We start from the raw sequence: 54,156 nt of genomic DNA, 5'->3' as shown, positions 1-54,156 counted from the left end.
CTCTGGCGGGGGGGGCCGGGTGTTATTCGGGGGGCGGGGGGGGGGGCGCGTCGGGAGTTCGGGGGGGGGGGGCCGGGCCCCCGCCCCCCCCCCGCCCCCCCCCCGCGCTATGTTGCCCCGCTCGTGCGAGCCGGTGATCAGCGTGAACGGCTGGCGGGTCGGCCGGCCGTGACCGCCGGAGCCGGCGGCGCGCTGGCGGCGAGGCGGGGCCGGTGCTCGTGGCCCGGCTGCGCCAGGCGCGTGCCGGTCTCGTGGGCGAGCGTTTCGAAGAGGTCGGCCAGCAGCGAACTCGGCGCGTGCGGCGACGCGGTGATGGCCCAGGCGGGCCGGTCCGGGTCGGGGCCGGCCCAGACGGTCCAGGTGGCTGGGTTCTGGGGGTCCTGCGCGGTCAGTGGGTCAAACCGAACGCCTGCGTCCCCGTCGGGGGACGTCCACCGGATCCCGTGCCCGGTCAGGGTGTGCTTCCACCCGGCCTCAGTGAGTGGCTGCGTGGCTGTGGTGACCGTCTTCTCGTCCACCGGGGCGCCGATGACCGTGTCCCAGCCGTCTCCGTCGGCGAGGTGGATCAGCAGGTTCTGCAGCACCGGGGCGGGGGTGGCACCGGTCGCGGTGAGGTGCCACATGCGGTCGGAGACGGGTGTCTCGTAGGCGGCCACGGTCCAGGCGGTCTCGCGGCCAGGGGTGTCGTGGACGTGCTCGATGCGCAGGGTCTGCGATTCGTGGATAGCGTGGGTCGTTTCATCGGACCAGGTCCGCCATTTTTCGAACTCGCCGTGGCTGTCGAGGAAGCCGTCGAGGAGCGCGTCGTGGTCGCCGGCATCGGCCAGGTAGACGGGGACGGTCTCCGGCTCCGGGCGGGGGGTTTCGGCCTCGGTCGTGGTGACGTCGAAGACGGAACGCGCTGAGATGGCGGCGCGTTCGGTGTCGGTCAAGGGCGCCGGGCCGGGGCGCATCTCGGCCGCGTGGACCTTCTCGAAGGCCACCAGTGCCTTGGCGGGTGAGTCGAACGTATCGGCGATCTGACGCAGATGATCCTCGCCGTGCAGGTAGACGGACTTGCCGCCCGGGTGGAGGTATGTGCCGACCGCGACCGTGGTGTGGCCGTCGCGGGCGTGGGCGTGGATCAGGAGGTGGCCGTTGCGGATGGCGTCGTGGATCAGGAGGTGGCCGTTGCGGATAGCGTCGTGGATCTTCTGCGCCTGATTGGAGACCTCGCGGATTTCGCTGCGGGTGCACCAGGGCATCGGGTAGTTCGGCCAGGTCCATTCCTCGTCGATGGCCTCCTGGAGGCGTGGGGTGATCTCGACGGTCATGCCTTCGGTGATCAGGTGCCGGGCTGCATAGTCGGCCCAGTAGGGCTCCTCGTGATCGATGCGGGCCAGGACCAGGACGCCCGTGGCGGCGACGCTCCAGCCGGCAGCCTCCAGAGCCATGGACGCGACGCGGGCCTGGGTGCCGGTCAGGACGGCGGTCACGGCGCTCGGGTGAGTGGGGTGGGTGTCGAGGCGGACATGGGCGTCGATGGCGGGAGTCACGTGGGCGTCTCAACTGTTCTGCCGGTGGCCGGACCTTGAGGTCCGGCCACCGGCGTGCTCGGGAGTCATCGGGTTGCTCGTGTGGACCGGGTGGCGTGTGCGGCCGTGGTGGTCGGCGGGCCGGCGCGGGTGGTGGACGCCGGTCGCCGCCGCGGTGACGGGACGGCTCCGGTGGCCTGCTGCCAGCGGGTGCGGACGGCGGCGATGTCGGCGAGGGCGCGGCGGGCGCCGACGACGAGCTGGAAAGGGGTGTTCGCCGGGTCGCCGGCGTACGCCTCGATGCGCCGTCCGGCGTGCTCGGCCGTGGTCAGGAGGGAGCGCTGCAGGGCGCGTTCACCCCAGTGCTCGACGGATCCGGCGGGTTCGGCCAGCATGCGCAGGACCTCGCCCGGTTCACTGCCATCGTCCAACAGGCCGCGCTGCTGGGCTTCCCACAGAACGGTGACGGGGTCGACAGGCTCGCGGCGGCGGGCCAGGGTGGTCAGGCACTGCCACAGGCCATGGTTCGGGCGCGAGCCGGCGTACGGGGCCGTCTGGACGAAGCGGTTCTGCACCAGGCATGTCCCCACCGGTACGTCCGGGGAGGTAACCGCGGGTCGTTCTCCGGACCGATGTCGCGGCCGGCCTCGCCTCCTACGATCACTGTGTGTACAGGCGGGGTCTTCGCTTTGACGTGGGCGCGGCGGCCGGCTTTTTCGTCGTGCTGGTGGCGTTGATCGTGGTCACGCCGACCGGCCCGGACTCGACGGCCGGCTACGCGCTCGCGCTGACCTGCGCCGCCGTGCAGGCGGCTGCGGTCGCGCAGATGCGCCGCCACCCCGAGCTCTCGATGGCCGTCGGCATCCTCGCCGGTGTCGGCATCGAGTTGGTCAGCCCCGACATCGGCTGGCTCGGCCAGGTCGCCGCGGTGCTGGCCGGCTACGCCCGGGTCCGCCCGCCGACCCGGTCGCTGTGGGTGCTGGGCCTGCTGCTGGCGAGCACGCCGTGGAAGCTGGTGCACGGTGACTGGACCACCATGCTGCTGGCCATGGCCGGGCCGTCGCTGGCCTGGACGCTGGGCGAGCTGGGGCGCACGAGGGCGCTGCGCCGACAGGATCTGGCGCGCCGCATCCTCACCCAGGAGCGGGAGCGGATCGCCCGGGAGCTGCACGACGTGCTGGCCCACACGGTGTCGGTGATCGTGGTGCAGGCGGGCGCTGCCGGAGACGTCTTCGACACCCGGCCCGACCTGGCCCGCAAGGCGCTCGCGTCGATCGACCGGGCCGCCCGGTCCACGCTGTCCGAGCTGCGGCTGCTGCTACAGACGGTAAGCCCCCAGGAGGACCCGGAAACCGACGCACCCCAGCCCGGGCTGGACCAACTCGAGGCGCTGGCCACGTCGTTGCAGGCCACTGGGCTGCGGGTGGAGCTGGAGCGGGAGCGGGACGCGGCGGCCTTGCCCCTGCCGGCCGCGGTGGACTTGTCGGCGTACCGGATCGTGCAGGAGTCGCTGACCAACACGCTGCGCCACAGCCAGGCCACCCGAGTCCGGGTGATCGTCCGGCACGGACCGGGCTCGGTGCGACTGGAGATATCCGACGACGGCCCGGCGCGCCCGGTCGGACGGGCCGACGGGTCCGGGCGTCGGGGCATCGTCGGCATGCGGGAACGCGCCCGGCTGCTGGGCGGTACCCTCGACGCCGGCCCGCGTCCCGACGGCGGCTTCCGGGTGCGTGCCGAACTGCCGGTGGAAGCGGCATGATTCCCAAGGAGATGCGGCGGTGACCGTCCGTGTGCTGATCGCCGACGACCAGGACCTGGTCCGGGCCGGCTTCATGATGATCATCGACAGCCGCGAGGACCTCGAGGTGGTGGGCGAGGCGGGCGACGGAATCGAGGCCGTCGCGCTGGCCCAGTCGCTGGTCCCGGACGTGATCTTGATGGACGTCCGGATGCCGCGGATGGACGGTATCGAGGCCACCCGCCGGCTGGCCGCAGCCGGCAATCCGGCCCGGATCATCATCCTGACAACGTTCGACCTGGACGAGCCGGTGTTCTCCGCACTCCGGGCGGGCGCCAGCGGCTTCCTGCTCAAGGACATCCGGCCGGACGAACTGGCCGCAGCGGTCCGACTGGTGGCCCGCGGAGAGGCACTGCTCGCGCCCACAGTGACGCGGCGGTTGCTGGACCGATTCGCCGGCAAGCTGCCCGGCGGTACCGCTCCGCCCGCGCTGGACGCGTTGAGCGAGCGCGAGATCGAGGTGCTGACGCTGGTCGCGCGGGCGCTGTCCAACGATGAGATCGCACAGGAGCTGACACTGAGCCGGGCCACGGTGAAGACGCACCTGTCGGCCATTCTGACCAAGCTCGGCCTGCGCGACCGGGTGCAGGCGGCCGTCCTGGCGTACGAGACCGGTCTGGTGCGCCCCGGCACGGCTCCTCAGCCCCGGGGATGACCGCGGGTCCGATCCCGGGACCGATCCGCTGAACCCGTATCGGACACTAGCGTCCCTCGATGAAGGAGGGAGCACGATGATCCGGAGATTACTGACCCTGCTGGTCGCGGTCCCCTTGATGCTGGGCGGAGCGAGCGCCGCCGCCCACGGGGCTACCGCGCTGAACTGCGCCGGGCTCACCGCCGCGCACGTCCCGCAGGGGACGGTCACCTCGGCCGCCGCTGCCGATGGCTACTGCCAGGTCCAGGGCGTGCTGGAACCGGCCACCACGTTCACCGTCAAGCTGCCGGTCAGCGGCTGGACCGGCGAGTACGTCCAGCAGGGATGCAGCGGCCTGTGCGGCACGGTCCCCGACCTGAGGTTCCCGCTGTTCGGGTTCAGCTGCCCGGCCGCACTGGACAAGACGCTGGTGGTGGCCGGCGACGACACGGGGCACGCCGGGGACCCCGCGGGCGCGCAGCCCGCCACCTGGGGCCGGGACCCGCGGGCCCGCATCGAGTTCGGGCTGACGTCCGAGCACCGGCTGCGGCTGGCGTCAGACGCACTGATGACCGCGTACTACGGGCACGGTCCGGCATACCGGTACTTCGACGGCTGCTCGACCGGCGGCCGCCAGGGTCTCAACCTGGCCCAGCGGTTCCCGGCCGACTTCGACGGCATCCTGGCCGGCGCCCCGGCCAACAACGAGGCGCCGCTGGCCCTGTTGGCGGCATGGGTCGCCACCCGCAACACCGACGCGCACGGCAAGCAGATCCTCGGCCCGGAGAAGATCCCCACCCTGCACGACGCCGTGGTCAAGACGTGCGGCGACGTCATCCAGGACCCTCGGCAGTGCGGCTTCCAGCCGTCGTCGCTGCGCTGCCCGCCGGACGTGGACCGGCCGACGTGCCTGACACCGGGGCAGGTGGCCGCCGTGGTGGCCTTCTACCGCGGACCGCACGGCCTCTACAACGGGGGGATGCCGTACGGGTCCGAACTCGGCTGGATCGACCAGTTCGTGGTCCGGTCCGGATCACCCCTGGATGGCAACGCCGGGAAAATCGCCTTCGACTACCTCAAGTACCTGGGCTACCCGACCGTGCTGCCCGACAGTTTCAAGCTCACCGACGTGCGGTTCACCACGGCCACGTACGACCGGCTCAACCTGCTCGGCAACGCCCTGTACAACGCCAACAACCCCGATCTGTCAGCGTTCCGCGCGCACGGAGGCAAGCTGATCATGTACCACGGCTGGGCCGACCCGTCCATCCCGCCGTTCTCCACGCTGGACTACTACCGGGCGGTGCAGAAGCGGGGTGGCGCCGACGCCTACACGCGGCTGTACATGATTCCGGCGGGCTACCACTGCCTGTTCGGGCCGGAAGCGGCCGCTCCGTCGGAGATCGGCTGGCCAGAGTTCCTTCAGCCACTGATGAACTGGGTGGAGAAGGGCACTGCCCCGGGCGTGATCAACGTACCGACGTTGAGCGGTGACTACACCGACGTGATCCGGGACGTGGACGTGGCACCGTTCAACGCGCTCGCCCCGATCAAGACCGCGCCAGGCAGCCTGAACGCGAACTACCACTATGTCGGCCGCTACTAGTTGGACAGTCTGCGGTAGCGGATGAGGGTGGCGGCGAGGGCAGTGAAGGCCGGGAAGTGGCTGGCCTCGCGTGCGTGGCGGCGGTGCAGTCGTCGCCATCCGCTGAGCTTCGCCTCGGCCGGCCTGTCGAAGGGCGTTCGGGTGACGCCGGACGGCCGGGGCGCGAACTCCGGTCCTGGAGGAGGTGCAGTCCGGCCGCTCAGCCCTTCACGCCCGGGTCAGATCCCGGCCAGACGCGGGAAGAGCGCCTCGGCGCTGACGCGGTTGATGGCGTCGAGCTGGCCCGGCTCGAAGCCGTCGTAGCCGTCGAGGACGGAGTCGAGGAGGAGGCCGGACTCTTCCGGGGCGAAGGGGTGATCGCTGCCGTAGAGGATGTGTCCGGGTGCGGCGAAGGCCAGCAGGGAGGGCAGCGCGGCCGGGGTGGAGGACAGCGCGGTGTCGAAGTAGAAGCGCTGGAGGTCGGTCAGGATGCCCAGGGGTGTGGTGCCGGGGTTGAACTGGGCGCCGGCGGTGAACCGCCAGGCGGCGTACGGCAGGAAGCCGCCGGCGTGGGAGAGGATCACCTTCATCCGGGTGTGCCGGCCCATCACGCCGTTCAGCGTCATGTGGACCGCGGTGCGGGTGGTGTCGTAGGGGAAGTCGAGCAGCGGGCCGGGCATGCCCTCCAGCATGGGCAGCGGCGGTACGTCGGGGTGGACGAACACGACCGTCTCGCGGGCGTCGAGTTCGGCCCACAGCGGCTCGTACTCCTTGTCGCCGAGGTAGCGGCCGCGGACGTTGGAGAGCAGCACCACGCCGTCGGCGTGCAGTTCGTCCAGGGCGTACGTCGCCTCGGCGAGGGCTCCGTCGACGTCCGGCAGCGGGAGGCTCGCGAAGAAGCCGAAGCGGTCGGGGCGGTCCTTGGCCAGTTCGGCGGCGTACTCGTTGACCATGCGGGCGATCGCGCGGGCCTCGGTGTCGTCGCCGAAGTGGGTGCCGGGCGCGCTGATCGAGAGGATGCCGGTGGCGATGGAGCGGCGGTCCATCGCGGCGAGCGCGCTGCCGGCGTCCCAGGCGGGGATGGGCCAGCCCCCGGCCGTCACGCCGTGGCGGTCCATCACGGCTCGGTAGGCCGGGGGGATGAGGTGCTGGTGGACGTCGATGCGGTACGGAGAGGTCACGAGTTCCCTCGCTTCCTAATATTTGGTGGACCAATATTTAGTTAGCTAATTATTACTCTGGTAAGTTACACCTCCATGAGCAAGGAGTACAGGGCCGATCAGGTCACCGCGGTCGGCGACGTCAGCGCGGAAGAGATGGCGCAGGCAGCCGACGCGCTCTTCGTCGCCATGCGCCGGGCCCGCTCGGCGGGTGCCGACCACTACGGCGGACTCTCCCTGGCCCAGGTCGCCCTGCTCGAACCGCTGACCGCGCAGCCGGACCTGCCGGTGGGCCGGCTGGCGAGCGGCGCGGACGTCAGCGTGCCGACGGCCACGCGGATGCTCCAGCAACTGGAGACCAAGGGCATCGTGGTGCGGCGCCGGTCGGCGCAGGACGAGCGGCGGGTCCTGGTCAGCCTGACCGCACAGGGCACCGAGCTGCTCGCCACGCTCCGGGAGCGATTGCGGGAGCGGCAGGCGCGCGCCTACGAGGCGTTCACGGCGGACGAACGCGTCCAACTGGTCACGCTCATGCGCCGGCTCACGGACTTGGTCTCCGACTCCGACTGACACGAACCCGCCGGACGGTGCAGGAAGCCGCACGGCGTACGAGTCCCCGCCGGGCAGCCGGTCCGGCAACACCGCCGCGGGCGTCGTCCAGGGTGCGCAGGACGGGTTCGCCCCGCTGCCCGGGGGCTGCGAGCCGTCGGGCGTCCGCGCCGGTGGCGACGATCAGCGCGTCGTAGCCGGCCTGTCGGCCGTCGGCGGTCGTCACGACACGGCGCCGGATGTCGGCCGCGACGGCGGCCGGATCTTTCAGGACCGCCTTGGGCAGCGGCGGGCGGGAGTAGGCGCCGCCCGATGTGGCCGAGGCTGCGCAGGTGGCGCGCGGCGGTGGTGCCGGCGAGTGACTCGCCGACGACGAGCACCGAGCGCGGTGCGGTCACGACAGGGCTCGCAGGGCGGCGACCGGGCATGCGTTGACGGCCGCGCGGGCGGCGGACTGATGCTCGTCGGGGACTTCGGTGCCGTCGAAGCGGTAGGTGAGTTCGGCGTCGTCGTCCAGGCTGAAGATGTCGGGAGCCTGGCCGGCGCACAGGCCGTGGCCTTCGCAGCGTGCGTGGTCGACGGAGATCTTCATGGTGCGGTCCTCAGCGGTCCTCGAAGGGGGGCATGCGGCGGGGTCAGGCGGGGATGAGTTCGAGCGGCAGGCGCTCGAGGCGGTGGATGACGTTGTTCAGCGCCCATTCAGGTGTGCCGACGGGCTCGATGCGGTCGACACGTGCGACCAGGGCGCTGAGCAGTGCGGAGGTCTCCATGCGGGCCAGGCCCTGGCCGGCGCAGCCGTGGGTGCCGTATCCGAAGCCGAGTTGGCGGGCGGCGTCGCGGCGGATGTCGAAGGTGTCCGGGTCGTCCCACTCCAGCGGGTCGCGGTTGGCGGAGCCGTAGAGGACCAGCACTCGGGAGCCCTTGGGCAGGGGGACGCCCGCGAGTTCCGTGTCGCGGGCGGCGGTCCGGGAGAAGCCTCGGATCGGCGACTCGTAGCGGACGATCTCGTTGACGGCCTTCGGGACGAGGTCGGGGTCCGCCTTCAGCAGGCGCCACTGTTCGGGGTGGGTGGCGAACAGGTGCAGGGCGCTGGAGATGGCGCTGATCGTGGTGTCCAGGGACGGCGCCAGGTAGTCGATCATCATCGTGGCGCACTCGGCCGGCATGATCCGGCCCTCGTCGCAGGCGCGCAGCAGGTCGTGGCCCATGCTGCCGTCCAGGACGGACCGGTCCCGTACGACACCGCGCGCGTAGCGCAGCATGCCGAGGGACGCCGGAAGTGTGCGTACCGTCTGGCAGTTGAGCGGGCCCAGCGCGTCGAAGGTGGCGCCGGCCCAGCGCAGCAGGTGTTCGCGGCCCTGCTGGGGCCAGCCGACCAGGTCGGGTACGACGGACATCGGCAGGGCCGTGGCGACCTCGACGGCATCCACCGTCCGGCGGGCAACGGCCGCGGCGACCACGGCGGCGGCCTGTTTCTCGACTGTGTCCTTCATCGTGCGCAGCGCCCTGGGGGTGAGGCGGTGCGCGAGAAGGGAGCGGCGGCGGGCGTGGTCGTCGCCGTCACTGAACAGGGTGGTGCCCTGGCCCACACGGTTGGCCACGGGGTTCAGGGCGACGCCGTCCGAGGAGGCGAAGGTCTCGTCGTCCAGCAGCACTTGCTTGCATTCGGCGTAGCGCGGCAGGGCGTAGACCTTGTGCCTGCTCAGCCAGACCACGGGGCCGAGGTCACGCAGCGCGGCGTAATGCGGATGAGTGTCACGGATGGCCGAGGCCGAGTACAGATCGGGGTGGTAGACGGGGATCTCCGTACGTATGGGCATGAACAGCCCTCCTGAAGGAGCCGTGAGAGAGCGGAGTCGGGACGTGCGGGCCCGAGCGCAGGCGTCAATTCCCGCGCCCATCCCGTGGCGCAGCCCGGTGATGACGCCCACAAGCCGACACCAGGTGTCTCCGAGTAACACCGTCGCAATGATGAAATAATCAAGCCTGACGGAATGCTCCGTCAAGGGTCATGGCAGAGAAGCGCGCTGAGCTCACAAAGACCGCGCTGCTCTCCCTTGCCGTCCGTGGCCGGTGGCGGCCGGCAGCCCTGGCCGGCTATCCGACCGGTCTCAGCGCCCGCGAGAGCGCGTCGACGGTCACACCGACGATCGCCCGGAGTTGCTCCGGGCTCGACCCGGCCCTCCCCATCACCGCGAGAGACTGGTTCACGGCCGCTACGTGTACGGCGAAGTCCTCGGCGTTCTCGTCGGACATACCGCCGGCCTTCAGCGCGGTGCGCAGGCGCCGGCGCTGTCGGCCGAACAACTCTTTGACATGCTCTGCGACGCTCGGGCTCAGCGTCGGACTCGCCATGACCGACTGGGCCATCAGGCATCCGTCCGGCACGGCGGGGTCGGCGATGCGCCGCAGGGTGACATCGAAGAACGCCCGGACGGCGGCGACGGGGTCCTCGGCCGCGCAGGAGAGGGCGGCGTCGAACTTGTCGCCGTAGCGCGTGGCGTAGCGATCCAGGCAGCGAAGGAAGAGCGTGTCCTTGTCGCCGAGCGAGGAGTAGATCGAGCTGCGGTTCAGGCCGGTCGCCCGGGACAGGTCGTCGAGCGAGGTGTCGGCGTAGCCGGAGCGCCAGAACTGGATCATCGCGGCGTCGAGCACCGTGTCCATGTCGAACTGCTTCTTGCCTGCCATGCGACCCATCCTCCCATCTTGAACTGATCAGTTCAAGATGTGCTAGCGTCGAGTAACGGTCCACCCGCCTCGACGGAGGATTCCCATGACCAATCCCGTCCCCGCCCTGCCCCTGCATGACCTGGCCGGATTCACGCACCGCTGGGTCGACGCCGACGGCGTCCGCCTGCACGCCGTCGAAGGCGGTCGGCCGGACGGACCGGCCGTCGTCCTGCTCACCGGGTTCCCGCAGACGTGGTGGGCCTGGCGAAAGGTCATGCCTGCTCTCGCCGATCGGTTCCGGGTCATAGCGATCGACCGGCCGGGCCAAGGCAATTCCGAGCATCCGGAGCTCAGCTACGACACGCACACGGTCGCCGCGCACATCCAGGCCGCTGTGAACGCTCTCGGCGTGCGGGACTACTGGCTCGCCGGGCACGACATCGGCGCCTGGGTCGCCTTCTCCCTCGCTCTGAACCACGAGAGCCGACTGCACGGGGTCGCGCTGCTCGACGCCGGAATTCCCGGCATCACCATGCCGGAAGCGATCCCTCTCGACCCGGCTCTGGCCTTCAAGACCTGGCACTTCGCGTTCCACGTGGTGCCCGGTCTTCCCGAGACGCTGATAGCCGGCCGCGAGCGGGAGTACATCAGCTGGTTCCTGAAGACCAAGTCCCTCGCGCCCGACGCGTTCGAGGAAGCAGAGCTCGACCACTACGGCGCGGCCCTCGCCGTCGACGGCGGCCTGCGCGCCGGCCTCGCCTACTACCGCGCCGCCGCCGAGTCCGCGCGCAAGAACCGCGCGGCACTCGAGCAACGGCGCCTGACCGTGCCCGTCCTCGCAATCTCCAGCAGCCACGGCTCGATCCCGGACATGGCGGCCTCCATCAGCCCGTGGGCCGAGAACGTGACCGGCGTCATCGTGCCCGACGCCGGTCACTACATCCCCGACGAGCAGCCCGAGGCCGTCGCTGCCGCCCTCACCGACTTCTTCAGCGGCCGTTAGTGCTCTAGCAGGAGGGCTTGCCGTGTACCAAGGCGTCCAGCCCCAGCCGCTCGCCGACCGCCCTGACCTGCACCGGGCCGTCCGTATCCCGCACGATCGGCAGGATCTTGCGGGAGGCGCCAGGCAGCCCGCCCCCCATCGGCCGCGTCGCCGCGGTGCCGGATGAACAGGACTGCCCGCCCAGCCACCTTGCCGATGCCGGAGCGACAGCCCGGCATCGGCCCCGGCCTGCTCGGCCAGGCGGTTCAACGCTTCGCTCCGGGATCGCCAGTTCGTTCCGCTCGGCCTGCCTCCCGGAGTTGCTTGCCCACTCCTCGGCGAGACATGACCAGGGGTGACTGACCGGGGTGCGCCGGCTACTTTCCGATGTCCTCACCCTCCGGCCCGCATCCCTATGCTGCGATAAACTATGACAAAAGCATCTGTGTCCGCCGGTGTCTCGCGGCTCAGTCTTCCGTTGGGTCCGTTCTCTCGTAGGTCGGTTTTCAATGGACCTCAACACCATCACCGAAGTAGTCCGGCGACCGTCCGAGCGGCCGGGCACGGACTGGCGCGAGGGCGATGCCTGGCTCGCGGGCGGAACGTGGCTCTATTCCACGGAGCAGCCGGACCTGCGACGGCTGATCGACCTGACGGCGCTGCGTTGGGAGCCCCTGGTCCTGACGGACGAGGGCCTGGAGATCGGCGCCACCTGCACCATTCGTGACCTGTACGCCCACCCATGGCCCATGGACTGGGTCGCGGGAATCCTCTTCCGGGAGAGCTGCGAGGCGTTCCTGTCCTCGTTCAAGGTCTGGAACGCGGCGACCGTCGGCGGAAACATCTGCATGTCCCTGCCCGCCGGCCCGATGATCACGTTGACGGTCGCGCTGGAGGCGCAGTACGAACTGTGGGCGCCCGACGGCTCCGTGCGCCGTGTCGACGCCCTCGACTTCGTCACCGGCGACCACCGCAACATCCTCGCCCCCGGGGAGCTGCTTCGGCGCATCACCATTCCGGAGCACGCGCTGCGTAAACGCACCGCGCACCGCCGCTTCACGCTGACCCGGCTCGGCCGTTCGACCGTGTTCCTCGTCGGCACACAACGGCTGGGAGCCAGCGACCTGTTGCTCACCCTCACCGCCGGCACCACGCGGCCGGTCCGCATCGCCTTCGACTCCCTGCCCGATGTCCGAACCCTGCGGGAGAGTATCGACGCCCTGCCGGCCGAGGTCTGGTTTGCCGATCCCAACGGGACCCCTGACCACCGCCGGCATCTGACACGGCACTTCGCCGAGGAGATCTGCCGCGAACTCACGGCTGGGGACCTGGCATGAGCTACGTCGTCAACGGCAGGGAATTCGACCGGGAGCCGGCCCCCGGCCAGTGCCTGCGCACCTTCCTGCGCGAACTGGGCCACTTCGGCGTCAAGAAGGGCTGCGACGCGGGTGACTGCGGCGCCTGCACGGTGTGGCTGGACGGCGCACCGGTACACAGCTGCATCACCCCCGCGTTCCGCGCGGACGGCCGTGAGGTGACCACGATCGAAGGCCTGGGACGACCCGGCGCCCTGCATCCCGTGCAGCGGCAGTTCGAGCAGGCGCCGGGGTTCCAGTGCGGCTTCTGCACCGCAGGGATGATCATGACGGCGGCGACCTTCAGCGAGGACCAGAAGGCTGATCTGCCACGGGCGTTGAAGGGCAACCTGTGCCGCTGCACCGGATACCGGGCGATCGAGGACGCCGTGCAGGGCATCAGCGCGGTGGAGACGGCAGCACCGGGCAGGGCCGTCGGGACGAGCGTCGGCGCGCCCGCGGGTCACGACGTGGTGACGGGGCGCGCCGAGTTCACCATGGACACGCGGATCGACGGCATGCTGCACCTCAAGCTGCTGCACTCACCCCACGCGCACGCCCGGATCCTCTCGATCGACAAGGCGGCCGCCCTCGCGGTGCCCGGCGTACACCGGGTCTACACCTGGGAGGACGTCCCCCGCAGACGGTTCACCACGGCGATCCACACCGACCACCTGGTCGACCCGGACGACACCTACATCCTCGACGACACGGTCCGTTTCGCCGGTCAGCGCGTGGCCGCGGTGCTGGCCGACACGGTCGGGGCGGCCGAGGAGGGCTGCCGGCGTCTCGCGGTCGAGTACGAGGTGCTGCCGGCGGTGTTCGACCCCGAGGCGGCGATGGCCGACGGCGCCCCCCAACTGCACGGCTCCCACGACCCCTTCGTCCGCGACCCCGTCCGCAACATCCTGCTCGAACTGCACTCGCACATCGGCGACGTCGACGCGGGATTCGCCGCGGCCGACGTGATCCACGAAGGCACGTACTTCTCGCCGCGGGTGCAGCACGCGCATCTGGAGACCCACGGTTCGATCGCGTGGATGGAGGACGGCCGGCTGAACGTCCGTACCAGTTCGCAGTCTCCGTCGATCGCGAAGGTCAAACTGGAGTACCTGTTCGCGCTGCGCCCGGACCAGCTGAGGGTGTTCTGCAAGCGGGTCGGCGGCGGGTTCGGCGGCAAGCAGGAGGTGATCGCGGAGGACCTGGTCGCGCTCGCCACCCTGGACACCGGGCGGCCCACCTGTCTCGAGTACACCCGTGAGGAGGAGTTCACCACGGCCTCGCCCCGGCATCCGATGACCCTGACGGTCAAGCTCGGCGCGAAGTCCGACGGAACGCTCACCGCCTTCCAGGTACGCAACGTGTCGAACACGGGCGCCTACGGCAACCACGGCGGCGAAACGCTGTACGCGGGCGGAGCCGCCGTCATGATCTACCGCTGCCCCAACAAGAAGTACGACGCGTACTCCGTCTACACGAACACCGTGCCGAGCGGGGCGCTGCGCGGTTACGGGATGACGCAGCCGGCGTTCGCCGTGGAGTCGGCGATGGACGAACTGGCCCGCGCTCTTCACCTCGATCCGCTGGAGCTGCGCCGGCGCAACATCGTGCGGCCGGGTGAGCCCCTGGTCGCCCTGCACGAGGGCCCCGACGACGTGACCTTCACCGAGGACGGACTCGCCGCATGCATCGACCTGGTGGGTGACGCCCTGGCCCGGACGGCCGCCCCGCCACCTCCGGGCCCCGAGTGGCTCGTCGGAACCGGCGTGGCGAGTTCCGTCCACGAGACCGCTCCTCCGACGGAACACATCTCCGAGGCCTGGGTCACGCTGGGCGACGATCTCGTCTACGAACTGGCCGTAGGCACCCCCGAGTTCGGGGAGGGAACCTCCACGGCCCACGTGCAGATCGCGGCCGACCAGCTGGGCACCACGCCGTCGCGGATCCGTCTGGTGCAGTCCGACACCGACCGCACGGCATTCGACACCGGTGCCTTCGCGAGCGCGGGCCTCTTCGTGGCGGGCAACGCGGTCCTGCGGGCGGCCGATGCCGTGCGCGACCGCATCCTGCACTTCGCCGCGGCCCACACGGGCGTCCATGTCGTGATGTGCATGATGGACGACGACGGTGTCGTCTGCGGGAACCGACGGGTGTCGCTGGCCGAACTCGTCGCGCTGGCCCGGACGCGCGGGATCCGTTTCACCGCCGCACGCAAGGCATACGGCTCGCCCCGGAGCGTCACCTCCAACACGCAGGGGTTCCGGGTCGCCGTACACCGCGTGACGGGTGAGATACGGATCCTGTACAGCGTGCACGCGGCGGACGCCGGGGTGATCATCAACCCGGCGCAGGTCCGGGGACAGGTGGAGGGCGGCGTCGCCCAGGGAATCGGCTTCGCGCTGACCGAGAACCATCACCTCGACGACAGCGGCGTCATGGTCAACCCGAACCTCCGGAACTACCGCATCCCCACCTTTGCCGACATCCCCCGTACCGAGGTCCTCCTGGTGGACTCGGCGGATTCGGTGGGGCCCCTGCGGGCGAAGGGGATGGCGGAGTGCTGTATCAACCCGGTCGCTCCCGCGCTGGCGAACGCGGTGCATGACGCCACGGGCGTCCGCTACCGTGCGCTGCCACTGACCCCGGAACGCATCTACGGCCGGCTCCCTGCGGAGCACTCGGTGCCGACAGGTTGAGCCACCATGACCACCGAAAGGAACGTAGCCGCCGCGGCGACGGCGATCATCGGCCAGAAGGTGCTGCCCGGGATGGAGAGGGAGTACGAGTCGTGGCAGGAGGATCTCAACGCCGCGGCCGCCTACTACCCCGGTTTCCTGGGTGCCGAGATCTCCCCGCCGACATCGCTGCAACCCGACTGGGTCGTGGTGTACCGGTTCGACTCGGTGGCGCATCTCCAGGCGTGGATCAACAGCGGGACCAGGCAGACATATCTCGACGCCGGCGCCAGGTACTTCGACGGTCCGGCGACCCAGCAGGTGGTCAGCAGCGGCACCCAGTCACTGGATCCGCTGGTCACCGTGGTGGTCACCCACCGCGTCGCCCCGAACCAGGTCGACGACTTCCTCGACTGGCAGCACCACATGGTCGAGGAGGAGAGCAAGTTCGAGGGGTTTCGGGGGACCGAGCTCTTCCGCCCCATCGAGGGTCTCCAGGAGGAGTGGACCACGCTGTACCGCTACGACACCGCCGAGCACCTCGACGCCTGGCTGACCTCGCCCCAGCGCCAGGAGATCCTGGCCGAGGGCGAGAAGTTCAGCGACTTCGGACTGCGTACGATCGACAACTCGTTCGGCAGCTGGTTCGCCTTCGAGGGCAACGGCAGGCAGGCACCGCCGCCGCCCTCCGAGACCAGGACCTCCCTCGCCATCTGGGTCGGCCTCTACCCGACCGTCGTGCTGCTGACGCTCGCTCTGTCCCCGCTGCACCTGCCGCTCTGGATCGGCCTGCTCGTGGGGAACCTGCTGTCGAGTTTCATCATGAGCTTCCTGACCATGCCCTACTACGTGAACCCGCTGCTCGGGCGATGGCTGCGGCCACCGCCGGACGAACCGGCGGCACGGAGCAACCTCCGTGGCCTCGGTGTCGTCGCGGTGGTGATGACCTTCTGGGCTGCCGTCTTCTATCTCGTCACCGTCCGGTGGTGGACGCTGCCCTGACCGGCGGCGGGTGCGGGGCCGGTCGATTGTCAGTGGTGCGTGAGACGGTGAGGACATCGCATCGGAACCAGGGGGAGCCGCCATGTCCGGGAGCCAGAACTACATCAATCACGTCGCCCTCGTGCTGGACGCCAGTTCGTCCATGTCGCACCTGAGCCGCGCGGTCGTCGACGTCGCCGACCGGCAGATCGCCTACCTCGCCCGCAGGTCGAGGGAGCTGGACCAGGAAACCCGCGTCACCGTGTACGTCTTCGCGGACAAGGTGGAGTGCGTCATCTACGACAAGGACGTGCTGCGCATGCCGTCCCTGAAGCAGCTGTACCGGGTCGGTGGCATGACGGCGCTGCTGGCGGCCGCACTGACCTCGCAGCGGGAGCTGGCGCAGACCGCCCAGTTGTACGGCGACCACAGCTTCCTGACGTTCATCCTCACCGACGGGCAGGAGAACGCGAGTCACCGCTGCCCGGGAACGCCGTCCCAGGATCCGCAGGAGCTGGTCCGGGCCGTGGCCGGGATGATCGAGACGCAGCAGGACAACTGGACGCTGGCCGTCCTCGTGCCGGACCAGATGGGCAGGCGCGAGGCCATGCAGTGCGGTTTCCCGAAGGACAACATCGCCATCTGGGACGCCACCAGCACGCAGGGTCTGGAGGAGGCCGGTCAGGTCATCCAGCTGGCCACGGAGAAGTTCATGGTGGGCCGCACGAAGGGCATCCGCGGGTCGCGGGCGGTGTTCTCCATGGGCGCCGAGGCGGTCAACAAGGACACCATCAAGGCGGCCGGCCTCACCCCGGTGGACCCGTCGGGCTACGAGCTGATCCCGGTGACGCGAGACGCGGCGATCCGGGAGTGGGTCGTCGAGTGCGGGCACACCTACCGCACCGGTGGCGCGTTCTACCAGCTGAGCAAGTCGGAGAAGATCCAGGCCCGCAAGCAGATCGCGGTGCTGGAGAAGAAGACGGACCGGGTGTACAGGGGGCCCGAGGCCCGGTCCCTGCTCGGCCTGCCGGACGCGGAGATACGCGTCAAGCCGGACCACAACGACGACTTCACGATCTTCGTGCAGAGCACCAGCGTGAACCGCAAGCTCGTCCCCCAGACACGGCTGCTGCTGATGCTCTGACGCCTGCGGCCGCTTCCTTTCCGTACGCTGGCGGCATGCGCATGCGCCCTACTCTGAGCTGGACCCCCACCGGGGAGCTGCCGCCGGGCACCACGGACCTGGAGCCGGTCGTCGATGTGCTGAGCGCCGGCGGTGTGCTGGTGCTCAGCGGGGCGGGCATCTCCACGGAGTCGGGCATCCCCGACTACCGGGGCGAGGGCGGGAGCCTGAGCCGGCACACCCCGATGACCTACCAGGACTTCACCGCGAGCGCCCGGGCCCGGCGCCGGTACTGGGCGCGCAGCCACCTCGGCTGGCGCACCTTCGGCCGCGCCCGCCCCAATGCGGGGCACCGGGCGGTGGCGGCGTTCGGGAGGCACGGCCTGCTCGCGGGGGTGATCACCCAGAACGTCGACGGCCTGCACCAGGCCGCCGGCAGCGAGGACATCGTGGAACTGCACGGGAGCCTGGACCGGGTCGTCTGCCTCTCCTGCGGCACCGTGAGCCCGCGCCGGGAACTGGCCCGCAGACTGGAAGAGGCCAACCCGGGCTTCGCACCGGTGGCGGCGGGAATCAACCCGGACGGTGACGCCGATCTCACCGACGACCAGGTCGGAGACTTCCGGGTGATGCCGTGCGCGGTATGCGGCGGCATCCTCAAACCGGACGTGGTGTTCTTCGGCGAAGCCGTTCCGCCGCATCGGGTCGAACACTGCCGCGAGCTGGTCCGTACGGCGTCCGCGGTGCTGGTCCTGGGCTCCTCGCTGACGGTGATGTCCGGGCTCCGGTTCGTCCGCCAGGCGGCCCAGGCCGGGAAGCCGGTGCTGATCGTCAACCGGGACCCCACCCGGGGCGACCCGCACGCCGTCACCCGGGTCGCCCTCCCTCTCGGAACGGCCCTCACCACCGTGGCCGACCGGCTGGACGTCCCCGTCGACGGCGAGGCGACGACCGGGTGAAGCGGTGGGCGTCGACAAGGTCGACCGAGACGGCGCGAGGGTTCGCCTGACGGTAGGCGTTGGCCTGAGGTGGCAGCGGAGCGCGGTTCTGCGCCACGATGCTGCGATGCACGAGGAGCCGTTGGAGGAGTGGGCGCGGCGTCGTGAGGAGCGCCGGAACGCCGCGAAGGGGAAGCTGCGCGCGGTGCCGCTCACCTCGGGTCCCCACCGTGGGGCGCACATCGAGCCCCACCAGCCCAGAGTGATCGAGGAATGGAACGGCACCGAGTGGGTGACCGTGGGGATCGTCCCTGACCTGGCGGCCGCGAAGGCGTTGCTGTATCCGCCGCCTCCGGCAGATCCCGTGGTTCCCCCGGAGGCGAAGCTCTCCGGATCGGACCGGCCGGCGCTGGGCAAGGGCCGGGGAAGGCACCGTAAACCCTCCCCGGCGGACGACCGGAATCGGTGAGCCGCCCGCTCCGCTCAGGGCTCGCCAGGCCCGCCTGGAGGACTACGCAGCCGGGCGCCAGGAATGGCTCGGCACCACCTCCTCGACGGGGCTTCAGAACGGGCGCTCGGTCCCGCCCAGGGCGACGAGTTCGGTGCTGTCCAGCACCTCCGCGAGCGCCTGCGGCGCGCCCCGCATATGGAAGTAGTCCCACTGGGCGCGGCGGATCACCTGGTCCGGGTGGCTGAGCCCGCGCAACACATCCCAGTGCAGGGCCTGGGCCCAGACATAGCCCGGTTCACCATCCACGTCCATGTCCTCCACGTCGATCGGGGTGTCCGCGAGCGCGGATGCCAAGCGGTGGCTGTCCACGGGCCCGGCGGCGAAGTCGAGGAACGCTGCGGGGTCGGCGCCCAGCGGTGCGTCGTCGGCGGTCTCATCGTCCCGGACCGGCCAGGAGTCGTAGCGATGGGCGCGTACCCCGTCCCGCCAGACCTCCAACTCCAGCCGGTCACCGTCGTACTGGAAAGCGGCCAGCACCGGGACTTCCAACTCGACGCTGATCGGCCCGGCGAGCGCGAAGACATTGTTGTCGTCGACGGACCGGTCCGGATGGACGAGGCAGAATCCCGGCCCGGCACATGTCGCGTAGCCGGCCGCACAGATCTCGCGCAGAACGGGGGCCGCCTGGTCGAGCGGCACGGGAATCAGAACGGTGCCGTACGTGGTCACGGCCTCACCTCCTGGGGCGCGGTGACCCTACGGGGCGGTGAGACCGCGAGGCAAAGGAGATTCGGCGGTGGCCCGGCGGCCGGACGCTCGGCAACCGGCTCCGCGGGCACATCGTCAGCCGCCGGTCCACTCGGGGGCGCCGAGGGTGTAGAGGAGGACGGCGATCGAGGCGAGGGTGAAGGCGATCAGCGTCAGGCGGTGCCAGCTGAGGCTGTGGGACATGGCGGGTTCCCTTCTCGGGCGGGGGTGGCTGGGTGGTGCATGGCGGCCGCCACCAGCACGGCCGCGGCGGTCGCCAGGAGCACGTCGCCGATGCTGACGACGGCGTGCAGCGGCGGAAGAGGGATGGTGTCGCCCAGGACGAGCAGACGGGTGCCGTGCCCGGCCGGCACGTTCTTGACGGTCTGGGACCCGGCGCGCAGTCCGGCGTCGGCCGCCGAGGAGGGGCTGTAGGGCATCCGGCCGTTGACGGCGATCGGCAGGGCATTGAGAACCGCACCCGTGAGTGCCAGTCCCACCCCCGTCTTCAACGGCCACGACCTGCCCCGTGCGTTGACGCCCAGCCACAGCAGGGCAAGGCCGAAGGCCAACGCAAGCAGCGGTGCCCCGAGATGGCGTCCGGCAGCGCCGGGCAGGCCGGCGGTGGCCAGCTGCGCGACCTGCACGGCGGCCGCGAGCCACAGCAGCCACAGCCGTCGCAGTCGTACGGCCGGCAGCCTGCTCAGCCGGCCGCCGCTGAGGTATCCGGCAGCCGTTCCGACGGCAACCGGTCCGCCGAAGAGGATCAGCGCGGTGGCGCCCATGGCCCCACCCCACAGGTGACGTGCCGTGACACGCTCATCACCGCCCCCGTTGCGTTCTTGCGCCGCAAGAAACGACCGGCCTGCGTCCCCGGGCACATGGCGCGTCTCGGCGAGACCGTCATCGGATCGTGGCAGAGCCCGGACACGGCCGCAAGCGCCCGGGACCGACGTCATCAGCGCGGCGCTGGACGCGCAGCTCAGCGAGGAGGAGAACGCCGAGATCGATGCCCTGTGCGAGCAGGGCCGCTTCTACGGCACGGCCAGCGCCGCCGGCAAACCGCTCGCGTCGGGGGAGGGCGACCGCTGAAACTGATCATCGACTGCAACCGGATCATCACGCGGGAGACACCGACGCATGAACGCGCCCACATCGCGACGACCTGGAGCGGAGCGGAATGACGGATCGTCCGTCCGGATCGGTGCCCTCGTTCCGCTGACCCGGCCCGGTTGGGTCGAGGCAGGCCGGCATCTGCTCGCCGGACTGGAGCTGGCCGTTCGGGAGGTCAATGACGCCGGCGGCATCGGCGGCAGACCACTTGAGCTGGTGGTCCGGGACACCGCGGCCGATCCACAGCGGGCCGCGGCGGCCGTGGACGAGTTGGCTCGCCTGGGCGTGGCCGCCGTGGCAGGGGAGTACCACAGCGTCGTCGCGCGCGCCGCCGCCGAGCGGGCCGATGCCCTCGGCCTGCCGTTCCTCTGCTCGTCGGCGGTTCTCGACGCGCTCACCGAAGAGCCGACGGAATGGGTCGCGCGCCTCGCCCCGGCGCAGTCCCGCGGCTGGCAGACATACGCGGACTTCCTCCTCGGCGCGGGCCACCGCCGCATCGCCGTGGCAGCCCAGCCGAGCGTCTACTGGGCTTCCGGGACGCGCATCCTGCGCGACCGTCTCGCTCCGCGCGGCGGCACCGTCATCGAACTCGACATGAGCGCGCTCACCCCCACGGCCGTGTGCGACGCGCTCGTCGAGCATCGCGCGACGGCCCTGCTCCTCCTGGTCGGCCACCCTGAGCCGGCAGTGTCGCTCGCGCGGTCCGTCCGCCGCGACCAGCGCCTCGCCGGGATCCTGATGGGTGCTCCGGCCGGGCAACCGGAGTCCGCCGAATGGGCGGCGTCGCTGGGCGGCGACGGCGCCGCGATCCCGTTCCTGCGCTACCTGCCCGAGCGCCTCGGCCCCCTCGGCGCCCGGGTCGGGACGGCCCTGCGCGAACAGCTGGGCGAGGAGCCCTCCTTCGTCGCGTTCGAGGGCCACGCCACGATCGCCGTCCTCGCCGAAGTGCTCCGTTCTCAGGGCGCGGACCGGGCGCGCATCGCCGAATCCTGGCAGCAGGTCGCGGTCGAGGGTACCCGCGGGACGATCCGGTTCTCCCGCACGCCGGGCATCAGCGTCTGGCAATGGACCTGGCCGCCGATCCAGATCGTCGACCGGGATCCGGCGGACCCCGGTCGCTTTCGGATCCTCCACACCGGCTGAGGCCGGCTGCGCCGGATCCCTCAGAGGCTGATGACCGACACCGTGTCGGCGAAGAAGTTGGTCACGTAGAGGTGGGTTCCGTCCGGGCTGACGGCCACGCCCCGGGGTGCGCCGCCGACCGGGATCGTACCCACCACTTCCTCGCGCCCGGGATCGATCACCGACACGCTGTCGAAGGGGAAGTGGGCCACGTACACCCGGTCTCCGTCGGGGCTCACCGCGACGCCGTACGGCCCGATGGTGACCGGGACACGGCCGAGCAGTGTCTTGCCCGCGATGTCGATGATGGACACCTGGTCGGCGAAGTAGTGGGTGACGTACAGCGTCCGCCCGTCGGGGCTCACCGCCACGCCGACCGGGAAGTCCAGGCCGGTGAACGTTCCGAAGTCCCCTTTCGCGAACGCGTCGGTGACGAACACCCGGTCTTCCAGGGCCAGCGCCAGGTAGACGCGCTTTCCGTCGGGACCGGCTTCCACCCCGTACGGCGCATGGCCGAAGCCACTGCCCTGCTCGTCGTCCGGAAGGTTGATGATGAACAGCGTCTCGGTCTCCGGAACGGTGACGTGCAGTGTCCGTCCGTCGGGATTGGCCGCCACGCCGTACGGGCCCTCGCCGACCGGGATGGTGGCCACCACCTCCCCGCGGGAGAGGTCGACCTCCGACAGGGAGTCCCCCTTGAACTCGGTCACGTAGAGGCGGGTTCCGTCCGGGCTCACCGCGACGCTGTGCGGGCTGCGCCCGACCGGGATGGTGGTGACCCCCGCCGCGACCGGGGGCGCGGTCTCGGCCTGGGGCACCCGCCGGTTCTTCTGCCGGGCCGCCTCGAGGAGGCGCTGCAACGGCGGGTCCATGTGCGCCGCCGCCAGTTCCCGGCTGCCGTGTTCGATGGTCATGGCATGTCCTGCCTGCGGGGGGACGGACGCGCGGTCGTCACAGGCTGCTCAGGAACGGCAGCGAGGGCATGAAGAAGTACTCGCCGCCCTTCATGGTCACGGCCTGCGTGGGAGCGGGGGTCTCCTGCGTCCCGTCCTCTCCCCAGACCAGCGGCCATGACTGCGGGGGCCGGCTGCCCTGGCCGATGACCGGGTCGACGCCGGGCTCGGGAGCCTGGCCGTGTCCGGGGAATCCGGGGTTGTTCACCCACAGTTGCTGCACGAACTGAAACTGCTGGTCGATCTCGGAGTTGAACGCCATGAACAGCAGGCCGACGCCGCTCTCCGGGTCGACGCCCGGCGTCCGGTCCCCGTAGGTCTGTCCGCGCCGCGCCATCAGATGCCGCTTCTCCCCCTCCGGATCCTCGAACTGGCCGGACCCGCGTGGGTTGGTCTTGCGGATGTGCGCCTGGAACGGGCACTTGTGGGCGTCGGCGTCCTGGTCGTAGGTGAAGTTGTTCATCACCGGCGTGTGGCCTATGGCCTTGGGCTGGAGAGTGAGCGGGGTGCCGTCCCTGAAGCGGCCGACGAACATCGCACCGGCCCGCGCGCGGTCGTCATTGGTGAGATTCAGGGTATTGGCGAGCTCTTCCTCGGCCGCCTTGAAGGCCCGCACGTTCTGTTCCAGCTTGCGCAGCACGAAGTAGCTGCCGAAGTCCGTGCCGGGGTCGGGGGCCCCTGGGTCCGGGACCAGCACCCGGCCCAGCGACAGGAACGGATTCCATACGTCGGTTCCGTCCATCGTGTCGCGCTCCGCGTCCAGGTCCTCGGCGAGGAACAGCGGCAGGCTGCGCCCGTCGACATAGCCGAACTGCTCGATCCCGCGGCCCGCGTCATCGCGCTGGGTCTGGCCGGTCTCCTCGGCGATCACGGTGATCGAATCGGTGAGCAGCGCCTTGACCTCGGCGAGCCGGGCGTCGGCAGGGTCGTCATCGTGGTCGCCCACCAGGACGATGGCGTGGATGTTCTTCTCCTGGTACTCCTGCTGCCACTGCGTGGTCTCGGGATCGCTCAGGCGGGCCACGGACTCGGGATCTTTCATCCCCTTGTTGAAGACATCGTCGTGGAACTCCACGTGGTCCAGTCCCAGCGCCTGGTAGCCCAGCGCCGACAGCCCCACGCCGACATAGGGGGTGCCGTTCGTGCCGTGTTGGTTGTGCGCGTCCGCTTCTTCGAGCGCCGTCCTGGCCGACTTCATGAGGGGGACCAGACCGGACAGGAAGGCCCGGCCCGCTGACGCGTCGGCGAACCCGAGGATCAGGATGTGCAGACGGTCGCGGACATGCCCCTTGAGGATGTTCGGCTGCAAGTGCTGGAGCATGGTGGCGTCGTCGCCGGTGGCGTTCTTCCATGACAGCGGTGCTGTGTTGTCGAGGTTCACGGGCATGTCAGCCCCCTTTTTTCGATATTTCGGCACCTTTTTTCAGTCTGGTCGTGGGAGCCGAAATATGCGAATTGATCGACGCTCTGGCATGTGCCGGTGCGCGGCATCGCCGGTTCACGGGTGACAAATTGAACGGTGAAAATCTCGGTTGACAGGAAAAGTACTTCGCTTCAGGAAAAGTACTTCGCTTCAGCGGAACGATGTGCGAACAGGATGTGCCGGACAAACACTTGACGTGTAGGGAGGTCAGCTGCCGGACCGCACGGCACCCACAGGCCATACGACGTCGACGGCCAGCCCGGCCGAGCGGGCCGCGGCCACGGTGTCCGCCGTACCGCCGCCGCGGCCCGTGGGGGCGCTGCCGTCCCAGACGGCGACGAGACGGTCCGCACCCTGGAGCAGTCGGCGATTGGCCGCTTCGTAGGCGGCGCGCCCCGCGTGCTCGTAAGGCATGACCACCACGTCGGAGGCGGCCTTCCGCAGGGCGTCGAACCCGGCGAGGTCCGCGGGCGGGACCACCGCTTCCCGGTAGTCCCGGGACGGGATGATCACCGACAGCCGGCCGCCGAGCGAGAGGACCACCTCGGCAAAGAGGGTGTCGGCGCCGCGGGCCAGACACGAACGCCCCACCAGCGTGTCGTCGCGCAGACCGGCCAGCAGGTCACGGAGTTCCGCGCGCACGGGGCCGACCGCTTCGTCGGCCAGGTCCATGTGACCGGTGACGGCGATGGTGACCATGTGACAACCCGCTTCCCGGCGAGGCGATGTGCCCTTCACCCTAACCCGCCGCGGTGGCACGGAAAGCGGGAGCCGGCACGCGGCAGCGGGTGGGTGCCGCGGCCGTCACCGCGCGAGGGCGGCGAAGCCCAGGAGGTAGGCCACGGCGAACAGGAGAGGGACCCAGCGCTCCACGCGCCCGAGCGGGAGATAGACACGCCAGTCCCGGCCCTCGCCGAGCGCGCCCCATTCGGCGGCCACGAAGGCGCGGGCCGGCAACCGCTCCTCGAGCGCCCCGATCACCTCGAACTTGCCCTTGTTCAGCTGCTGGTAGGACCGGACCGTGATCCACCATGCGGCGCACATGCCCAGCAGGACCAGCAGAGCCGCGAAGGCCAGCGCGACCGGGAACCTGCGGTGGTGCTCCTGGGACAGCCAGGTGCCGAGGAAGACGAGCAGACCGCTGTGCAGGGTCAGGAAGAAGGTGTTGGCGAGGTTGCGCCGGGCACTGACCCGATCGGCCATCTCCACGCACAGCTTGTACTGCTCGAAGACCGCGGCCTGGTACGTCGCGGACGTGTCCCGGTAGTGGTCCGCGTCGATGGCCTCGTTCCACAAGGAGTCACCGATTCCGGCCATGTGCCGGCCACCTTCCCCATGTTCGTCACCGTCATGCCGCGTTCCGGACACCCTGGGCCTGCCACGCGGTGATGCGCCTGACGACGAGGATGACCAGCACACCGGCGCCCACGTAGAGCGCCGTGAGCAGCGTGGACACGTTCGCGTTGGACTGCACGTCCTGCAAGCTGTCGAACCTCGCGGACATGCGCCACTGGATCGGCTTGACGATGATGGTGGCCGCGAACAGCGCCCACCAGGCGTTGACCAGGGTGACGGGGACGGTCCGCCGCGGGGCGCTGGCCCGCCAGATGTCCGACACGACCTGATACGGAACCCACAGGTTGACCACCGGGCCGATCCAGCCGCCCACCACCCAGCCCCGGGACCGGCGGTGCGCGGCGGCACCGCTCATCAGCTCGGCGTTGATCCGGGCCCGCCACAACCAGACCAGGAACACCACACCCGCCGCGATCATCACCACGAACGACGGCCAGGACACCAGCTGTGCGAGGGTGTCGGAGTCGGCGGCATCGAGTTCCGCGCTGGTCGCCCGCCCGGCCAGATAGTCGCGGGCGACGAAGTAGAGGCGCCAGTTGGCCACCGTGACCAGGACCTCACGCACCAGCTCCAGCGAGATCAGTACCGTCACGGCGGTGGCCGGACCGGTCACCTCCCTGCGCCGCTCCACACCGACCGGGCCGGCGTTCGCCGGAACGCCCTGCTGTGCACCGTCCATGATCCTCCCCCGAAGACCGGCGGCCCGCTGCGCACAGCCCGGGACCGGGATGCGGTGGGCCGCTGCCCAGTTGTGTCCCCGGTTTCCCGAGAGGTCATGCGGGACGGCCGTAACGAATCGCGTCAGCCGAGGCCGAACAGGCGCAGCGCCCGGACCACGAGCCAGGCCAGCAGGGCCAGGGCCGTCACCAACGCGAGCCCTTTCCACAGCGAGGTCTGTGTGGCGAGGGTGGCCCGCCAGGCCATCGTCCGTCTGCAGACCCCCACGGACGCCAGCGCGTCCTTCATGGTGCGGGCCACGTGGTGCGCGGGGGAGAGCAGCATCATGGAGACCAGGCCCCCCTTCACGGCGCCTCCGGCGCGACGCAGCAGCGCTCCCCGCGGGGCCGTGGCCCGGGGCACGGGCCCCACCGGGTGCACACGCGGCGTCCAGTCGGGAGAGAACGTGATGACGGCGGAGGTCCAGAGATCGCCCCCGGCCAGCTCGTTCAGCCGGGACGGGACCGGCAGATGCTCGTCCAGCCGCTCGGCCACCTCCGGCAGCCCGCCCGGCGCCAGCAGCACGAGCTTGTGCGCCGGCTGGCTGTCCCGGGCCTGCTGGATCTCCCACCACAGCCCGTCGCCCAAGCCCAGCCGCAGGACGATGAGTTGGGACAGGTCCATCAGCCGCAGCACCGTCGGCTGCCAGTCGTCCAGCGGCAGATAGAACCGCGCCGCCCCCAGCCGTGGCAGCGGCTCCCCGGGCCGGCCCACCGTGATCACCGGGCCGACGGCTCCCAACGCCCCGGTGAGCTGCTCCTCCCGCGAGTGCAGACCGATGAACGCCGCCGAGTCGTCGACCTGCGCGGTGGTGTCGTCGTCGGTGAAACTGCGCAGGTAGAGCACGGGCCGGCGGCCGTCGGCCAGCAGCGCCTGGGCCGCGCCGCGCGCCGAACGGGGGCGGCTGGGGCGCAGGATCAGCACCCCGGCACCCAACGCGGCCAGGCCACCGACCAGCGACAGCATGAACGCCGTCGGCGGCATGTCGGAGCCCTTGCGCTGCGCCGTGCTGACGGCGATGACACCCGACGCGAACAGCACATAGCCGACACCGCTGGCCACCAGGAACAGCGGCCGCCGCCACCAGGGCCGGTGCGGGAGGAAGCGGTTGACCACGCGGACGATCTCCGCGGCGCCCGAACGGCGACGCCGCCGCAGCCACAGAGCCGGCACGGGCAGCAGCACGGCCGGCACCGCCCACGCCAGCGCGGTCACCCGCGACGAGCCCAGCCGGTGAGCGAGCCTCGTCCGATCCCGCTCGACCTCGGCCGCCAGCCCGGCGGCCCGCGTACGGGCCGGGGAGAACCGGCCCGCCTCGGCGTCGCGGGCGACGGCGGAGACCACGCTCCGGCTGCCTCCTGACGGGGCGTTCTGCGTGAACCACCGCTCGCTTGCGCGGAGTTGGGCGCGCGCGGACGCATCCCCCGCGGTGGCGTGGTCCAGCGCGGCGGTGAACGCGGCGGCCCGCGCCGGGGCGCCGTGGAAGCGGTCGCAGGCCCGCAGGTCCAGGCCCGCGGTGATCGCCAGGTGCAGCGCGACGTACGCCGTGACGATCGCGGCCGCCGTGACCAGCCGCGCGAACGCCCGTAAGCCCGAGGACACCCCAGCCCACCCCCCACCGGACCAGCGCCGTCCGGCGCAGACTGCGTCCTGTCCTACCACCCCGGCCCACCGGCCGGAAGCGGTTCGGGTCGCAACCGCGCACCGCCGAGCCCCTGGGCGACCTGTCACCGATTGCGTCCGCTCCCGTACAGTCCGTGCTGTCGGTCCCCTTCGACCAGGAGAAGACAAGCATGGACGTCGAAACCGGTCCCGGTGCTCTTCCGTGCGATGCCGCGACGGTGCGGCCCGTGCCCGAGGCCGGACCCGGACTGGTGGAGCGCTGGCGCGCGGGCGGGGGCGAGCTGGCCGAGCTGCTGTCCGAGGTACGGCAACAGGTGGGCGGTGTCGCCGCGTTCCGGCTCGGGACGGCCCCCACGGTACTCGTCACCGACCCCCTCGCGGTCCAGCAGGTACTCGCCCGGTACCCGGAGCTGTACGTCAAGCGCTCCCATCGCGCCCGGCTGCTGATCGGCGACGGGGTGCTCGCCGCCACCGGGACGGCCTGGAAGCGGCAACGCCGGTTGCTCCAGTCCCAGTTCACCGGCACCGGGATGCGCCGCTACGCACAGCGGATCACCGAGGCCGCCCGGACCACCGCACGGCGCTGGGCCGGATACGCCCGCACGGGGCAGACCTTCGACGTCGGACAGGAGATGCGCCGCTTCGCCCTGGACGCCATCTGGCGCTCACTCACCGGGCATCCCCTCGACGAGAGGACCGAGCGGGAACTGGCCGCCGTGGCCGCCGTCGCCACCGCCCTGCCGACCCTGCCCGCCGACACCGGCGACGCCCGGGCCGCCGTCGCCGCCGATCTCGCGCGGATCGACGCGGTCGCCCGGCACGCCATCGACGCCGCCCGGGCCGGCGCGGCAGGTCCCGACGGGCCGGGCCTGCTGCGCGTCCTCCTCGACGCCGCCGCGGACCACCCCGAGTACACCGACCGGCTGATCCGCGACGAGCTGGTCACCCTGCTCATGGCCGGGCACGAGACCACGGCCACCACGCTGACCTGGCTGTACCTCCTCCTCGACCGGTACCCGGCCGCCCGTGGAGCCGCGCTGGCCGCGGGCGGCGAAGGCTCGGCGGAACGCCGGCAGGCCGTCCAGGCCCTGGTCCACGAGACGCTCCGGCTCTACCCGTCCGCCTGGCTCCTGCCCCGGCACGCCACCGAGGACCACACCCTCGCCGGCCACGCCGTCGAGGCGGGCACCGACATCCTGGTCTGCCCCTACCTCACCCACCGCGACCCCGAACTGTGGCCGGAGCCGGAGCGCTTCGACCCCCGGCGCTTCCTCACCCCGGACGGCCGGCCCTCCCACCCGGGCGCCTACTTCCCCTTCGGCATCGGCCCCCGCGCCTGCCTCGGTGTGCAGTTCGCGCTGCGCGAGTCGACCGTCCTGCTCGAACACCTGCTGCCGAGCCACGTCCCGGTCTTCGAGGCCACCCCCGCCAAGACGGCGTACGGCATCACCGTCCGCCCCGACGGCCCCGCCCCGGCCCGCCTGCGGGGCTGACGGCCCGGCCACGTCGGCCGCGCACCGGGCCCGTTCACGGCGCCTCGGGCAGCAGACAGACCGCGAGTGCCGCGGTGTCGTCCGTCAGACCGGTGTGGCTGTAGGCCAGCAGGTCGTCGTGGAGCCGGGCGAGCAGATCCCCCGGCGGCAGCGGACCCCACGAACGCAGGCGCTCCACCAGGGGATAGAAGACACCGGCCGCGTTCCGTGTCTCCGTGACGCCGTCCGTGTACAGCAGCAGCTGATCACCGGGGCGGAACGGGTACGCGTCCACCTGATAGGGGTCGTCGACCAGCATGCCCAGGTTCAGCGGCGGAGCCGACCGCCCGCTGTCCAGCTCGCGCACCTCGCCGGCCCGCAGCGAGAGCGGGGGCGGATGGCCGCAGTTGACGATGCGGACGACCTGGCCGTCGGCCGGGATCTCGGCGAAGACCGCGGTGACGAACCGCTCGCCGGTCTCCCGGCCGCCGAGCTGCGTCGCCCGGCGCCTCATGCTCGTCTCCAGGCGGCCGACGAGAGCGGGCAGATCGGGTTCGTCGTGCGCCGCCTCCCGGAACGCGCCGAGCAGGGCCGCTGCGGTCTCCACCGCCAGCAGTCCCTTGCCGCGGACATCGCCGATGAGCAGCCGGACCCCGTGCCGGGTGGGCACGGCCTCGTACAGGTCGCCGCCGATCCGGGCCTCCGCGGCGGCGGAGAGGTACAGACTCTCCAGGAGCAGGTTGCCGATGCGGTGCGGCACCGGGCGCAGCAGCACCCGCTGCGCGGTCTCGGCCACGAAGCGCACATCGGCGAGGGTGCGCTCACGCCGGATCCGGTGGGCGGCCAGGATCGCGCCGAGGCCGCCCACCAGGGCCGTACACACATAGGAGGCGACGTAGTGACGGTCCCACAGATAGCCGACGGCCCGGCCGGCGCAGCACGGGGTGCCGGCCAGCACCCCTTCCAGGACGAGGGCGAACAGCGTGGCGGCGGCGACACCGGCCGGTCCATGGGCGAAGGCGGCCACCAGGGGTACGGCGATCAGCACGAAGCTCACCGGCCAGTCCACCGGAGTCACCGGCTCCAACAGCAGCACGACCACGACATAGAGGACCGGCAGCCAGCGCAGCCACGCGGGCGGCGCCGGCGGCCGCGCCCGGGTGTCGGCGGCGTCCTCCGGCTCCCGGCCGGTCCCTGGGTGCTTCACCCGTCCAGCCTGGTGCGCCACGGCCCGGCACACCGGTGATTGCTCCGCTCAGCGGCATGTCAACGGCGCGCCCAGGGGTTCCTCGGGCCCGGCCGCCCGTACGGCACGCGGGCTCGCGCCCAGCTCCCGGCGGCAGGCCTTGTTGAAGGCCTGGAGGTCGGCGATGCCGACGGCCGCGGCGATGGCGGAGACGGACAGCGTGGACGACAACAGCAGATGACGGGCGCGTTGCAGACGCCGGTATCGGATGTACGACACCACCGTGCGGCCGGTCTCGGCACGGAACACCCGGGTCAGATGGGTGTGCGAGACACCGACCGCGCGCGCCACCTCCGGTACGGACAGCGGCCCGGCCAGGTGTTCCTCCAGGTAGGCCTGGGCGGCGGCCACATAGGGGTGCAGGCGTCCGGCTTCGGCGCCCCTCGGCAGCTCGGCGATGCGCCACAGGGCGGACCAGACCTCGGCGGAGGCACGTGCGGGAGAGTCCGGCATGGCCGTCACGGTGTGCCGGAGCAGATCGGTCAGGACCGCACGCTCGGCCGCGGCGTCCTGCATCACCGGGACCTCCCGTGCGCTTCCGGCGTCCCGCAGCCGGAAGTGGACGTAGAGATGCTCCGACCTGCCCCGGTAGTGGAAGTGCACCTCGGTGTCCGGGGGCACCAGGCTGACCCGTCCGGGCCGGACGGTGTGCACCGACCGGCCGAGGCGCAGCTCGCCGTCGTAGCCGTAGAGGTGCAGCTGCCACAGGCCGGGCAGCCGGAAGACGTCGTGTGCGGTGGCCACGCCGTGTACCCCGATACCGGCGCCGACCACGGTGGGCGGCTCGTCGAGCCGTAGCGTTGCGCGCTTCACGAGGGTGGAAAGCTACCAGCGGTGGACGATTTCGGCCCACGACCCGGGCCGCCGGGGCCCGTACGGTCGTCGCATGCCCACCACCAAGCGACTCCTGACCTCGGTTCAGGTGGCACGGTTCGTCGCGCACGGATATGTGCGGCTGGACGCAGTGGTGCCACCGGAGATCAACGAACGGGCCCTGGCAGCCCTGACGGAAGGCCTGCCGCCGGTGCCGTACGGCACCCCGCTGGCCGAGGCGTTCGCGCAGGACACCTTCGTCCATCAGCTGCTCGCCCTGCCGGCCGTCGCCGGCGCGGTGGAGAGCCTGGTCGGTCCCGGGCCGACCGTCGACCACCACGCGGTGCACGTGCGCGAGCCGTACGAGGGACAGGCGCAGCCCCTGCACGCCGACGCGATCATCGATGTGCGGCCGGACGCCTTCGACATCCAGCTCATGTACTACCCGCACGAGGTGACCGCCGGAATGGGCGGCACGCTCAGTGTGCCCGGCAGCCATCTGCGCAGGATCAACGAGACGGACATCGGCCGGGTGCAGAACCTCCGGGGGCAGACGCGGCTGACCTGCCCGGCCGGCACGGTCGTCCTCGTGCACCACGGCATCTGGCACAGCGGCCGCCGCAACGACACCGCGGACCGCCGGTTCATGTACAAACTCCGCCTCAACCCGACCGTGCCGCAGGTGCTGCTCTGGGACACCTCCGACCTGCACGACCCCGCGGTGACCGCGGAACTCGGCAGGTACTTCCCCTGGTACGAGCAGGCCACGGCCCGGCTGGAGATCCACCAGCGGGTGCTGCTGTGGCGCGCCCTGACCGGTGACGACTCCTTCGACGTCGAGTACTGGGTCACCCGCGTCAGCAACCGGCCGGCCCTGAGGAGTCACCGATGAGGCAGCACGTCCTGGTGCTCTACCTCGCGACGTCGGCACTCGACTCCGATGTCGTGGGCTGGTCCCGGTACGACGGCACCGGCCGGTCCCGTCCGACGACCGGTGACGGCGACGAGCCGCCGTACCCCACCGGGCTCGCCGCGCTGCACGACGGCTGGCGCCTGTTCCAGGTCTCCCAGCTGCTGCCGCCGCAAGCAGGCCACGAGTACGACGTCTCCTTCCTCAAGCACGAGTTCTTCTTCGAGAAGCTGGAGGACGGTGTGCCGCACCCGCCCGGGCCCGGACCCGGTGTCCCCGGACCGCCGGGGGTCACCGGGCCGCAGGCACCGCGCGGGCTCAGCGGTTGAACGTCAGACGGGGTACGGCGTTGCGGGCCAGGGTGTGCGCCTGGTCGGGCCACCAGGCGCCGGCGGGCGGGTCGACGATGCCGTACTCGGGGTCGATCGTGCCGCCGGTGTTGCGGGTGCAGCTGCCGTCGGACTCGCCGGGGGTCTTGATCCACAGATAGGCGTCGACCAGCGGGACGCCGGTGTCGGCGGTCGGGCGCGGGCCGAGCCCGCGGCCGGGCGCGTTGCACCAGACCTCCGGGTCACCGGTGTACTTGCCCGGCGCCGGACTCCAGGCGCCCTGACCGTTGCGGCTGGTGTCGATCACGAAGTGGCGCAGCTCGTCGGCGGGCGGGGTGCCCACGTTCTGGTCGTACCAGGCGTCGGTCCACCGCCAGGTGGTGGGGTCGGTGGAGGAGACGGAGCCGCCGGGGGTGCCGTCGTTGGGGGCGGCGGACGAGTAGTACTGGCTGGCGCACCAGTCGGTGTGGCCGCGCGCCTGCTCCGGGCCCTCGGTGGCGTACCAGAGGCACTTGGCGATCCAGGTGCCGTATCGGGCGTTGTGGTCGGTGGGGAGCATGTTGGACACGTTCAGGGAGAAGCCGTCGGCGTCGCGGATCCCGGCGTCCTCCAGCCGCTGCGCGATGTCGCCGACCGCCCGCCACTGCACGTTGCCCGCATCCAGGTAGACCGTGCTGTGGGACCTGGCCTTCAGGGTCTTCACGGCATACGCGAGGTCGGCGATGCGGGCGGTGGTGAGGTCGCCGGTCGGGTCGGTGGTGGGCCCGCAGTCCTTGGGCAGGTTGGCCAGCCCGTCGGGTTCGACGACGACCACCGCCTTGGTGTCGCCGATGCCGGCGGCGAAGGCGTCGATCCACTGGCGGTAGGCGGCGGAGGACGCGGCTCCGCCGCTGGAGTACTGCGAGCAGTCCCGGCCGGGGATGTCGTACGCCACCAGGACGGGGGTCCGGTCGACGGCGTGCGCCCGGCGGACCAGCTGGTGGACCCTGCCGCGCACCTCGTCGGGTGTGCCGTCGGTGAACCACGCGGCCTGCGGCCAGCTCGCGAGCCTGGCCATGTCGACGGCGTCCTCGGTGTCGCCGTTCCTGAGGTCGACGAGGGCCTGCCGGGCGGCCTTGCTGTGCGGGTCCACGTAGAACTTCGTGGCCGGGCTGAGCGCGTGGTGCGCGGGCGTGGCCTGCGCCTGCGTCGCGGTGAAGGCGGCGCAGGCGGTGAGCGCCGCGAGGAGGGCGGTCGCGCGGCGCCGTAGGCTGCAGGGTGTCATGGCTGCTCCTGGTCGGGGATGGCTGGGGGAGGGTCCGCCGCCCGGCCGCGGGGAAGGGGATGGCCGGGCGCAGGGTCCGGGATCAGTAGCCGTAGATCATCTTGTAGGCGACCTCGGGGAGGAACTGGCCCGCCGTGGAGCCGGTTCCGACGCCGCAGTTGCCGTCGGACTCGCCCGGGGTCTTGATCCACAGCAGCATCTCGGCGCCTCCGCCCTTCTGGGTGGGCGTGCCGATCCGTCGGCCGGAGGGGTTGCACCACTGGCCGTTGGAGCCGTTGCCGTTGCGGCTGGTGTCCACGACGAACGGCTTGGTGTAGCCGTAGCGGGCGCTCAGTTCGCTGTTGACGGCGTTGCCGTAGGCGATGTTGTCCGCCGTGGGGAAGTAGTTGGAGATGTTGAGCGAGAAGCCGTGGGCCTGGCGCAGGCCGGCCGCGTTGAGGCGCTGGGCCATGGTCGCGGCGCTCACCCAGCCGGAGTTCCCGGCGTCGAGATAGACCCAGGTGTTGGGCGCCTGGCGGGCGAACTCGGAGACGGCGCCGGTGATCATGCCCTGGCGCTCGTCGATCTGAGCCTGGGTCATACAGCTGTAGTCCGCGAGGGAGTCGGGTTCCAGGAGGACGAGGGCGGGGCGGCCGGCGATCCCGCCGGCGAACTGGGAGATCCAGTTCGCGTAGGCGGACGGCGAGGAGGCTCCGCCGGAGGACTGCCCGCCGCAGTAGTCACGGTGGTAGATGTTGTACGCGACGAGCAGGGGCAGCTTGTCCTGCTGGTCCGCCGCGCCCACGTAGGCACCCGCGGCGGTGCCGATGGTGCCGCTCCAGGAGCCGAACCAGTGGGCCATCGGGGTGTTGGCGATGGCCGCGCCGATGGCGGCCGCCCGCCCGTCGCCGGGGTTGGCGGCCACCCACTGCTTCGCGCTGGAAGCGGGGTCGACGTAGAAGCCGTTGGTCATGGTGGTCGGGTCGGCCGCGTGCGCGGACGGTGCGACGGCGAGCAGCAGCGGCAGAGCGCCTATCGCTGCCATGAGGGTACGGAGCCTGTGGCGGCGCATGTCGGTACCTCGGTTTCCTGGTGGGGGTGCGCCGCACGCTCTCGTCCCGGGCGTGCGACGCGCTGAGGAAGTGCGGTGGTGCGAGCTTGGGAGCGCTCCCATTGGAAGCGGTTCCAGTGACACGGAGGGCCTTCTGGGTACGGCCGGTATCGTGTTACGCACTGGTAAAGCTGTCAAGAGTCGATGCCTCAACTGCCCTTCCCACGCGCAACGGTGAGTCGTACAGTCCTGTGACTGGAAGCGCTCCCGGTGCGGAAAGGCGGATGGCCCATGGCGGCAGACGTGCCCCGTCGGCAGGCGACGCTCGACGAGGTGGCACGGCTCGCCGGCGTCTCCCGCTCGGTGGCCTCCCGCGTCCTCAACAACGCCCCGCACGTCAGCAGCGCCAAGCGCGAGGCGGTGGAACAGGCCGTACGGCAGCTGGACTACGTCCCCAATCCGACCGCCCGCGCGCTGGCCACCCGGCAGACCGGAGCGGCTGCCCTGGTCGTCTCGGGGGAGGACCCCTCGATCTTCGCCGACCCGTTCTTCGCCCAGGTGATCGTGGGGGCGTCGGCCGCTCTGGAGGAGGCCGACCTGCATCTGATGCTGTGTCTGGCCGCCTCCGAGCGGGGCCGCAAGCGGGTGGCCGAACTCCTCCGGTCCCGGGGCGCCGACGGGGTCATGCTGATGGCGCTGCGCGAAGGCGATCCGCTGGCCCGGGTGGCCGAGGAGGCGGAGATGCCCGTCGTGTTCGGCGGCCGCCCGGTCGGTTCGACTCCCCGCTGGTACGTGGACGTCGACAACGTCGGTGGCGCCCGGGAGGCCACCGAGCACCTGGTCTCGCGCGGGCGGACCCGCGTGGCCGCCATCTGCGGGCGGCTGGACACCGAGGCCGGGCGCGCGCGGTACCGCGGCTACCGGGACGCCGTGCTCGCGGCCGGACTCGAGCCGTTGCCGCCGCAGGAGGGGGACTTCACCGAGACCGGCGGAGCCGCCGCGATGGCCGCGCTGCTGGCCCACCACCCGGACCTGGACGGGGTGTTCGCCGCCAACGACAACATGGCCGTGGGAGCGCTGCGCGTGCTGCGCGAGGCCGGGCGGACGGTCCCCGCCGAGGTCGCGGTGGTCGGCTTCGACGACCTGGCCGTCGCGCGGATCGCCGATCCGCCGCTCACCACGGTCCACCAGCCCATCACGGCCCTCGGCCGGGAGATGGCGCGCATGCTCGTCGCGCTCGTCGACGGGCAGGATCCCACCCCGCTGATCCTGCCCACCCGCCTGGTCACCCGCTCCAGCGCCTGACGGCCGGGCACGGGCCCGGGTCGCCCTGGCCGCCGGGCGTGGGCCGGGGCGGGCGGCCGGTCAGGAGGCCGAGCCGGTGACCGTGGTTCCGGACCTGGTGACGTGGTAGGTGACGACGGTGCCGCTCCAGAAGTGGAACTTCAGCGTCACCGGTTCCCCGTCGCGCAGCGTGTTCAGGAAGTCCGTGGTCAGGATGATCGTGCCGTTCGGATAGTCCGGCGAGAAGGCCCTGTTGAACTCCTGGTACGGCGTCCAGGAGGCCTGTCCCGCGTTGCTGCCGTCGGCGTACGTGGCCTCCATGGTCGCCAGCAGGTCACCCCGGTACTGCGTGGGAAGGGCGAACGAACCGGTCGTACCCGTGGCGTCCGACAGCACCGGAGGGTCGTAGGTGACGATGTCGATCTGCCAGGGAAGCCCCGCGGAGAACCGGGCCTTGAGCGTGGCGTCGACCCCGTAGGCCCGGTCGCCGGCGAGCCGGGTCAGGGCGCCGGCCGTGAGGGTGAGCCGGTCGCCGGAGACGGTGTAGTCCTGCCCCGGGACGAGCCGGGTGCGGCCCTGCCACAGGCCCCGGAACGAGGTGCCGTTCAGGTTGAGGGTGAGCGTCTGGGCGGTGATCGGGCCCGACTTCGGCAGGAAGACCTTGTCGAAGGAGGCGGTTCCCGAGCGGGTGGTCCAGCTCGACCTGATCCAGGCGAACAGGGCCGGGTCCCGCCACTTGAGGGTGGAGCGGTTCAGCAGGGAGAAGGGGTCCCACAGGGCCGTGGTGACCCCGGCGACGCGCGCCTGGTAGCCGAGCTGTTCGAAGTACTTCAGCCCCTCACCCCGCTCGATGGGGTCGGGGTGGGTGTAGTCGGGCCAGCTGAGCGTGCCGTACTCGCCGAGGTAGACCGGGATGCCCTTGGCGACGAACGTGTCGTGCATCCGGGCGAAGGCGTCGGTGAGGTCCTTCTGCGCGGTCGCGTCGTACCGGGTGCCGCCCGCGATGTTCACGCTGAACGGGTACCAGCTGTAGTAGTGCACGGTGGGGACGAGGTTCTTGTCGTGCAGCCTGCCCATCGTGGCGGCCAGGTCGTCCATCAGGGGCTGGGTGGGCGAGCAGCCCAGGGTGGGCAGGACCAGCAGACGGCCGGCGTTCCGGCCGCCCGAGGCGCGGACGATGGTGTGGAAGGACGTGTTGAGTTCGTCGAGGAACTGGGTCTTCTGCGCGTCCGTGGCGTTGTTGAACTGCGGCTCGTTGATGCTCTCGAAGAGCAGGGTGCGCGGCTCGTCCCGGAACGCCGTGGCGACCTGGGACCAGATGGCGTCGAAGCGGGCCAGCACCGTGTCGTGGTGGGCCGGCATGTCCGCGATCCACTGCCACGAGTCGTGGTGGACGTTGATCACGACATAGAGCCCGTCCGCGAGCGCCCAGTCGACCACCTGCCTGACGCGGCTCAGGAACGTGGCGTCGATGGTGTAGGGCGCGCTGGCGGACTGGTGGCCGCTCCAGGTCACCGGGATGCGGACGCTGCGGAAGCCCTGTGCGCGGATGGTGTCGAACAGGGCCTTGGTGACCGGCGGGTTGCCCCAGGACGTCTCGTCGGGAATCGCGTCCAGGGTGTTGCCCAGGTTCCAGCTCGGCTGCATCGCGGCCACCGCGCCCCTGGCGGAGGCCGGAACCCTGACCGCCCCGCCCGCCGGTTCCCGGGTGCTGCCGGGCGCGGCCAGGGCGGTGCCGCCGGCCAGCCCCAGGAGGACGGCCAGCGCCAGCAGCAGGGCCGCCAGGCGACCGGGTGGGCGGCCGCGGTGGCGTGCGGGATGCCGTATGTCTGCCATATGTCGTCCCTTTCGGATCCGTCGTGCCTTTCGGTGGGCGGTGGGCGTGGTGCGCCGCGCGGCCGGGAGGAGGTCAGCCGTCGAGCGGCTCGTAGTCGAACCAGTCGAAGTGGACGGTGTTCTCGGTGGCGTACATGCCGATGACGCGGCCGGTGAAGCCGCCGGCGACCTCGGTCGACAGATAGCGGCCGTCGAGCGAGGCGAGTGCGGTGAACGTGCCGTCGGGCTGTTCGACGCCGAGGGTGACGACATCCGGCCCGGTGCACGGTCCGACCGGGGGCGTCGGATCGCTGACGGTGATGCCGAGAACCACCGGTCCGGTGGGGGCGGGCTGCGCGGCCACGACCGTGCGCAGCGGGCCGATGCGCGCGACCACCCGCACCTCGGCGCCGGCCACCTCGATCGCGTAGTGGTGCTGCTCGTCGAGCCGGACGGCGAGACCGCCGCTGCCCTCCGCCGCGTCCACCAGGACCCGGGCCCGGCACGACGGGTGCTGCTGGCGCCGGCCGAGGAAGACGACGTCGGGCTCGTCCAGGGAACCGCCCCGCGCGCGGAGCGTCAGCCACCCCGGGCGCTCCTTGGTGGTGCAGTGCTCCGCCGGGCGGTCCCGCAGGGAGATCCACGAGGGACCCGGTTCAGCCAGGTCGAAGTCCTCCCGCGGCGCCTCGGCCGGGCCGGGGACGAGGGGCCAGGGCAGCGTGGCCGGGTCCGGGGCCACCGGGCCGACGACCGGCCAGCCGTCCTCCCAGGTCACCGGCGCCAGGAAGGTCTCCCGGCCGAGCACGTGCCAGCCGGGGGTGCCGCCGCGCGGCCGCACCCCGAGCAGGACCATCCACCAGGAGCCGTCGGGGCCCTGGACCAGATCGGCGTGCCCGGTGTTCTGCACGGGGTGGTCGGTGCCGCGGTGGGTGAGGACCGGGTTGTCCGGGCAGGGCTCGAACGGGCCGTTGGGCGTCCGGCCGCGGGCGACCGACACACCGTGGCAGCGTTCGGTGCCGCCCTCGGCGATGAGGAGGTACCAGTACCCGCCGATCCGGTACAGGTGCGGAGCCTCCGGTGCCTTGGCGTCTGGTGTGCCGGACCAGATCTTCCGCGGCTCCCCGTAGGTCTGTCCGGTGGACGGGTCGAGCCGGATCTGCGACACCCCGGCGACGGTGCACCAGCAGGTGCCGTCCTCGTCCCACGCCAGGTCGGGATCGATACCGGGCACGCCCGGTGCCCATACGGGGTCCGACCAGGGCCCGGCCGGGTCGGTGGCCGTCACGACCAGATTGCCGCCGCCCTCCCGGACGGTGGTGACGATCAGCCAGAAGCGGCCGTCGTGGTGGCGCAGGGTGGGAGCGTAGATGCCGCGCGAGGACGGCATCGAGGCAGGCAGCCGCAGCTGCTCCGGCCGGTCCAGTACGTTGCCGATCTGGGTCCAGTGCACCAGGTCACGGCTGTGGAACAGGGGTACGCCGGGGAAGTACTCGAAGCTGGAGCAGGCGAGGTAGTAGTCCTCGCCCACCCGGCAGATGCTGGGGTCGGGATGGAAGCCGGGGATGACGGGGGCGGCCGCGTGGGCGGCCCGGTGCTGGTCTGGCACCCTGGGGGTCCTTTCGTCAGGTGGTCGGCCGGAAGGGCGGTGACGGGTCATTGCCCGCGCAGCACCGCGCAGCCGCCGGGCGGCAGTTCACCGGCCGTCGTGCCGGTGAGCAGGTCGTGGGCGGGGGCGTGCAGCGGGACGGCGGCGGGGGTGTGGTTGATCAGGACGTGCCAGTGGCGGCCGTCGGCGGCGTGCCGGGTGACGGCCTCGACACCGGCCGGCAGCTCCGGGTAGTCCGGCTGGACGTCGGCCTCCTTCAGCAGTCGGCCGACCAGGGCGCCGTAGTCGCCGTCGTCCAGGCGGGTGGAGAGATACCAGCCCTGCCCGGTGCCGAGGCGGTGCCGGGTGAGCGCCGGGCGGCCGGTGAGCATGCCGTGGGTGTAGGCGGCGAGGGTCTCGGCGCCCTCGGTGTGCAGGGACTCGCTCCAGACCGTGCCGTGCGAGCCGTCGGAGAGGGTGATCCGCTCGCCGGCCCGCAGCGGCCGGTACTCCTCGACCCGGATGCCCAGCGCCTCCCGCAGCGGTGCGGCGGGGTATCCGCCGAGGCGGGCGTGCACGCGGGCGTCGACGTATCCGCTCGCGTGCTGGACGAGCAGCGTCCCACCGCCTTCGACATACCGGCGCAGGTTCTCGGCGCCCGCGTCGGACATCAGGAACAGGGCCGGCGCGACGACGAGCCGGTAGCGGCTCAACTCGTGCTCGGGGTGGGCGAAGTCGACCGTGATGCCCGCGTCCCACAGCGCCCGGTGCGCGGCGGCGAGCGACGCGTGGTAGTCGAGGCCGGGGGAGGGCAGGCCGTCCGTGCTCAGCGCCCACCAGGCGTCCGCGTCGTGCAGGACGGCCACCGGGGCGGTGACCGTCGACCCCGCCAGCTCCCCGAGCCGGGCGACCGCCTCGCCGGTCTGTGTGACCTCGCGGAAGATCCGGCTGTCGGGCCCCGCGTGCGGGACCATCGCGGAGTGCCACGTCTCGGCACCGGCCCGGGACTGCCGCCACTGGAAGAACAGGGCGCCCTCCGAACCGCGGGCGATATGGCCGAGGGTGTGGCGCAGGATCTCCCCGGGCTCCTTGGCGAGGGTCCGGTCGCGGTCGTAGACGGTACTGGTGCCCTGCTCCATCAGCAGCCAGGGGCCGCCGCCCGCCAGGGAGCGGGTGCGGTCGGCGTGGCAGGCGGCGTCGGCGGCGGCGTCCAGACCGGGAGCGCCCGGATACTGGTCGGACGTGACCACGTCGAGTTCACCGGCGAAGGCCCACAGGTCCACGTTCTGGTAGCCGGGCAGCATCAGGTTGGTCGTCACCGGCCGGTCGCTGTGCGCGCGGATCGCGTCCCGCTGCTCGCGGAAGGCGGCGATGATCTCGTCCGACCAGAAGCGGCGGAAGTCCACGCTCTGGCCGGGGTTCTTGTGCCACTGGGTCGCACGCGGCGGCAGCACCTGCTCCCAGGAGGAGTAGCGCTGGCTCCAGAAGGCCGTGCCCCAGGCCTCGTTGAGGGCGTCCAGCGAGCCGTGGCGGGCGCGCAGCCACACCCGGAAGGCGGCGGCGGTGTGATCGCAGTGGCAGAGTGTGCCGTACTCGTTGTGCACGTGCCACAACGCCAGGGCGGGGTGGTCGCCGTAGCGTTCGGCCAGGGCGGAGGCGATCCGCCGGGCCGCACTGCGGTAGGCGGGCGCGGCGAGGCAGTAGGTGTCGCGGCTGCCGTGGGTGAGGCGGGTGCCGTCGGGGGTGACCGGCAGTGCGTCGGGGTGGGCCAGGGTGAACCAGGGCGGCGGGGAGGCGGTCGGGGTGGCGAGGTCGACGGCGACGCCGTTCGCGTGCAGGCGCTCGATATGGGCGTCGAGCCGGTCGAAGTCGTAGCGGCCCTCCTCGGGTTCGAGCAGGGCCCAGGAGAAGACGCCCACCGTGGCCAGGTTGACCCGGGCCCGGCGCATCAGCTCGTCGTCCTCCCGCCACACCGCCTCGTCCCACTGCTCGGGGTTGTAGTCCCCGCCGAAGGCGAGCCCGCCCAGGCGGTCGGTGATGCCGTGTGTCGTCATGGCAGTTCCTCGGGTGAGTAGTGGCTAGCCCTTGACGGCGCCGGTGAGCACTCCGGTCCTGAAGTGCTTCTGGACGAAGGGGTAGACGATCAGCAGCGGTACGAGGGTCAGCACCACCACCGCCATCTGGAGGGACAGCGGAGCGGTCTGAGAAGGAGTTCCAGTAGCCGACGCCGTAGAAGAGGGCGATCACGGCGGTCACGGCGCGGGAGGTCGGCAGGACGATCGACCACAGGATGCGCCACTCGCCGGCGCCGTCCGTGCGCGCCGCGTCGATCAGCTCGGCGGAGGTCCCGGCGTAGAAGGAGCGCAGCACGAGGATGTTGAAGACCGAGACCGCTCCGGGCAGGATCAGCGCCCACCACCGGCCGTAGCCGCCGAGGCCGGAGACGACGAGGAAGGTCGGGATCAGGCCGCCGTTGACGAACATCGTGATGATGAGCAGGACGAGCAGCCAGCGGTGGCCGAAGGAGCGGGGGCGGGACAGACCGTAGGCGCACAGCACGGAGACCACCGGCGAGACGGCCGTGCCGACGGCGGTGATGCCGAGACTGACCAGCAGGGCGGTGCGCACGGTCGGGTCGCCGATCTCCCGGTAGGCCTGGGTGCTCAGCCCGTCCGGCCAGATCACCAGGCCGCCGGCCCGGTTGATGGCGCCCGAGCTGGACAGACTGGTCAGGACGATGATCCACAGCGGGACGAGGACGAGGGCCACGACCACGCCGAGGGTGACTCCCTTGGCGGCCTGCCCCACCGGGGTCGGCGGTTCCTCCCAGGGGGGAGCGCCCCGCGCGTGCCGTGCTCCGGGCGGCGGCCTGTGCCGTGCCGGCCCTTCCGCGGGTGCGGCCGAGCGTGGATGCGTTGGTCATTTCCGGTACAACCCGTCCTCGCCGAGCCGTTCCCCGCTGCCGGCCTTCCAGCTCGCGATGGCGCTCTGGACGTCCTTCACCTTCTTCTTGCCGTGGTAGCAGTCCTTGATGACGTCCTGGACGGACTGCGCGGCGCTGGCCTGGGCGATCTGCTGCGGCATGCTGATGTTCATGTTCCGGAACACCGGCTTGTACAGGCGCTTGACGTTGGCCGCCTGCCACGCGGCGTAGTCCTTGGTGACGATGTCGGCACCCCGTTCCTCATCGTGTAGTGGACGCCCTCGACCCCGAAGTCGACCATCGTGTACTCGCGGGAGCCGTACGGCGCGGCCGGGTAGTCGGCGACGGCCGGCAGCTCCTCGATCTGCTGCGGCTTCAGCCGCGCGTTGAGATAGCTGTAGATGCTGGTGGAGGCGCCCATGAAGGTGCGCGGGGTGCTCTTTCCGTCGGCGGCGAAGATGTTGAGCGCGCCCCGCCGGTAGTTGCTGTCCGCGGCCCGGCCGGACTCGAAGTCGGCCACCGACCACGCGCCCGTTCCGCCGCCCGAGAAGAGCACCTTGCCCGAGTAGAAACGGGTGGCACCGCCGGCGGTGTTGCCGGCGACGGCGTCGGGGTGCACACAGCCGGCGACGGCCACCCGGTAGTGCCGGTCCAGGGCTTCCGGGAACTGGGGCAGTTCGAGGGCGTGGACGAGCTTGCCGTCCTCGATCTTCCACTGCGGGGGCACGTCCCAGAAGGGGAAGAGGTAGGTCCACAGGTCGTCGAAGGCCCACACACCGCGCCTGGCGTCGGTCAGCTCCTTGCCCAGACGCATCAGATCGTCCGCGGAGGTGACCTGGTCGGCCGTGATGCCCTTCGGCGCCAGGATGTCCTGCCGGTAGAACACCGTGCCGGGGACCACGAACCTGCTGGACGAGCAGGGTATGCCGAACAGCTTGTCGCCCCAGGCCCCGGCCTGCCAGGCGCTGGTCGGCAGCGCGGCGAGATGGGGGTACTTCCTGATCCTGTCGCCGGACAGGTAGGGCGTGAGGTCCGCGAGCTGCGTCCCGGCCGGCTCACCGACGTTGAAGTTGTTGTTCCACCAGGACGGCAGCTGGATCCAGTCGGGCAACCGCTGTGCCGCCGTCATCGTCGGGACGATCGTGTCGTAGTGGTTGCCGTCCGCGGGCCGCACGGTCAGCTGCACGCCGAGCGCCTTGTTCATCGCCCGGTAGAAGGAGTTGCCTGGCGTCGGCACGGTGCCCCACAGCGGGGTGACGGCGCTGTAGCTGCCGCCCTTGCCCGGGGTGCCGGAGACCGTGGCCACCTGCGCGGACGGGTAGTGCAGGAACGCGGGGTCGGTCACCGCGCCGTCGCTGCCCGCCACCGAGGCGATGTCCGGCTTCACGGGCGTACGCGGCACATACGCGGGCAGCGCCGCTTTCAGGCCCGCCTTGGTGTTGGTGCCGCTGCGCTGCGCGCCGCCACCCCCGCAGGCGGACAGCAGGGGGCTCAGCGTGGCGGCTCCCGCGACCGAGGCTGCTGCGCGGATCAGGCTTCTGCGGTTCCACTCGTGCGGCATGGAGGGGCCCCTTCCCACAGAAGTGTCGAAGCGCTTCACCTGGCAGGCGAAGATAGTGGGGAAGTTTCGCGCGAAACAAGACTCGTGCAGCGGCGAAACTTTCCATCTGCCTGAGATGCGGCCCCTCATTGAAGGTCTGAGAGACATTCGATCAGCGTCGATGCGCTTCGACACCCAGGGACATCATCGGCGCCGTCCGGGCCGGGCCGCTGTCACGGAGCGAGGGAGAAGTAGTTCTCTTCCTCCTGCGTGAAGTGCAGCCGCAGCACGGTGTTCAGGCCGTAGAGGCAGGAGCGCAGATCGTCGAGCTGCCCCGGGGACAGGCCGCCGGCGGAGCGGGCCAGTTGGAGATGGGTGGCGATGCGCCGGGAGAGGCGTTCGATCTCGGTGTGGGCGCGGCTCATCGTGGCGGTCGCCTCGGGGCCGCCCAGCGCCGGCGCCAGGGCCGGGTACAGCTCGTTCTCCTCGGCGTGCTCATGGGGCAGCAGCCGCTCGGTGAGCAGCCGGTACGTCTCCTCGACCGCCGCCAGGGCCTGGTCGCCGGGCGCGTCGGACAGGCGGTCGGCCGCATCCCGTACGGCCTCCAGGACGTCCTGGAGGTCGTCGTGCTCGGCGGCGAAGCGGTGGACGAGTGCCTCGGCCTCGGGGGACAGGGCGGGACGCGCGGCCGGGCCGAGCCGCAGGGCGCGCAGGGCGTTGAGGATCACCGCGACGTCGATGCCCTCCTGGAGCAGGGCACCGGCCGCGGGCGGAAGCAGCCCCACGGCGGCCACGCCCATCGCGGCCAGCGACATCAGCATGCCCCCGAGCGCACTCTGCACGGCGATGCGCCGGGCGCGCTGGGCGATCGCGACGGCGTCGGCGAGCCGGTCGACGCGGTCCGTGGTGAGCACGATGTCGGCGGCCTCGGAGGAGGCGGTGGAGCCTCTGGCGCCCATGGCGACGCCGACGTCGGCGGCGGCGAGCGCAGGGGCGTCGTTGACGCCGTCGCCGACCATCACGGTGACCGCCCGCTCGCGCTCGGCCCGTACGGCGGCGACCTTGTCGGCCGGGCCCAGCTCGGCGTGCACGCCGTCCAGACCGAGGACCGCGGCGACCTCACGGGCGGGTGCGGAGCGGTCGCCGGTGAGCATCAGCAGCCGGTCGAAACCGGCCGCGCGCAGATGGCGCAGGGTGCGCGGGGCGTCGGACCGCGGCGGGTCGCGCAGCAGCAGCGCCCCGGCCGGCCGGTCGTCGACGGTGAGCCAGGCGACGGCCGCGCCGTCCAGCAGGGCCCGGTTCTCGGCCGCCCTGGCCCAGGGCGGCCGGTCGGCGTCGGGGTCGACGCGGCCGACGAAGATCCGCTGCCCGGCCACGGTGCCGGTGGCACCCCGGCCCGGCTCCTCCGTGACGTCGGACGGCACCGTCAGCGTGAGTCCGCGGCTGCGGGCTGTGTCGACGATGGCCTGGGCGAGGACATGGGGCGAGTACTGGTCGAGCGAGGCCGCCAGGCGCAGCACCTCGGCGGCGGTGAAGCCGGGCGCGGCGGTCACGTCGAGCACCCGCGGACGTCCGCGGGTGAGGGTGCCGGTCTTGTCGAGGAGAAGGGTGCGGGCGCGGCCGAGCCGCTCCAGGGCCCCGCCGTCCCGGATGACGACGCCGAGGCGGGAGGCGCGGGACAGGCCGGAGACGATCGCGACCGGGGCGGCCAGCAGCAGCGGGCAGGGGGTCGCGACCACCAGGACGGCGACCGCGCGCACGGCGGAGCCGCTGACCAGCCAGGCGAGCGCGGCGACGGCGAGGGACAGGGGCAGGAACCAGGCCGCGTACCGGTCGGCCAGCCGTACCACCGGCGCCGACTCGGCTCCGGCCTGCCGGGCCAGCCGTACGATGCCGGCGTAGGTGCTGTCCTCCTCGGTGGTGGTGGCCCGCAGTTCGAAGGCGGCACCGGCGTTGACCACACCACTGCGCACCCGCTCGTCCAGGGGCCGCTCGACCTGGACGGACTCTCCGGTCAGCACCGACTCGTCGAGGACGGCGGCGGCACTCGCCACCCGGCCGTCGACCGGGACCACCTCCCCGGGACCGACGACGAGCAGATCACCGGCGGCGATCTCCGCCAGGGGCACCGTTGCGACGCCTGCCGCCGTGCGGCGGCGCGCCGTGCGGGGCGCGTGCTCCAGCAACGCGCGCAGATCGTGCGAGGCCCGCCGCTGCGCGGCCGACTCCAGGGTGCGGCCGGTGGCGAGCATCAGCGCGATCAGCGCACCGGCCAGGTACTCATGGACGGCCAGGGTGCCGACGAGCGCGAGTACGGCGATGAGGTCCACGCCGGCATGCCCCTGCCGCAGGGCGGCCAGCACCCATCCCGCCGCGGGGACCACGGCGGACAGCGTGCCCAGCCCCCAGAGCAGGTCGGCGAGGCCCCCCGCACCGGTGAGCCAGGCGAGGCCGCCGGCGGCCAGCGCCGCCGTGGTCACGGCCAGCAGGACGGGTTCGAGCCGGGGCACCCCGACCGCTGCGCTCAGGCGGCGAAGTCGTGCGGTGCGGGTGGGATGGTCGTCCATGCCGTACCTCGCTCGGGCGGCCGGCCCTCGCTCAGGCCGGTCCTTTCCATCACAGCGCGCCCTGCGCGCCCAGGGCAGGGGACGTCCGGCCCTGCTCGCGGGCCGGCCGGACGGGACGCGCGGGCCGGACGAGGGCGACGCCGAGCGCGGGCCGCGGTATCGGGCCGGCGCCGCCACCAGGGCGGCCGGCTCCCAGGGGTCCGGCGGTCGCCTTGCGTGGGCGGAGGGGGGTGAGAGGCTGGAGGGGTCGGTGATTCTCGTGGGACCGAGGCGGCAGTATGTTCCCCCGACACAGCAGGCGCAACAGGGCGGACCGGTCCTCGCTTCCGTATGTGCACCGGGCTCGATGGGTCGCGGCCGCGGTGGTTCTGGGGCTTCTGGCCCTGGCCGCCCTGTACCGGATCGGGGGAGGGAAGCCGGTCTGGGAGCCCAAGACCGTGCTGTCCCATGTCCTCGGGGGCACGGGCATCGTGATCGCGGGCGGCAACGACGCGGCCACCTGGGGAATCCGGTGCGGCTGGCTGACACTGCTGCTCGTGGGGCTGTGGGCGCTGCGGCGGGCGATGCTCGCCCACTCCGCCTACAAGCCCGGACCGGTCGATGTCCAGGCGTTCTCCGCGGACCTCCCGCAGGGCAGCCCCGTGCCGCCGGTGACGGCTCTGACGGTCCGGTTCCGGAAGGAGTTGTCGGAGACGGAGCTGTACGCGCCGACCAACCTGCCCGCCGAGACCCCCGCCGAGAACTTCCTCGACCTGCTCGGTGATGTCAACCTCGACCCGGCCAACCTGCCGACGAGCCTGTTCCGGCTGTTCAGCCACATCCGTCCGCGGATCGCGTACCGGGTGAGCGGAGTGCTCACCACGCGCGACAAGAACCCGGGGTGCGGCGTCACCGTCACCCTGACCTCCTACGCCTGGAGGGGGAGCAAGGCCGAGACGCTCTGGGGCGAGAGCTGGGACGAGGTCACCCGGACCGCCGCGTACTGGGTGGTCGCCGCCCTGCTGCCCGTCACCCGGGGCTGCCGCCGGGCCCCCTGGCGTGACTGGCGGGGACGGGATCTGCCGTACCAGCTGTTCGCGGCCTACCAGGAGGCGCGGCGCCTCAGCCGCCGGCGGGACTTCGACGGAGCGCTCGACCAGTACTACAAGGCGGTCCAGTACGACCCGTCCAATGTGCATCTGCGCAACCAGATCGGAGCCACCCAGGAGAAACTGGGCCTGTATCTGGACGCCTTGGAGACGTACTACGGAGCCATCGCCATCGGAGGGCAGGGCAGCGAGCGCGATGCCCGCCGGCTCTGGACCTGGCCATGGCACCCGCGGCGGTTCGCCCACCTGTACTTCCTGTGGGGACAGCCCGGCGCCCTGCAAGCGCGCTACCGGTTCGCCGTCGTCCTCGGCACCGCCGAGCAGACCGCCCGGCAGTGGTGCAAGACCGACCCGCTGCCGCACGCCCGGGCCCTGATCAGGCAACGGATACGCCAGTCGCTGGCGCCCGCCTTCGCGCGCCGGTACGCGGTGCTGGCCGAGGACCTGCTGCCGCCGGGTGTCGCCGGGGCCAGGCCATGGCTCCAGGGGCTGCTGGAGCAGACCCGATCGGTCGGCCCGCACGGGGAACAGCTGGTGGCCTTCGTCCTCCAGCGTGCCTCGGCCGTGGAGCTGTGCCGGCTGGCCGAGGACTATCCGCTCGTGCACGTGCTGCGCCGGTTCCGGCAGGACGACACCTCCCTCACCAGGTCGGCCATGAAGGTGAACCGGGATGTGTGGGGGCCGCTGCGACTGGCTCGGGTGTGGGCGGTGGTCCACGGCGCGCAGCCCCTCGTCGACATGCTGCCGGAACGGTCGGCGCTGCGTTGGCGCCGTGGTGTGCTGCGGGCGGCCGTACGGATGAAGCACTGGACCGTGGTCGCGTCGCCGGACTTCGGGCAGCTGAGAAGGGCCGTCCGCCGGGCCAAGGGCCACGGGTTCCGGGAGTGGGAGGGCTGCTACAACGCCGCTTGCGCCTACGCGGTCGCTCTGCGCGACGCCGAGGACGAGGCGCTCGGATCGGCCCTGGTGGACGCCGCGTGCCATGAGCTGAAGGAAGCGGCCCGCAGGGCGGAGAGCGGGTATGCGAGGATCCGGCGCTCGTGGCTGCTCTTCGACGACCCGGATCTGGATGCGCTGCGCAGAACGCCGGACTTCGTGCGCTTCGGGCGGGAGGTGTTCCCGCACCAGTGGCTCGACATTCCCGCCGACGACGGCGTGCCGGCGCCCCCGGGGACGGTTCCCGCCGCACCGACCGACGTCGAGATGACGGCGTACGACCGCGACCTGCTGAAGGAACTGGCTGCGGTGATGGAACGCGTCTGGCACCACCGGGCCGCGCGTGCGCTGACGGACGTGCACACGGTGGAGGAGTGGTTCGTGGGCGAGTGCCGGGTGTGGCGGAGCGTGGACGTGGTCTCGGCGAGCCAGGCACGCAGCTGGCCGTCCCGGACCAGACTCGTACGAGACGTGCTGCGGGCGGCCGACGAGGAGCTGAGAGGGCGTACCGAACTCGTCACCACCGTCCCCGAGTTCGACGAGGTCATCGCCGGTGCGACCGAACGGGCCGGGGTGGAGGGGACGGATCCCGAGCGGGTCCGGAAGCATGTGTGGGGCCTGCCCGAGCACCTCGACACGGAACTCGGGCTGCTCCACAGCCTGGTCACCGCGGACAACCACCGGTCACCGATCAACCGCAGCACCGCGTTCCTCCAGGAGCTGGAGGCCGATGACGCCTCCGGACGCCAGGCGCTGCCCATGGGCACCCTGGCCCCGGTCTGCGACCGGTACGCGGCGCTGTGGCACGCGTTCGGTTCCCTCTTCTCGGCGCTGGGCGACCTCGCCGACGAACCCAACGGCTTCGACGGCTTCGACGAGGCACTGTGCCGCCTGGTGCCCCGGGAGCCGTTCGTCCGGTGAGACCGGCCGCCGGACCGGCCGGCACCGGCGCTCACCCGCCCCGCGTGCCCGTCCGCAGTCCGTCCATGACCAGGTCGAGGAGGCGGGTGGCGCGGGGTCGCCAGTCGTCGTGCGGGCCGAGCTGCCACAGGCCCGCGATGGCGAGGAGGAAGTCGTCCGCGGTGACGCCGGGCCGGATGGTGCCGGCCTCCTCGTTGGCGCGGAGCAGGAGTTCCGCCGCGGCGGCCACCGGGGTCGGCGGGGGCTTCACCGGGCCGCCCGGGGTGCTGGTGACCTGGCGTAGTGCGTCGGCGAGGCCCGCCTTGGCCAGGGCGAACTCGGCGAGCCGGTCCATCCAGGCCCGCAGCGCCTCCTCGGGCGCCCGGGTGGCGAGCAGGTGCTCCGCGCTCTCCGCGACCTGCCGCATCTCATGGCGGTAGATCTCGAGGACGAGGGACTCGCGGTTGGGGAAGTTGCGGTAGAACGTGCCCTGCCCGACGCCCGCCTTCCGGGCGATCGCGCTCAGCGGGGCGTCCGCGCAGCGCGAGAGTTCGACGAGCGCCACCTCCAGGATGCGCTCGCGGTTGCGCTGTGCGTCCGAGCGCCGGCCCGAGTCCTTCTGCTGCGGCACCCGTCCTCCTCATGGGATTCTTCCAAACCCCGGCCTTGCTAAACGGACATCTGTCCGTTACTTTTCCAAGTGACCGGACAGCTGTCCGGTTGACTCCACCATAGCCGCGGACAGGGGAGGACGACAGACGCCGGTGCGTCACCGTCCAGGCCCACGGCGTCACGCGGCCGCGCCTTCGCTTCGCACGACAGTCCACCGACAGTCCGATCCCACGGTCAGCCCAGTCCCGTCAGTTCTGGAACCGCGAAAGAAGCAGCCCATGGACTCATCGACGTCCAGTGTCATCACCTTGAAGATCAACGGCGAGAAGCACACACTGCCCGTCGACCACCGCACCACCCTGCTCGACGCGCTGCGCGAGCGCCTCGAGCTCACCGGCACCAAGAAGGGCTGCGACCAGGGGCAGTGCGGCGCCTGCACGGTCCTGCTGGACGGGCGCCGGACGGTCGCCTGTCTGCAGTTCGCCGTGGCGGCCGAGGGCCGCGAGATCACCACCGTCGAGGGCCTGGCGGACGGCGAGCAGCTGCACCCGGTCCAGCAGGCCTTCCTCGATCTCGACGGCTTCCAGTGCGGCTACTGCACCCCCGGACAGATCTGTTCGGCGATCGGCGTCATCGAGGAGCACGCGGCGGGCTGGCCGAGCGCCGTCACCGCGGACATCCGCCCCGAGGCCGGGCCGCCGGAGCTGACCGAGGAGGAGATCCGGGAGCGGATGAGCGGCAACCTGTGCCGCTGCGGCGCCTATGTCTCCATCGTCGAGGCGGTGGCCCGCGCGGCCGCGGCCCGCACGGACAAGGGCCGCGCGCACCCCGCGGCGGACGCGAAGGAGACCGCATGAGGGAGTTCGAGTATCAGCGGGCGTCCGATGTCGCCGGCGCCGTCGCCCTGCTCGGCGCCGACCCGGACACCCGCTTCCTCGGCGGCGGAACCAACCTCGTCGACCTGATGAAGGCCGGTGTCGAGCGCCCCGCCCGGCTCGTCGACATCCGCGAACTGCCGCTGGACCGGGTCGAGTCCACGCCCGAGGGCGGACTGCGGATCGGCGCCACCGTCACCAACGGCGACCTCGCCGCCCACCCGGAGGTGCGGCGCCGCTACCCGGCGCTCGCCCAGGCCCTGCTGGCCGGCGCCTCCGGCCAGCTGCGCAACATGGCCACGGTCGGCGGAAACCTGCTCCAGCGCACCCGCTGCGGCTACTTCACCGACGTCACCCGGCCCTGCAACAAGCGGGTGCCCGGCAGCGGTTGCCCCGCCGTCGAGGGTGAACACCACAACCACGCCGTGCTGGGCGCCTCCGCGCACTGCGTGGCCGTACACCCCTCGGACATGGCGGTGCCCCTGGCCGCCTTCGACGCCGTCGTACGGTACGAAACGGCCGACGGGCCGGGGGAGTTGCCGCTCGCCGACTTCTACCTGCCCGTCGGGGACACCCCGCACCGCGAGACCGCGCTGCCGCCCGGCGCGCTGATCACCGGGGTCACCCTGCCGCCCGCGCCGGTCGCCGCCCGCTCCCGGTACCGCAAGGTGCGCGAGCGCGCCTCCTACGCCTTCGCCATCGGCTCCGTCGCCGCCGCGCTCGACGTCCGTGACGGCGTCGTACAGGACGCGCGCCTGGCCTTCGGCGCCGTCGCCTCCCGTCCCTGGCGGGCCGTCGCGGCGGAGCGGGCCCTGATCGGTGCGCCGGCCGGCCCCGAGACCTACGCCGCCGCCGCGGACGCCGAGCTGGCGGCGGCCCGGCCGCTGCCGCACAACGGATACAAGGTGGACCTCGTGCGCAACCTCGTGGTCGCCGTCCTGTCCGAACTCGCCGAGGAGGCCGCACGATGACCACCGCCCCCGCACGGACGTCCGCACCGGCGCCCGCCGTCGGCACCGCCCGCACCCGCGTCGAGGGGCGCGACAAGGTCACCGGAGCGGCCCGGTACGCGGGCGAGGTGCCCTTCGCCGACCTCGCCCACGGCTGGCTGGTGCTGTCCACCGTCGCCCGCGGCCGCATCCGCGCCATCGACACCGAGCCCGTCCTCGCCATGCCGGGCGTCATCGCCGTCCTGGACCACCGCAACGCCCTGCGCCTCAACACCGAGTACGCCGGCATGCTGGGGAGCCCGGACCCGACCTGCGCCGTCTTCCAGCACGACCGGGTGCCCCACCTGGGCTGGCCGGTGGCCCTCGTCGTCGCCGAGACCTCCGAGCAGGCCCGGGAGGCCGCCGAGTCGCTCGTGGTGCACTACGAACAGGAGCCCCACGACGTCGACTTCGCGGCCACGCGCCCGGACGCCTACCTGGCGGACGGCCATATGCCGGCGGTGACGGAGAAGGGCGACATCGAGGCCCAGCTGGCCGCGTCCGCCGTCGTCGTCGACGCCGAGTACACCACCCCCGAAGAGCACCACGCCATGATGGAACCCCACGCGGCCACCGCCCGCTGGGACGACGGACGGCTGGAGGTGATCGACTCCAACCAGGGCGTCACCTGGGTCTCGGTGGAACTGGTGAACCTGTTCTCGCTCGACCCGGCCGCGGTCCGGGTGCGCTCGGAACACGTCGGCGGCGGCTTCGGCAGCAAGGGCGCCCGCGCCCACCAGGTGGCCGCCGTCATGGCCGCGACCGTCCTCCAGCGGCCGGTGCGGGTGGTGCTGTCCCGGCGTCAGATGTTCTCGCTGACCGGCTACCGCAGCCCGACCGTCCAGCGCGTCCGGCTCGGCGCCGACCCGGACGGACGCCTGCGCGCCCTGGAGCACCAGGCCGTCAACGTCACCTCCACCGTGTACGAGTTCGTGGAACCGAGCGCCGGGGTGGCCCGGGTGATGTACGACGCCGACGCCCACTACACCGCCCACCGCGTCGTACGGCTCGACGTGCCGAGCCCGACGTTCATGCGCGCCCCGGGCGAGGCACCCGGGTCCTTCGCGCTGGAGGCGGCGCTCGACGAACTGGCCGAGCGGTGCGGGATCGACCCGATCGAGCTGCGACTGCGCAACGAACCCGAGGTCGGCCCGGTGTCCGGCCTGCCGTTCGCCGGCCGCAACCTGGCCGCCTGCTTCCAGGAGGGCGCCCGCAGGTTCGGCTGGGCCGACCGCGACCCGCGCCCCGGACTGCGCCGGGACGGCCGCTGGCTGCTCGGCACCGGTACCGCGGCGGCCTCCTTCATGGCGGGTGCCGGACCGTCCACCGCCTCGGCGACCGCGCACCCCGACGGCACATTCACCGTCCGGATCGCCGCGGCCGACCTCGGCACCGGGGCGCGTACCGCGCTCACCCAGGTCGCCGCCGATGCGCTCGAGGTGGCCCCGGAGCGGGTCCGGGTGCACATCGGGGACAGCGACTTCGGCCCGGCGATGCTCGCCGGCGGCTCCATGGGCACCCGCTCCTGGGCCTGGGCCGTCAAGATCGCCGCCGGGGAACTGCGCGAACGGCTGGCGCTCGGCGCCGACCTCCCGCCGGAGGGCATCACGGTGCGCTCGGACAGCACCGAGGCCCTCGGCTCCCTCGCCCCGGCCGAACGCCACTCCTACGGGGCCCAGTTCGCCGAGGTCGCCGTGGACACCGCCACCGGCGAGGTGCGGGTACGGCGCATGCTCGGCATTTTCTCCGCCGGCCGGATCATCAACCCGCTCACCGCACGCAACCAGTTCCGCGGCGGCATGATCTGGGGCATCTCCATGGCCCTGCACGAGGAGGCGGTCCGGGACCGCGCCTCGGGCGGCCATGTCGGCCCCGACCTCGCGGGCTACCACGTGGCGACCCACGCCGACGTGCCCCGCATCGAGGCCGACTGGATCGAGGAGACGGACCCGGACGACCCGGTCGGGATCAAGGGCATCGGCGAGATCGGCACCGTCGGCGCCGCCGCGGCCGTCGCCAACGCGGTCTGGCACGCCACCGGGGTACGCCACCGCAGCCTGCCCATCCGGCCGGACCGTGTCCTGTCGGCCGCCGCCGGGACACGGGATGCTTGACCTCGCCGGGGAACTGCACGCGTGGATCGCGGAGGGCCGGGAGTTCGCCGTCGCCACCGTGCTGGCGGTCGCCGGCAGCGCCCCGCGCGGCCCGGGCGCCGCGCTCGCCGTCGACCGCGCGGGCACCGTCATCGGCTCGGTCTCCGGCGGCTGCGTGGAAGGCGCGGTGTACGACCTGTGCCGTACGGCACTGGACACCGGCGCCGCCGTGGTCGAACGGTTCGGCTACAGCGACGAGGACGCCTTCGCCGTGGGACTGACCTGCGGCGGGACGATCGACCTGCTGATCACGCCGGTGACCGCCGGGGGCCCCCCGCCCACCCCCCCGCGGGGGGCGCGGGCGCGCGCCCGCGGGGGGGGGGGCGCGCGCCCGCGCCCGCGCGCGCGCGCGG

At 71.8% G+C, this 54,156-nt stretch carries 45 protein-coding genes and 2 pseudogenes; 21 read left to right on the top strand and 26 right to left on the bottom strand.

Annotated features, from left to right (window positions below; all coding sequences use genetic code 11):
• Nucleotides 1-137 precede the first annotated feature (137 nt).
• Both ACFVIU_RS08065 and ACFVIU_RS08060 read right to left on the bottom strand, forming a co-directional pair.
• Nucleotides 138-1,535, bottom strand: coding sequence for a DUF317 domain-containing protein (locus ACFVIU_RS08065; protein ID WP_385841336.1), 1,398 nt, complete (start codon nt 1,533-1,535; stop codon nt 138-140).
• Between the two features lie 65 nt (nt 1,536-1,600).
• Nucleotides 1,601-2,035: pseudogene (locus ACFVIU_RS08060) on the bottom strand (replicative DNA helicase); the annotation flags it as partial.
• Between the two features lie 146 nt (nt 2,036-2,181).
• On the opposite strand from ACFVIU_RS08060, the gene ACFVIU_RS08055 reads away from it, so the two are divergent.
• The 3 genes from ACFVIU_RS08055 (at nt 2,182) to ACFVIU_RS08045 (ending at nt 5,555) form a co-directional block, all read left to right on the top strand.
• Nucleotides 2,182-3,276, top strand: coding sequence for a sensor histidine kinase (locus tag ACFVIU_RS08055; RefSeq protein WP_385841335.1), 1,095 nt, complete (start codon nt 2,182-2,184; stop codon nt 3,274-3,276).
• Between the two features lie 19 nt (nt 3,277-3,295).
• On the top strand, nt 3,296-3,970 hold the full coding sequence (locus ACFVIU_RS08050; protein ID WP_385841334.1) for a response regulator: 675 nt from the start codon (nt 3,296-3,298) through the stop codon (nt 3,968-3,970).
• Nucleotides 3,971-4,046: 76 nt separating this feature from the next.
• Nucleotides 4,047-5,555 carry a tannase/feruloyl esterase family alpha/beta hydrolase gene (locus ACFVIU_RS08045; protein ID WP_385841333.1) on the top strand — a complete coding sequence of 503 codons (1,509 nt, stop codon included), beginning with the start codon at nt 4,047-4,049 and terminating at the stop codon, nt 5,553-5,555.
• Between the two features lie 218 nt (nt 5,556-5,773).
• Here ACFVIU_RS08045 and ACFVIU_RS08040 read toward each other — a convergent pair whose 3' ends face one another.
• Nucleotides 5,774-6,715: an amidohydrolase family protein gene (locus ACFVIU_RS08040; protein ID WP_385841332.1), complete on the bottom strand. Its 942-nt coding sequence runs from the start codon at nt 6,713-6,715 to the stop codon at nt 5,774-5,776.
• A 75-nt stretch (nt 6,716-6,790) separates the two neighbouring features.
• Here ACFVIU_RS08040 and ACFVIU_RS08035 point away from each other — a divergent pair, with 75 nt between their 5' ends.
• A complete protein-coding gene (locus tag ACFVIU_RS08035; protein WP_385841331.1) occupies nt 6,791-7,264 on the top strand; it encodes a MarR family winged helix-turn-helix transcriptional regulator in 474 nt (157 codons plus the stop codon).
• Between the two features lie 373 nt (nt 7,265-7,637).
• On the opposite strand, the gene ACFVIU_RS08030 is transcribed toward ACFVIU_RS08035, so the two are convergent.
• The 3 genes from ACFVIU_RS08030 to ACFVIU_RS08020 all read right to left on the bottom strand — a co-directional run bounded on the left by ACFVIU_RS08030 (nt 7,638) and on the right by ACFVIU_RS08020 (nt 9,931).
• Nucleotides 7,638-7,835: a ferredoxin gene (locus tag ACFVIU_RS08030; protein WP_385841329.1), complete on the bottom strand. Its 198-nt coding sequence runs from the start codon at nt 7,833-7,835 to the stop codon at nt 7,638-7,640.
• Between the two features lie 43 nt (nt 7,836-7,878).
• Entirely contained in the window at nt 7,879-9,063 is a 1,185-nt protein-coding gene (locus tag ACFVIU_RS08025; RefSeq protein ID WP_385841328.1) for a cytochrome P450, read from the bottom strand.
• Between the two features lie 277 nt (nt 9,064-9,340).
• Nucleotides 9,341-9,931, bottom strand: a complete 591-nt coding sequence (locus tag ACFVIU_RS08020) for a TetR/AcrR family transcriptional regulator (RefSeq protein ID WP_385841327.1) — start codon at nt 9,929-9,931, stop codon at nt 9,341-9,343.
• A gap of 85 nt (nt 9,932-10,016) precedes the next feature.
• Here ACFVIU_RS08020 and ACFVIU_RS08015 point away from each other — a divergent pair, with 85 nt between their 5' ends.
• The 7 genes from ACFVIU_RS08015 to ACFVIU_RS07985 all read left to right on the top strand — a co-directional run bounded on the left by ACFVIU_RS08015 (nt 10,017) and on the right by ACFVIU_RS07985 (nt 18,436).
• The gene (locus ACFVIU_RS08015) at nt 10,017-10,916 is read left to right on the top strand and encodes an alpha/beta fold hydrolase (RefSeq protein WP_385841325.1); all 900 of its coding nucleotides are present in this window, start codon (nt 10,017-10,019) and stop codon (nt 10,914-10,916) included.
• A 488-nt stretch (nt 10,917-11,404) separates the two neighbouring features.
• Nucleotides 11,405-12,232, top strand: coding sequence for an FAD binding domain-containing protein (locus ACFVIU_RS08010; protein WP_385841324.1), 828 nt, complete (start codon nt 11,405-11,407; stop codon nt 12,230-12,232).
• Complete coding sequence (locus ACFVIU_RS08005) at nt 12,229-14,946, top strand: molybdopterin-dependent oxidoreductase (RefSeq protein WP_385841323.1); 2,718 nt, start codon at nt 12,229-12,231, stop codon at nt 14,944-14,946. Before ACFVIU_RS08010 ends, ACFVIU_RS08005 begins: the two co-directional genes overlap by 4 nt.
• Before the next feature lie 6 nt (nt 14,947-14,952).
• Nucleotides 14,953-15,927, top strand: a complete 975-nt coding sequence (locus tag ACFVIU_RS08000) for an antibiotic biosynthesis monooxygenase (RefSeq protein ID WP_385841321.1) — start codon at nt 14,953-14,955, stop codon at nt 15,925-15,927.
• Nucleotides 15,928-16,009: 82 nt separating this feature from the next.
• On the top strand, nt 16,010-17,050 hold the full coding sequence (locus ACFVIU_RS07995; RefSeq protein WP_385841320.1) for a VWA domain-containing protein: 1,041 nt from the start codon (nt 16,010-16,012) through the stop codon (nt 17,048-17,050).
• Between the two features lie 35 nt (nt 17,051-17,085).
• Nucleotides 17,086-17,988, top strand: a complete 903-nt coding sequence (locus ACFVIU_RS07990; RefSeq protein WP_385841319.1) for an NAD-dependent protein deacetylase — start codon at nt 17,086-17,088, stop codon at nt 17,986-17,988.
• Nucleotides 17,989-17,992: 4 nt separating this feature from the next.
• Nucleotides 17,993-18,436, top strand: coding sequence for a DUF6087 family protein (locus tag ACFVIU_RS07985; RefSeq protein ID WP_385841318.1), 444 nt, complete (start codon nt 17,993-17,995; stop codon nt 18,434-18,436).
• Between the two features lie 93 nt (nt 18,437-18,529).
• Here the strand turns inward: ACFVIU_RS07985 and ACFVIU_RS07980 are convergent, their stop codons facing one another.
• On the bottom strand, nt 18,530-19,147 hold the full coding sequence (locus ACFVIU_RS07980) for a hypothetical protein (protein ID WP_385841316.1): 618 nt from the start codon (nt 19,145-19,147) through the stop codon (nt 18,530-18,532).
• Nucleotides 19,148-19,338: 191 nt separating this feature from the next.
• Complete coding sequence (locus tag ACFVIU_RS07975) at nt 19,339-19,950, bottom strand: DUF5317 family protein (RefSeq protein ID WP_385841315.1); 612 nt, start codon at nt 19,948-19,950, stop codon at nt 19,339-19,341.
• 355 nt (nt 19,951-20,305) lie between these two features.
• Here ACFVIU_RS07975 and ACFVIU_RS07970 point away from each other — a divergent pair, with 355 nt between their 5' ends.
• Nucleotides 20,306-21,421 (top strand): ABC transporter substrate-binding protein, encoded by a 1,116-nt coding sequence (locus tag ACFVIU_RS07970; protein WP_385841314.1) that lies wholly within the window; start codon nt 20,306-20,308, stop codon nt 21,419-21,421.
• Nucleotides 21,422-21,441: 20 nt separating this feature from the next.
• Here the strand turns inward: ACFVIU_RS07970 and ACFVIU_RS07965 are convergent, their stop codons facing one another.
• From ACFVIU_RS07965 to ACFVIU_RS07940, 6 genes are all read right to left on the bottom strand, one after another.
• Nucleotides 21,442-22,314 (bottom strand): YncE family protein, encoded by an 873-nt coding sequence (locus ACFVIU_RS07965; protein ID WP_385841313.1) that lies wholly within the window; start codon nt 22,312-22,314, stop codon nt 21,442-21,444.
• 37 nt (nt 22,315-22,351) lie between these two features.
• The gene (locus tag ACFVIU_RS07960; protein ID WP_385841312.1) at nt 22,352-23,740 is read right to left on the bottom strand and encodes a Dyp-type peroxidase; all 1,389 of its coding nucleotides are present in this window, start codon (nt 23,738-23,740) and stop codon (nt 22,352-22,354) included.
• 243 nt (nt 23,741-23,983) lie between these two features.
• Nucleotides 23,984-24,475, bottom strand: coding sequence for a hypothetical protein (locus tag ACFVIU_RS07955; RefSeq protein ID WP_385841311.1), 492 nt, complete (start codon nt 24,473-24,475; stop codon nt 23,984-23,986).
• Between the two features lie 105 nt (nt 24,476-24,580).
• Nucleotides 24,581-25,093 carry a hypothetical protein gene (locus tag ACFVIU_RS07950; protein ID WP_385841310.1) on the bottom strand — a complete coding sequence of 171 codons (513 nt, stop codon included), beginning with the start codon at nt 25,091-25,093 and terminating at the stop codon, nt 24,581-24,583.
• 31 nt (nt 25,094-25,124) lie between these two features.
• Nucleotides 25,125-25,811, bottom strand: a complete 687-nt coding sequence (locus ACFVIU_RS07945; RefSeq protein WP_385841309.1) for a DUF4328 domain-containing protein — start codon at nt 25,809-25,811, stop codon at nt 25,125-25,127.
• A 122-nt stretch (nt 25,812-25,933) separates the two neighbouring features.
• Nucleotides 25,934-27,451 (bottom strand): transferase, encoded by a 1,518-nt coding sequence (locus ACFVIU_RS07940; protein ID WP_385841307.1) that lies wholly within the window; start codon nt 27,449-27,451, stop codon nt 25,934-25,936.
• Nucleotides 27,452-27,642: 191 nt separating this feature from the next.
• Between ACFVIU_RS07940 and ACFVIU_RS07935 the strand changes: the two genes are divergently transcribed.
• Complete coding sequence (locus tag ACFVIU_RS07935) at nt 27,643-28,965, top strand: cytochrome P450 (RefSeq protein ID WP_385841306.1); 1,323 nt, start codon at nt 27,643-27,645, stop codon at nt 28,963-28,965.
• Between the two features lie 34 nt (nt 28,966-28,999).
• On the opposite strand, the gene ACFVIU_RS07930 is transcribed toward ACFVIU_RS07935, so the two are convergent.
• Together ACFVIU_RS07930 and ACFVIU_RS07925 are read right to left on the bottom strand one after the other, a co-directional pair.
• Nucleotides 29,000-30,073 carry a PP2C family protein-serine/threonine phosphatase gene (locus ACFVIU_RS07930; RefSeq protein ID WP_385841358.1) on the bottom strand — a complete coding sequence of 358 codons (1,074 nt, stop codon included), beginning with the start codon at nt 30,071-30,073 and terminating at the stop codon, nt 29,000-29,002.
• A gap of 126 nt (nt 30,074-30,199) precedes the next feature.
• Nucleotides 30,200-31,003, bottom strand: coding sequence for a helix-turn-helix domain-containing protein (locus ACFVIU_RS07925; protein WP_385841304.1), 804 nt, complete (start codon nt 31,001-31,003; stop codon nt 30,200-30,202).
• 73 nt (nt 31,004-31,076) lie between these two features.
• Between ACFVIU_RS07925 and ACFVIU_RS07920 the strand changes: the two genes are divergently transcribed.
• Nucleotides 31,077-31,895: a phytanoyl-CoA dioxygenase family protein gene (locus ACFVIU_RS07920; protein ID WP_385841303.1), complete on the top strand. Its 819-nt coding sequence runs from the start codon at nt 31,077-31,079 to the stop codon at nt 31,893-31,895.
• On the top strand, nt 31,892-32,242 hold the full coding sequence (locus ACFVIU_RS07915; protein ID WP_385841302.1) for a hypothetical protein: 351 nt from the start codon (nt 31,892-31,894) through the stop codon (nt 32,240-32,242). The genes ACFVIU_RS07920 and ACFVIU_RS07915 overlap by 4 nt, the downstream gene beginning before the upstream one ends.
• Here the strand turns inward: ACFVIU_RS07915 and ACFVIU_RS07910 are convergent.
• Complete coding sequence (locus ACFVIU_RS07910) at nt 32,232-33,506, bottom strand: glycoside hydrolase family 6 protein (RefSeq protein WP_385841301.1); 1,275 nt, start codon at nt 33,504-33,506, stop codon at nt 32,232-32,234. The two genes, ACFVIU_RS07915 and ACFVIU_RS07910, sit on opposite strands and share 11 nt — an antisense overlap.
• Nucleotides 33,507-33,588: 82 nt before the next feature.
• Entirely contained in the window at nt 33,589-34,530 is a 942-nt protein-coding gene (locus ACFVIU_RS07905) for a glycoside hydrolase family 6 protein (RefSeq protein ID WP_385841300.1), read from the bottom strand.
• Between the two features lie 297 nt (nt 34,531-34,827).
• On the opposite strand from ACFVIU_RS07905, the gene ACFVIU_RS07900 reads away from it, so the two are divergent.
• Complete coding sequence (locus tag ACFVIU_RS07900; RefSeq protein WP_385841298.1) at nt 34,828-35,841, top strand: LacI family DNA-binding transcriptional regulator; 1,014 nt, start codon at nt 34,828-34,830, stop codon at nt 35,839-35,841.
• A 60-nt stretch (nt 35,842-35,901) separates the two neighbouring features.
• Here the strand turns inward: ACFVIU_RS07900 and ACFVIU_RS07895 are convergent, their stop codons facing one another.
• The 7 genes and pseudogenes from ACFVIU_RS07895 to ACFVIU_RS07865 form a co-directional block, all read right to left on the bottom strand.
• Nucleotides 35,902-37,656: a cellulase family glycosylhydrolase gene (locus ACFVIU_RS07895; RefSeq protein ID WP_385841297.1), complete on the bottom strand. Its 1,755-nt coding sequence runs from the start codon at nt 37,654-37,656 to the stop codon at nt 35,902-35,904.
• A gap of 73 nt (nt 37,657-37,729) precedes the next feature.
• A complete protein-coding gene (locus tag ACFVIU_RS07890; protein WP_385841295.1) occupies nt 37,730-39,241 on the bottom strand; it encodes a glycoside hydrolase family 43 protein in 1,512 nt (503 codons plus the stop codon).
• Nucleotides 39,242-39,288: 47 nt separating this feature from the next.
• Entirely contained in the window at nt 39,289-41,274 is a 1,986-nt protein-coding gene (locus tag ACFVIU_RS07885; protein ID WP_385841294.1) for a beta-galactosidase, read from the bottom strand.
• A 211-nt stretch (nt 41,275-41,485) separates the two neighbouring features.
• Nucleotides 41,486-41,779: pseudogene (locus ACFVIU_RS07880) on the bottom strand (ABC transporter permease subunit); the annotation flags it as partial.
• Nucleotides 41,780-42,139: 360 nt separating this feature from the next.
• Nucleotides 42,140-42,316 (bottom strand): hypothetical protein, encoded by a 177-nt coding sequence (locus ACFVIU_RS07875; protein WP_385841293.1) that lies wholly within the window; start codon nt 42,314-42,316, stop codon nt 42,140-42,142.
• A complete protein-coding gene (locus ACFVIU_RS07870) occupies nt 42,313-43,704 on the bottom strand; it encodes an ABC transporter substrate-binding protein (RefSeq protein ID WP_385841292.1) in 1,392 nt (463 codons plus the stop codon). The genes ACFVIU_RS07875 and ACFVIU_RS07870 overlap by 4 nt, the downstream gene beginning before the upstream one ends.
• Nucleotides 43,705-43,916: 212 nt before the next feature.
• Nucleotides 43,917-46,250, bottom strand: a complete 2,334-nt coding sequence (locus tag ACFVIU_RS07865) for a heavy metal translocating P-type ATPase (protein ID WP_385841291.1) — start codon at nt 46,248-46,250, stop codon at nt 43,917-43,919.
• A gap of 362 nt (nt 46,251-46,612) precedes the next feature.
• Between ACFVIU_RS07865 and ACFVIU_RS07860 the strand changes: the two genes are divergently transcribed.
• Nucleotides 46,613-49,195 (top strand): hypothetical protein, encoded by a 2,583-nt coding sequence (locus ACFVIU_RS07860; protein WP_385841290.1) that lies wholly within the window; start codon nt 46,613-46,615, stop codon nt 49,193-49,195.
• Nucleotides 49,196-49,226: 31 nt separating this feature from the next.
• On the opposite strand, the gene ACFVIU_RS07855 is transcribed toward ACFVIU_RS07860, so the two are convergent.
• Nucleotides 49,227-49,805 (bottom strand): TetR/AcrR family transcriptional regulator, encoded by a 579-nt coding sequence (locus ACFVIU_RS07855; protein ID WP_385841289.1) that lies wholly within the window; start codon nt 49,803-49,805, stop codon nt 49,227-49,229.
• A gap of 259 nt (nt 49,806-50,064) precedes the next feature.
• Here ACFVIU_RS07855 and ACFVIU_RS07850 point away from each other — a divergent pair, with 259 nt between their 5' ends.
• The 4 genes from ACFVIU_RS07850 to ACFVIU_RS07835 form a co-directional block, all read left to right on the top strand.
• Nucleotides 50,065-50,643, top strand: a complete 579-nt coding sequence (locus tag ACFVIU_RS07850) for a (2Fe-2S)-binding protein (protein ID WP_385841288.1) — start codon at nt 50,065-50,067, stop codon at nt 50,641-50,643.
• Nucleotides 50,640-51,632 (top strand): FAD binding domain-containing protein, encoded by a 993-nt coding sequence (locus ACFVIU_RS07845; protein WP_385841286.1) that lies wholly within the window; start codon nt 50,640-50,642, stop codon nt 51,630-51,632. Before ACFVIU_RS07850 ends, ACFVIU_RS07845 begins: the two co-directional genes overlap by 4 nt.
• Nucleotides 51,629-53,764 carry a xanthine dehydrogenase family protein molybdopterin-binding subunit gene (locus ACFVIU_RS07840; protein WP_385841285.1) on the top strand — a complete coding sequence of 712 codons (2,136 nt, stop codon included), beginning with the start codon at nt 51,629-51,631 and terminating at the stop codon, nt 53,762-53,764. Before ACFVIU_RS07845 ends, ACFVIU_RS07840 begins: the two co-directional genes overlap by 4 nt.
• Nucleotides 53,757-54,156, top strand: a 400-nt coding sequence (locus ACFVIU_RS07835) for an XdhC family protein (protein WP_385841283.1), incomplete at its 3' end; no start/stop codon positions are given. The genes ACFVIU_RS07840 and ACFVIU_RS07835, both read left to right, overlap by 8 nt.

This window comes from Streptomyces sp. NPDC127190 (assembly GCF_042672505.1).
In the GTDB taxonomy this organism is placed as follows: domain Bacteria; phylum Actinomycetota; class Actinomycetes; order Streptomycetales; family Streptomycetaceae; genus Streptomyces.
The sequence above is the reverse complement of the archived record's forward strand: the minus strand, read 5'-3'. Positions and strand labels throughout refer to the sequence as shown.

Coding starts and splice junctions, on each gene's coding strand:
- ACFVIU_RS08045 (WP_385841333.1), top strand. CDS start 4,047: ATGATCCGGAGATTACTGACCCTGCTGGTCGCGGTCCCCTTGATGCTG.
- ACFVIU_RS08035 (WP_385841331.1), top strand. CDS start 6,791: ATGAGCAAGGAGTACAGGGCCGATCAGGTCACCGCGGTCGGCGACGTC.
- ACFVIU_RS08030 (WP_385841329.1), bottom strand. CDS start 7,835: ATGAAGATCTCCGTCGACCACGCACGCTGCGAAGGCCACGGCCTGTGC.
- ACFVIU_RS08025 (WP_385841328.1), bottom strand. CDS start 9,063: ATGCCCATACGTACGGAGATCCCCGTCTACCACCCCGATCTGTACTCG.
- ACFVIU_RS08020 (WP_385841327.1), bottom strand. CDS start 9,931: ATGGCAGGCAAGAAGCAGTTCGACATGGACACGGTGCTCGACGCCGCG.
- ACFVIU_RS08015 (WP_385841325.1), top strand. CDS start 10,017: ATGACCAATCCCGTCCCCGCCCTGCCCCTGCATGACCTGGCCGGATTC.
- ACFVIU_RS08010 (WP_385841324.1), top strand. CDS start 11,405: ATGGACCTCAACACCATCACCGAAGTAGTCCGGCGACCGTCCGAGCGG.
- ACFVIU_RS08005 (WP_385841323.1), top strand. CDS start 12,229: ATGAGCTACGTCGTCAACGGCAGGGAATTCGACCGGGAGCCGGCCCCC.
- ACFVIU_RS08000 (WP_385841321.1), top strand. CDS start 14,953: ATGACCACCGAAAGGAACGTAGCCGCCGCGGCGACGGCGATCATCGGC.
- ACFVIU_RS07995 (WP_385841320.1), top strand. CDS start 16,010: ATGTCCGGGAGCCAGAACTACATCAATCACGTCGCCCTCGTGCTGGAC.
- ACFVIU_RS07990 (WP_385841319.1), top strand. CDS start 17,086: ATGCGCATGCGCCCTACTCTGAGCTGGACCCCCACCGGGGAGCTGCCG.
- ACFVIU_RS07975 (WP_385841315.1), bottom strand. CDS start 19,950: ATGGGCGCCACCGCGCTGATCCTCTTCGGCGGACCGGTTGCCGTCGGA.
- ACFVIU_RS07970 (WP_385841314.1), top strand. CDS start 20,306: ATGAACGCGCCCACATCGCGACGACCTGGAGCGGAGCGGAATGACGGA.
- ACFVIU_RS07965 (WP_385841313.1), bottom strand. CDS start 22,314: ATGACCATCGAACACGGCAGCCGGGAACTGGCGGCGGCGCACATGGAC.
- ACFVIU_RS07960 (WP_385841312.1), bottom strand. CDS start 23,740: ATGCCCGTGAACCTCGACAACACAGCACCGCTGTCATGGAAGAACGCC.
- ACFVIU_RS07955 (WP_385841311.1), bottom strand. CDS start 24,475: ATGGTCACCATCGCCGTCACCGGTCACATGGACCTGGCCGACGAAGCG.
- ACFVIU_RS07950 (WP_385841310.1), bottom strand. CDS start 25,093: ATGGCCGGAATCGGTGACTCCTTGTGGAACGAGGCCATCGACGCGGAC.
- ACFVIU_RS07945 (WP_385841309.1), bottom strand. CDS start 25,811: ATGGACGGTGCACAGCAGGGCGTTCCGGCGAACGCCGGCCCGGTCGGT.
- ACFVIU_RS07935 (WP_385841306.1), top strand. CDS start 27,643: ATGGACGTCGAAACCGGTCCCGGTGCTCTTCCGTGCGATGCCGCGACG.
- ACFVIU_RS07920 (WP_385841303.1), top strand. CDS start 31,077: ATGCCCACCACCAAGCGACTCCTGACCTCGGTTCAGGTGGCACGGTTC.
- ACFVIU_RS07915 (WP_385841302.1), top strand. CDS start 31,892: ATGAGGCAGCACGTCCTGGTGCTCTACCTCGCGACGTCGGCACTCGAC.
- ACFVIU_RS07910 (WP_385841301.1), bottom strand. CDS start 33,506: ATGACACCCTGCAGCCTACGGCGCCGCGCGACCGCCCTCCTCGCGGCG.
- ACFVIU_RS07905 (WP_385841300.1), bottom strand. CDS start 34,530: ATGGCAGCGATAGGCGCTCTGCCGCTGCTGCTCGCCGTCGCACCGTCC.
- ACFVIU_RS07900 (WP_385841298.1), top strand. CDS start 34,828: ATGGCGGCAGACGTGCCCCGTCGGCAGGCGACGCTCGACGAGGTGGCA.
- ACFVIU_RS07895 (WP_385841297.1), bottom strand. CDS start 37,656: ATGGCAGACATACGGCATCCCGCACGCCACCGCGGCCGCCCACCCGGT.
- ACFVIU_RS07885 (WP_385841294.1), bottom strand. CDS start 41,274: ATGACGACACACGGCATCACCGACCGCCTGGGCGGGCTCGCCTTCGGC.
- ACFVIU_RS07875 (WP_385841293.1), bottom strand. CDS start 42,316: ATGAACATCAGCATGCCGCAGCAGATCGCCCAGGCCAGCGCCGCGCAG.
- ACFVIU_RS07870 (WP_385841292.1), bottom strand. CDS start 43,704: ATGCCGCACGAGTGGAACCGCAGAAGCCTGATCCGCGCAGCAGCCTCG.
- ACFVIU_RS07865 (WP_385841291.1), bottom strand. CDS start 46,250: ATGGACGACCATCCCACCCGCACCGCACGACTTCGCCGCCTGAGCGCA.
- ACFVIU_RS07850 (WP_385841288.1), top strand. CDS start 50,065: ATGGACTCATCGACGTCCAGTGTCATCACCTTGAAGATCAACGGCGAG.
- ACFVIU_RS07845 (WP_385841286.1), top strand. CDS start 50,640: ATGAGGGAGTTCGAGTATCAGCGGGCGTCCGATGTCGCCGGCGCCGTC.
- ACFVIU_RS07840 (WP_385841285.1), top strand. CDS start 51,629: ATGACCACCGCCCCCGCACGGACGTCCGCACCGGCGCCCGCCGTCGGC.